We start from the raw sequence: 57,206 nt of genomic DNA, 5'->3' as shown, positions 1-57,206 counted from the left end.
CTAATTGCGAGAACGTCGAAGTGCGGCAATCTCTTCCCGAAGCGAAACGACCGCCTCGGCGAGATCCACCGGGTCGACGGTCGCGGCCCAGTCCCGGATGAGTCCGGATCGCAGGCGGAGGACCTCTTTCTCCGCATCGCGCACGATCGCCGCTTGGGTGTATTCCTGCGCGTCGACGGCCGCTTCCTTGCGTCGCCGGTGCTCGGCGATCTGCGCGCTGAGCAGGTCGATCTCGTGCGGTGGATCGGCGGGGCCGCGGACGGGGGTAGTGAGATCGGGCCCGCCCCAGGCGGCGTTCTCATCGAGCAGAGGAGCCCAGATCCGGGCAAGAGCTTCCCGTGTCAGCTCCTCCGTCACGCCGTGTTCGGCCAGGATGCGAGCCGGTCCGCCTCCGGACGACAGCAACGCGGCGATCATCTCGGTGAACCCGTCATGCCGCAGCACCTCGCGGACTTCGGCGGTGACCGCGAACCCCGACTCGGTGCCTGCGGCGACGTCGGAAGCAGGTGCTTTCTCCAGCTGCCAGACGAGGACATCGCGAGAAATCCCCAAGACGCCGGGAAGCACGTACCCGACGCCATCCTCCAAAACGGCGAGCAGAAGCTCCTCCCCGCCGATCCGATCGCGTCCCAGCCGGACAGCGTGAGCGTGCGCCCGCGCCAGCAGGCTCACGCCGACCGCTCCGACGAGGAATCACCGATCCGCGGGAAAGGGGCGGTGGAGAAGATGATCTCCACCGCCACTTCGAAGAACTCCGCGATCCGCAGCGCCAGGTAGAGGCTCGGGCTGTACTCGCCGCGTTCGAGGTAGCCGATGGTCTGGTAGTGCACGCCCAGCGCATCGGCGAGCTCGCGGCGGGAGATGCCCCGTTCCGCCCGCAGCATCGCGATCCGGTTGTAAACGACCTCGCTCATGAACTAGCCAATTCGCTGCATCGCCTTTTCCCGTCGTGCCGCCACCGAGGACCCGGACTCGCGGCGCGCCATGCGCCGCAGGACCACCGGGGCCAGGACCAATCCGATCACGGCCCAGGCGGTCAGCACGCCGAGGGTCTCCCAAGGCCGCCAGGACTGCCCGATCTCGATCAGCACCGTCGAGTCCGGCAGCAGCGCCGACCGCATGCCGAGGCCGAGCCAGTACATCGGGAACACCTGCCCGACGCCTTGCAGCCACTCCGGCAGCGCGGTGATCGGGTAGAAGATCCCGGAGATCGCGCCGATGCCCAGCGTCGGCAGCATGATCAGCCCGATGCTGCGCGCGTTCGTGGTCAGCGAGCCGAAGATCGCGCCGAGCGGCATGGTGGCGAGCAGGCCGAGCACCAGCACCCACAGCAGGCCCAGCCAGGACGTCAGCCCGCCCGGAGCGATGCCGTCGAACAGGATGAGGCTCGGGATCAGCACCAGCAGCATCCCGATGACCGTGTTGAGGGACACTGTGACGACCTTGCCGACGAGGTAGCCGACCATGCCGTTCGGGGTCGCCTTCGCGCGCAGGAGGGTGCCGTCCTCGCGTTCGACGGCGAGGACGCCCGCCATGCCGAGCATGCCGCTGAACACGATCGACGCGCCCAGCACGCTCGGCACGGTGGCGGCGCCGAGTGAGAACTCCATGCCCGGCAATTTCGCGTCGCGCATGAAGAACATGACGACGACGAAGATCGCCGGGAAGAGGAAGGTGTTGAACAGGTCTTCGCGGTTGGTCATCATCTGGCGGGCTTCGAGCCAGCCGCGTTGAACGCCCAGCCGGACACTGTGCCGAATCGGGTTCATCACGCACTCACCTCCACAAGCGGGGATTCCGCCTGGCGCACCAGGGTCATGTACGTGTCCTCGAGCGACGCCCGCCGGACCTCCAGGTCGCCGATGGCGTCCCCGTGCTGCTTGAACAGTTCGTGCACGTACTTCGTCGATTCGGTCGTCGAGTGCACGAACCGCTGACCGTCCAGCGTCCAGCGCACCTCGGCCTCGCCGGCGATCTGCCTGCTCAGCGCGTCGGCCGAACCGTCGGCCACGATCCGGCCGTGGTTCAGGATCAGGATCCGGTCGGCCAGCTTCTCGGCCTCGTCCAGGTCGTGCGTGGTGAGCAGGATCGTCGTGTCGTCGTCATCGGTCAGCCGGTGCACGAGTTCGTGGAACTCGCGCCGCGCCTCCGGGTCCAGCCCGGCGGTCGGCTCGTCGAGGAACAGCAGTTCCGGTCGGCCGACGATGCCGATCGCGACGTCGAGACGGCGCCGCTGCCCGCCCGACAGCATCCGGACCCGCTTGTCCGCGTGCGCGGTCAGCCCGACCGCGGCGATCAGCTCGTCCGGATCCCACGGCCGCCTGATGCGGTCCGTCGAATACGGCGCGTAGTAGCCGCCCAGGTGCTCCAGCAGTTCCCGCACCCGCCATTTCGCGTGGTCGCGCCAGGACTGGAGGACGACGCCCAGCCTCGCCCTCCAGTCCTCGTCCGCGTGCGCCGGGTCGATGCCCAGCACGCTGACCTCGCCCTCCGACCGCATTCGGAAGCCTTCGAGGATCTCGATCGTCGTGGTCTTGCCCGCCCCGTTCGGCCCCAGCAGGCAGATCACCTCGCCCCGGTGCGCGGTGAAGTCCACGCCGTGGAGGACGTCGTTCGTCCCGTACCGCATCCGGAGATCTTGGACAGAGATCATCACTTCGTGTGGATCTCTCATGAGCCACCCCCATCTCAGTGCTGCGATCTAATGTAGCACACCTACTACATTCGATCCGACGATTACTCCCTTCGAAACGGGCCATCTACAGTGAGCGCATGTCCACGAGCGCACGTGTCCGAGCCGACGCGTGCCCCGGTGTTTTCGCCACCCACGACGCCGCCGACGGTCCGCTCGCCCGGGTCCGGCTGCCCGGCGGCGCCATCGCCGCGGACCGGTTCAGGGCTCTCGCGGACGCCGCCGACGACCTCGGCGACGGCGCCCTCCACCTCACTTCGCGCGGGAACGTCCAGCTTCGCGGCGTCACCCGTCCCGGCCTCGCGACCAGGCTTTCCGCGGCGGGACTCCTGCCTTCGCCGTCGCACGAACGTGTCCGCAACATTCTCGCTTCGCCGCTGAGCGACGTCGCCCAGAAACTCGCCCCCGCGCTCGACGCGGCCCTGTGCGCCGTCCCCGAGCTGGCCGAACTTCCTGGCCGCTTCCTCTTCGCTCTCGACGGCGGCCAAGGCGACGTCGCGGGAGAAGGCGCCGACGTCTGCTGGCGTGACGGCGCGGTGCTGCTCGCCGGCGGCGACACCGGCCTGCGCGTCAGCGCGGAGCACGCCGTCGACGCGCTGATCTCGGTCGCGCGCGCGTTCCTCCGGGTCAGGGGAACGGCCTGGCGCGTCAGCGAACTGCCCGACACGGAATCGCTGCTCAAGGGCATACCAGGCGAAACAAGAGAGCCGCGGAGATTCCAGGTGAATCCCGGCCTGCCCATCGGGCCGATCGGCGAAGCGATCGTCGTCGCGCCGGTCTTCGGTCGCCTGACCTCGGCCCAGGCGCGAGCGATCGCGAAAGCCGGGGACGCCGTGGTCACCCCGTGGCGGTCGATCCTGGTTCGGGGCCCTCTGGAGGCGGGTACGGGGCTGGTCGCCGATCCGGCCGCGCCGTCGCTCGGGATCAGCGCCTGCATCGGACGGCCGGGCTGCGCGAAGTCGCTCGCCGACGTCCGGGCCGACGCGGCGCGGGCCGGCCTGGCCCCGAGAGTCCACTTCGCCGGTTGTGAACGGCGATGCGGCAAACCCGCGCACGAGCACGTCGACGTGCTCGCGACCGGGGACGGTTATCTGGTCGATGGGGCGTTCGTCCCGGTCGGCGAGCTGACAGAGACGTTGGCGACGTTGGCGACGTTGGCGCAGAAAGGGACACAGTGATCGACTACATCCGGGACGGGGCCGAGATCTACCGGCATTCGTTCGCCACCATCCGCGAGGAGGCGGATCTCGCGATCCTCCCCGACGACGTCGCGGTGCTGGCCGTGCGGATGATCCACGCCTGCGGGATGGTCGACCTGGTCGACGACCTCCGCTACAGCCTGGACGTCGTGGAGTCCGGTCGCGCGGCGCTCGAAGCGGGCGCCCCGATCCTCTGCGACGCCAACATGATCGCCTCCGGCGTGACCCGCAAACGTTTGCCTTCGGCCAACGAGGTGCTCTGCACGCTGTCCGATCCGAAGGTGCCGGGGCTGGCCGAGCGGATGGGCACCACCCGTTCCGCGGCCGCGCTGGAGCTGTGGCGCGACAAGCTGCCCGGTTCCGTGGTGGCGATCGGCAACGCGCCCACCGCGTTGTTCCGCCTGCTGGAACTGCTCGACGAGGGCGTCGGCGCCCCGGCGGCGATCATCGGTGTCCCGGTGGGTTTCGTCGGCGCCGCCGAGTCCAAAGTGGAGCTCGTCGAACAGGCACCCGCGCCGTATCTGGTGGTGCACGGACGCCGTGGCGGCAGCGCGATGGCCGTCGCCGCGATCAACGCGATGGCGAGTGAGGTCGAATGAGCGGGCCCGGGAAACTCTGGGGTGTCGGGCTCGGGCCCGGTGACCCCGAACTGATGACGGTCAAGGCCGCGCGGCTGATCGGCGAGGCCGGCGTCGTCGCCTATCACAGCGCGCGGCACGGCCGGAGCATCGCGCGGTCGGTCGCCGAGCCGTACCTGCGGGAGGGGCAGCTCGAAGAGAAGCTGGTCTACCCGGTCACGACCGAGACCACCGACCACCCCGGCGGCTACGAAGGCGCCATCGCCGATTTCTACGAGCTGAGCGCGAAGCGCCTCGCCGAGCACCTCGACGCCGGACGCGACGTGGTCGTGCTCTGCGAAGGCGACCCGTTCTTCTACGGCTCCTACATGTACATGCACGAACGGCTCGCCGACCGCTACGAGGCGACCGTGGTGCCCGGCGTGACGTCGGTCAGCGCCGCGTCGTCGGTGCTCGGGCGGCCGCTGGTGCAGCGCGACGAGGTCCTCACCATCCTGCCGGGCACCCTGCCCGCGCCGGAGCTCGCGCGACGCCTGGCCGACACGCAGGCCGCGGCGGTGCTCAAACTCGGCCGCACGTTCGGCAACGTCCGCGAGGCGCTGGCCGAGGCCGGGAAGCTGGACGACGCCTTCTACATCGAACGCGCGACCTGGCAGGCACAGCGCGTCGAGCCGTTGGCCGACGTCGACCCGGACTCGGTGCCGTACTTCTCGCTGGCGTTGCTGCCCAGCCCGGCGTACGCGTCCAGGCTCGCCGACGAACCCGAAGCCGCCCAGAAGCCGGAAAAGCGCACCGGCGGCGAAGTCGTGGTCGTCGGCCTCGGCCCGGCGGGCCCTGGCTGGCTGACGCCCGAAGCGACCGAGGAACTGGCCGCGGCGGAGCACATCGTCGGCTACGGCCCGTACGTCGCGCGGGTTCCGCAGCGCGCGGGCCAGCAACGGCACGCGTCGGGCAACCGCGTCGAGGCCGAACGCGCTGTCGAAGCGCTGGAACTGGCCGCGAACGGCGCCAAGGTCGCGGTGGTGTCCTCGGGTGATCCCGGCGTGTTCGCGATGGCGTCGGCGGTGCTGGAACAGGTCGCCGGCGGGCACGGCACGGGTACGCGGGTGCGGATCGTGCCGGGGGTGACCGCCGCGCAGGCGGCCGCGTCCCGGGTCGGCGCGCCGCTGGGCCACGACTACTGCGTGCTTTCGCTGTCCGACCGGCTCAAGCCGTGGGAGATCATCGAACGACGGCTCGACGCGGCGGGCGCGGCGGATCTCGTGCTCGCGCTGTACAACCCGGCGTCCCGCACGCGGACCACGCAGCTCGCGCAGGCCCGCGAAGTCCTGCTGCGGCACCGCGCGCCGGAGACACCGGTGGTCGTCGCCCGTGACGTCGGCGGGCCGGAGGAGGACATCCGCGTGGTCACCCTCGGCACGCTGGAGCCGTCGGAAGTGGACATGCGCTGCCTGCTGATCGTGGGTTCGTCGAAGACCCGCGCCGAGAACGGAGTGGTCTGGACACCGCGCACCTACGAGTGACGGCCGAGCCCGGCGTTGCGAGCCTGGCCGAGCAGCACTTCGCGGTCGTCCGTGCCGACCTTGGCGTGGATCGACGACACGACGTTGCGCACGGTCTTGGGCGCGAGTCCCAGCTGTCGAGCCACCTGCGCGATCACCAGCCCGCCCGCCAGGAGGTCGAGCACCTCGTGCTCGCGTGAGGTCAGCCGGGGGAACACCCGGATCGGCTGGGAAGCGGCCAGCAGGCCGTAAAGCCGGTCCGCGGCGCGCTCGCCGAAGACGACCGCGCCCGCCGCCACCCCGCGGATGAACCGGACCAGGTCGTCGCGGCCGGCGGTCCGGGACAGCACGCCGCGGGCGCCCGCGAGCATCGAGGCGACCACGAGTTCGCCGTCGCCGGGCGGGGTCAGCACGAGCACCGCGGTTCCCGGTAAGCGGGAAGACACTTCGCGCGTGATGGCGAGCCCGTCGAGCGCGGGCGGGTGAACGGACAGGACCAGGACGTCCGGGCGCAGCGTGGTGGCGTACCAGACCGCTTCGCGTTCGTCGGGGGTATGAGCGACCACCTCCAGCTCCGGGGACACGGGCGGCTCGGGGACACCGGCGAAGACCACGCTCACCACTGGGGTTCGAATCGGCACGCCATCGGTTGTAGCGCAGAACTTTTGTACAGTGTCCGGCCGTTTTCGGTGAACAATGTCCATTCGATAACGCTTCGACGATCAGGGGGGGCCTGGTGCCGAGACGCGAGCGCCCGCTGGGACCGGGCGACGACGTCGTCGTGAGGTTCGCGGCGGATCTTCGCCTGCTCCGGGAAACGGCCGGCGGGCCGACGTACCGCGAACTTTCGACCCGCGCGGGGTACTCGGCGGCCGCGCTGTCCGAGGCGGCGGGCGGCCGGAAACTGCCGGGGCTCGCGGTGACGGTCGCGTACGTCACCGCGTGCGGCGGAGACGTCCAGGCCTGGGAGGAACGCTGGCGCGCGGTCGCCGCGGGGCTCGCCGCGGCTTCGGGCGAACGTGACGACAGTGAGGCCGCTGAACTCCCGTATCTGGGACTGGCCGCGTTCCAGACGGCCGACGCCGCCCGGTTCTTCGGCCGCGAGCGCCTGGTCGCCGAGCTGACCGGCAAGCTCTGCCAGCGACGGCTCGTCGGCGTCTTCGGCGCTTCGGGCTCGGGGAAGTCGTCCGTCCTGCGAGCCGGGCTGGCCGCGGCGAGCGAATGCCCTGTCGTCCTTCGCACGCCCGGGGCGCATCCCGTCGACGAGGATCTCGACGCCGACGGACGGCTGCTGATCGTCGACCAGTTCGAGGAGGTCTACACCCTCTGCCGGGACCAGGCCGAACAGGAGAAGTTCGTCGACACGCTGCTCGCGCTGGCCCGCGACGAGCACGGGACCCGGGTCGTCCTCGGCGTCCGCGCGGACTTCTACGGTCACCTCTGCCGTCACGCCGGGCTGGTCGAGGCGCTCACCGACGCGCAGGTGATGGTCGGCCCGATGACCGCCGACGAACTCCGGACCGCGATCGTCGAACCCGCCGTCCGCGCGGGCTGCCGGGTCGAGGCCGCGCTGGTCACGACGCTCGTCGCCGACGCCACCGGCCAGCCCGCGATGCTCCCGCTCGTCTCGCACGCGCTGCTGGAGACCTGGCGGAGGCGCCAGGGGATCACGCTGACGAGCGCCGCTTACGAGGCGGCGGGCGGGATCCTGAACGCGATCGCGCAGACCGCGGAAGCCGTCTATACGGATCTGGAGCCGGACAGACAGAGCGTCGTCCGGCAGATCTTCCTTCGGCTGACCGCGCTCGGCGAAGGCACCGAAGACACGAAGCGCCGCCTCAACCGGCGCGAACTCGACGACGATCCGGCGACCACGGAGGTCCTCGAACGCCTCGCCGACGCGCGGCTGCTCGTCCTCGACCGCGACGGCGTCGAGATCGCCCACGAGGCCCTGATCCGCAGCTGGCCCCGGTTGCGCGACTGGCTCGCGGAGGACCGCGAAGGGCACCGCCTGCATCGTCAGCTGGCCGAGGCGACCGAGCTGTGGGAGTCGCTGGATCGCGACAAGGGCAGCCTCTATCGTGGCACCCGGCTGGGTCTCGCGGCCGAATGGGCGGCCAGGGAGCCGGAGGCGCTGAGCACGCGTGAGCGGAAGTTCCTGCGGGCCGGGCTCGACGCCGAAGCCGAGGAGACCGCCGCCGGCCGCAAACGGACCAGGAGGCTGCGAAGACTCGTCGCGCTCCTGCACGTGTTGCTGGTGCTGGCGGTGGCGGCCGGCGTGTACGCCGTCGATGCCAGGAACACCGCGACCGACGAGCGGAACGTCGCGCTCGCGCGCAAGGCCGTCGTCGACGCGAAGGCGTTGCGGGAGTCGAATCCGGCGCTGTCGACGCAGCTCAGCCTCGCCGCGTACCGGCTCGCGCCGATCCAGGAGACCCACGACGGCCTGCTCGCCTCCATGGCGGCGCCGTTCGCCACCCGGATGCCCTTCGACCCCGGCGATGTCACCGTCGTACTGAGCGGACAGCTCATGATCACCGCCGACTCCTACCGGTCGACGCGGGTGTGGTCCATCGCCGATTCGCGGCAGCCGGCGCTGCTGGCGACGCTGCCCGGTTCGGAGGAGGTCCGCGGGCCGCTCGCGTTCAGCCGGGACGGCCGGGCGCTGGCGACCGTCACCCGGGATCACCGGATCCGGCTCTGGGACCTGACCGATCCACGGCATCCGGTCCGGAAGGCGGACGTCACCGGGCACCGGGACGTCCTGCTCTCCCTCGACTTCAGTCCTGACGGCCGCGTGCTCGTCACCGGCTCCGTGGACCACACCGTCCGGCTCACCGACGTCGGCGACCTCGGCGCGCCGAAACCGCTCGGCGTGATCCCGGCCGAGCAGCTCGAACGCGCCGTGTTCAGCCCGGACGGCAAACTGCTCGCGGTCACGAACACGAACTGGACGGCGGAACTCTGGGACGTCACCACGCCGTCCGCGCCGCTGAAGCGGTCCGTCCTTTCCGGACACCAGGACCTGCAGCTCACCCCGTCGTGGAGCCCGGACGGCAAGCGGCTGCTCACCACCAGCTGGGACCGCACGGCGAAGCTCTGGGACGTCGCCGATCCGGCGGCGCCGCGCCCGCTCACGACGTTGACCACGCCCGCCGTGGTCTGGGCGGCCGGGTTCAGCCCGAGCGGCAGGCTCGTGGTGACCGCGGGCGACGACCAGTCCGTCCGCCTCTGGGACGTCACAGGGCCGGCGAAGGAACTGCCGCCGCTGTCCGGGCACACCAACGCCATCTGGTGGGCGGCGTTCTCCCCGGACGGCAAGACCATCGTGTCCACCAGTGCCGACCGCACCGTCCGGCTGCAGGACGTCGGCGAGCTGGCGCTGGCCTCGAGCGCGGGCTGGAACGTGGGCACCTTCACCGAACAGGGCCGGATCCTCGTCACCTCGGGCGACGACGTGCGGCTCTGGGCGATGGACGACCTTCGCGCGCCGAGACAGCTCGCGAAACTCCCCGGCCCGGCCACCGTCACCGCCGTCGCGCTGAGCCCGGACCGGCGAAGCCTCGCCCTCGCCGCGCACGACGGCGCCGGTGTCGGCGGGAAGTTCGTGCTCCAGCGTTGGGACATCAGCGATCCGACGGCGCCGAAACTGACGGCGTCGACCACGGTCTGGCCGACCTATTCGCTCGCGTTCAGCCCGGACGGGAAGACCTTCGCCTCCGGCCACGACGACGGGCCGATCCAGCTCTGGGACGTCGGCGATCCCACGAGGTTCGCCGAGCCGCGGGTCCTGCCTGTCGGCGACGGCACCGTCTGGTCGCTCGCGTTCACCCCTGACGGGCGGACGCTCGTGGCCGGTCAAGGCGCCGACTCGTCCGCGGTGACCTTGTGGGACGTCGCCGACCCTCACCGTCCGGGCCTGGTGTCGACCCTGCGGCCCGACGGCGGCACGTTGTTCAAGATGGCGCTCAGCCCCGACGGCCGCACGGTCGCCGCGGGCAGCAGCGACCGGAACGTCTACCTCTGGGACATCGCCGATCGCGCGCACGCCGTGCGGCTGGCGAAACTGGGCGGCAATCCCGAGGGCGTCGGGCCGCTCGCGTTCGGCCCGACAGGCAAGGAACTGGCGGCTTCGGCGTTCCGGACGGTCCGCGTCTGGGACCTGACCGATCCGCGGCACCCGGTCGAATCGGCGCAGCTCACCGGCTTCGCCGCGACGGTCAACTCGCTGGCGTACCGGGACGACGGGCACACGCTCGCGATCGGGAGCAGCGGCGTGCAGCTGTGGCAGACGGACACCGCGCGAGTGGGCGAGGAGATCTGCAGATTGGCGACGCCGAGGATCACCAGGGAAGAGTGGGAGAGGTACTTTCCGGGGCTCGACTACACGCCACCGTGCAGTTCATGAAAGCCGGGGGTAACTCCCTCCGTAATAAACATATAGCGCATGGGGGGACTTGCCACAAGACCCCGGTCATGCTTCAGACTCACTCGCCGTAGCCGAAACCTGGCGAAATGGGAGTCTGTGTCAACTCAGGGTCATGAAGAAGAACTCCGGACCGAACGCGAATACGTCGCCGGGCTCTACACGCGCCTGGACGCCGAACGCGCGCGGGTGAAGGGGGAGTTCCAGGCCGCGCTCGGGGGAACCGGCGGCACGGCCATGGAACGTGACGTCGAGGTGCGCGCGCTGGGCAGGGAGTCGCGGCGGCTGGACGTCGTGGACAACGGCCTGTGCTTCGGCAGGCTGGACAGCGACGCGGGGGAGACGTCCTACATCGGCCGGATCGGTCTCTTCGAAGAGGAGAACGACTACGAACCGGTGCTGCTCGACTGGCGGGCTCCGGCGGCGCGCCCGTTCTACACCGCGACAGCGGCGACGCCGGAGAAGATGCGCCGTCGCCGCCAGTTCCACACGCACGGGCGCGAGGTGCTCGGGTTCACCGACGAGGTGTTCGGCCGCCCCGGCGGCGACGCGGAGGGTGACGCGGCGCTGCTCGCGGCCGTCAACGCGCCGCGGGGCGAGGGGATGCGCGACATCGTCGCGACGATCCAGTCCGAACAGGACGAGATCATCCGGCACGAGCATCCCGGCGTGCTGGTGATCGAGGGCGGGCCGGGCACCGGGAAGACCGTGGTGGCGTTGCACCGCGTCGCCTACCTGCTCTACACCCAGCGCGAGCGGATGGAGCGGCACGGCGTACTCGTGGTCGGGCCGAATCCGGCGTTCCTGCACCACATCGGCCGGGTCCTGCCGTCGCTGGGCGAGACCGACGTGGTGTTCATGACCACCGGCGATTTCGTGCCAGGCAAGCACGTCACCGCCGAGGACAGCCCGGGGACGACGCGGCTCAAGGGGTCGCTGAAGATGCTGGACGTCCTCAAAGCCGCCGTCGCCGACCGGCAGCGGCTGCCTTCGGAGCCGGTGCTGGTCGACCTGGCCGACGTCACCGTCCGGATCGACGCCGAGACCGCGGAATGGGCCAGGGACGAGGCGCGCAAGAGCGGCCTGCCGCACAACGAAGCGCGGGTGACGTTCACCGAAATCGTCACCTACGTGCTGACCGAACGGGCGATCGCGCGGATCGGCCGCGGCTGGCTCGGCCGGGACGACCGCGACGAATGGGAACGGCTGCGGAAGGACCTGCTCAAGGAACTGGCGGAGAGCGAGACGTTCACCACCGCGCTCGACGAGCTCTGGCCGATCCTGACGCCCGAAAGCCTGCTGGGTTCGCTGTTGTCTTCCGCGGACAGGCTGCGCGCCGCGGGTGCCGACCAGGCGTTGCTGCGCGCCGACGGGGAAGCCTGGACGGTGTCGGACATGCCGCTGCTCGACGAACTCGTCGACCTGCTCGGCCGCGACAAGAGGGCGGACCAGGCGGCGGAGCGGGCCGTCGAGCGGGAGAAGAAGGCCGAGGCCGAGTACGCCGAAGGTGTGCTGGACACGATGAAACTCGACCGCGAGGAGATGGACGAGGACGTCATGCTGTCCGCCGAAAACCTCCTCTTCGCCGACGAACTCGCCGACAGGTTCGTCGAGCAAGATACGCGCAGCCTCGTCGAGCGTGCCTCCGCGGACCGGGACTGGACGTACCGGCACGTCGTGGTCGACGAAGCGCAGGAACTGTCCGAAATGGACTGGCGGGTGCTGATGCGGCGAGTACCCAACCGGTCCTTCACCGTCGTCGGCGATCTGGCGCAGCGCCGGTCCGAGGCCGGGGCGCGATCCTGGGACGCGATGCTGCAGCCGTACGTGCCGGGCCGCTGGGTCTACCGGTCGCTGACGGTGAACTACCGCACGCCGTCGGAGATCATGGCTGTCGCCGCGTCGGTGCTGGCCGAATTCGCGCCCGAGGTCAAGGCGCCGGAGTCGGTCCGTTCGAACGGTGTCCGGCCGTGGGCGCGGCCGGTCACCGAGGACTCGCTGGCCGGCGCCATCGAGGAGTTCGTCAAGGACGAGGCCGGCCGCGAGGGCACCAGCGTCGTGATCGGGCCGCCGGGGGTGCCGGGCACCGTGCCCGCCTCGGAGACGAAGGGGCTCGAGTTCGACGCGGTCCTCGTGGTGGATCCAGCGCGGATCCTCGCCGACGGCCCGCGCGGCGCGGCAGAGCTCTACGTCGCGCTTACCCGCGCTACGCAGCGGCTCGGGGTCCTGCACGAGGACGCCTTGCCGCCCGCTTTGGCCGGCCTGAGCGGACAACACGCGTGACGTCCGTCTGGACACGCGTCCTAGCGGGTCGGGTCCTTGCCGTTCGGCTGCCGCGGACCGGGACCCGGCGACCACCAGCCGGGCACGACCTTCTCGCCGTGGATGATCGTCGGCGCGATCCCCTCGGTGAACGGTTCGACCTGCAGCAGCTGGCCCCAGGACTGGCTGGGCTGCCCGATCAGGTAGCTGGGCACCTCGGGTTCGGCCGCGACCTCTTCGAGCCAGCCGATCGGGCCGCCGTTGGTGCTGGACGCCCAGTTCGCCTCGTCGGCGACGGCGCCCGCGGTGATCCGGTACTCGGGCATCTTCGAGATGCCGTCGTGCGACGTCACCGGCTCCACGCACGGGTAGACGAACGACGCCGGCCAGTCGACGTACACCGGCTTGCCCGCGATCTTCTCGGTCAGCGTGGTGAACGTCGGCACGCGGGGCGCGGACGCGGCGATCCAGCCGTCCTCGGTGAGGTCGTTGTCGACGATGTTGATCCGCACGGACGTCGTCTCGGCGGGAAGGTCACGCAGGTTGATCCGGGTGTCGTTCCAGCCGTTGGTCCCGGCGCCCGGCGGGAGCACGAACTGGCTCCGGACCACCTTCACGCCTTCGCCGGTGTTCACGCCGTAGTCGAGGCTGACCGACGTCGGACGCCGCGACGCACCCGCTGTGGCGACCACGATCTGGCCGTCCGCGGGCTTCTCGGCGAGGGCGTACCAGTCGCTGCGCAGCCGCCCGGCCCGCGTCTCGGGGTCGAGGAAGCTGCTCCACATCGGTACCTCGTCGGGCTTGAAACCGTGCGGAGGTTCGGCCAGCGGGTCCTTGTCGTCGATCGCGCGGGTGTGGAACCCGGTCTGCACGCGGCCGTTGTCCTGTTCCGGATCGGGCAGCGGAGGCGGGGTCTGCCCGGCGGGCGGCTCTTCCTTCTTCACCGGCACCGTCCGCTGTTCGGACTGGGCCCGCAGGATGCTGGTCGCGGCGTCGCGTTCCACCATCACGTGGTCGGAGAGGTTGCAGCTCTTGCCGGACAGATGCCCGAAGTTCGCGGCGCCGAGACTGTAGGAACCGGCCTGGTTGTGGATGGCCCACGCCATGCTGACGAACTCGCCCCCGGCCATCAGGCCACAGACGACCACCAGCGACAGCGACCCGAGCCGCAGTGACCGGCCCCGGCCTTCCTGCGGCCCCGCGGACAGTCCAGGCCGGTGTGCGCGGACGTTCTCCACGAACGCGTAGATCCCGGAAATCGCGGCCGCGACCAGCAGGATCGTCGACAGCGGGAGCCCGCCGATCGACGGTGCCACCCCGGTCCACTGCACGCCGAGCTTCGAAACGAACCAGAAGGAGTTGGGGCCGGTCGCGGCCAGCGCGCCGACCACGAGCAGCCCGGCGAGGAACGCCGCCCGGTTCCGTCTCGAGCGCAGTACCGTCGAACTGGTCGCCAGCGCGGTCAGCGCCGCCATGGCCGCGCCGACGGCGGCGAACGCGCCGAAGTGATGCGTCCATTTGGTCGGGGTCAGCGCCAGCAGCAGGAAGAAGAGCGCGACCGTGCCGATCAGGCGGCGGCTGGGGCCGAGCGCGGCGCCGGGGATCCGGCCGCGGCGCAGCAGCACCACCAGGCAGGTCCCGGTGCACAGCAACACGAGCAGCACGGGGAACCGGCGTGGCATGGAGCCGTCCGGCAGGCTTTCGAAGAGCAACTGGTAGCGCGCGAGTTCCTGGAACCACGACAGGTTCGGGCCGACCTGGGTGCGGATCCGGGTCGCCTCCTGCACGGTGGCGAAGGTCTGGTCGGCGAACACCACGACCAGCACCAGCAGTCCGGCGGCCAGCACCGGCGCGAGCACCGGCAGCCAGCCGTTCTCGGCGCGCTGGCGGACCAGTTTGAACAGCGGGCGGGCGGCGACCAGGAATGGCGCGACCGCGATCAGCCCGGTCGGTGTCGCGGCCAGGGTGAACCCGGCCGCGGTGAGGCCGAGGGCCAGCGGCAGCAGACGGCGCGTCACGAGCGCGCGCTCCACGGCGCAGATCGCCAGCAGCGAGCCCAGCGCGGCGACCGGTTCCGGCCGGACACCGTTGTTGAAGGGCATCCACCAGACCAGGAAGACCGCGGCGGCGGCCCAGCCGGCCGCGCGGCTCGTCCGCACCTGGGTGCCGAGCCGCGGCATGACCTCGCGGCTGATCAGCAGCCAGCTCAGCACGCCGAGCAGGAACGACGGGAGCCGGATCCACGGCGGCACCGTGCTGACGTGCGCCATCAGCTGGTACACGTGGTAGAACCAGCCGAACGGCGCCTCGGCGACGCCGAACCAGCGGTGGTAGTTCGTGAGGTAGCCGGTCTCTTCGGCCACTCTCGACATCGTGAGGATGTAGCCGTCGTCGGAGGTGACCGGGCCGATGAAGACCCACGCACCGAGCGCGATGATCACCGTCGCGTCGCGGGCGGTCAGCCGCCACCAGCCGACCGGCGCCCAGCGCGGCGCGCGGCGGGCGGAACCGGAGTCCATCCGCCACACCGCGATCAGGCAGCCGATGAACGACAGCGCCGCGATCACGCCGATGATCCACTTCAGCACCGTGGGCGAGGTCTGGTAGCGGGTGTCCGGGACGACGGAGACGTGCAGGCCGTCGATCGGGTCCTTGCCCGCGTTGAGCGACGAGTAGATCCCGACCAGCCGCGGCCGGACGTCGCCCTCCGCGTGGAAGACCACGGTCTCGGCGACGGTCAGCGTCATCTGGTTCGCGTCCGCCGACAGTTTGATATCGCATTTATCCTGTGACGTTGACTGAGGAGGCAGCGGCTGCTGCACGATCTGCTGTCCCTGGCTGGACGCGAGCAGCACGCCGTTGTCGATGCGCAGCTGCAGGCCGACCCCCTTGCCCGCGCGCGGGTCGGTGCGGCCGTCGGGCACGGTGGAGAACAGGAGTGCTTGGCCCTGCGAACGCGCGTCGAGTGAGCGGACGGTCGTGCACGGCAGATCGACGCGCAGGTCCTGGGCCCAGTACCCGGTCAAGGGCGCGTTGACGGAGCGGGTGTCGCCGCCCGTTGGCCAGACGACCTCCGCTGTGTCCTGCACCACCGGCAGGAAGGGGAAAGCCAACGCGCACAAGGCGGAGAGCAACCCCAGCGTGACAGCGATCAAACGCATCGGCGCAACGCTAACGGGTCTGGTCCGAACGGCTTACGCAGGGCTGCCCTTCGTCACGGCGCCGAGCCAGGTTATAGCGTCCTGAACTGTCGTTACGCTGGCCGTTTCGGGGCGCTTCGGCCGTCGGACGACGACCACGGGGAGGCCGAGCGCGCGGGCCGCGGCGAGTTTCGCGGCGGTCATCGCGCCGCCGCTGTCCTTGGTGACGAGCACCTGGACGTCGTTCCGCTCCATGAGCGCGCGTTCCTTCTCCACCGTGTACGGCCCGCGGTCGAGCAGGACTTCGCGCCGCCGGGGGAGCGGCGCCTCGGGCGGGTCGACGCAGCGGATCAGGAACCAGAGATCGAGGCCCGCGAAGGCGGCAAGACCTTGACGTCCGCTGGTGAGGAAGACGCGGTAGCCGAGGGCCGGGAGCAGCCGCGCGGCGTGGTCGAGGTCGTCGGCCCAGTGCCAGGTGTCGCCGGGCTGTTCGGTCCAGCCGGGCCTGGCCAGCCTCAGCAACGGTGTGCCCGTCGCGCGGGCGGCTTCGGCCGCGTTGGCGCCGATGCGTTCCGCGAAAGGGTGTGTGGCGTCGATCATCGCCTCGACGTCGTTCTCGGTCAGCCAGCGCGCGAGACCTTCCGGGCCGCCGAAGCCGCCGACGCGCACTTCGCCGTCCGGCAGTTTCGGCCGCGCGACGCGTCCCGCGAGTGACGACACGACCTGCTCGCCGCGCGCCGTCAGTTCCTTCGCGAGCTCTCGCGCTTCGCCGGTGCCGCCCAGGATCAGCAGTGTCATCGGGTCACAGCCGCGCGCCACCGTTCCAATGTGCGCAGGTTGGCGAGTGTTTCGGCCCAGGTGAGTTCGGGTGCCTGCCGGTCGGCGAGATGCGTGGCGACGTGGTCGGCCTCGCGAGCAAAGAGGCCTTGAGTCGCTTCGACCTCGATCACCTCGGGCTCGCCGCCTTCCGGGGTGAGGACGATCTGCGAGGTCTTCGGCTTGCGCATTTCGTGGATCCACGCCGGTTTCGGCACGTACAGCTGTCCTTGCGAGCCGTAGACACGGATGTGGTCGTCCTGCGTCAGCTGAAACCCGCAGGACAGCTGCGCGATGATCCCGCCGGGCAGCCGCAGCAGCCCGGACGCGAACTCGTCGACACCGTTCTGGTCGAGCCTCGCCATCCCGAGCACCTCGTCGGGCTCGACGACGTCCTGCCCGGTCGCGGCCTGCGAGACCAGCCGCGCGAGCGAGGTGCAGTAACAGCCGACGTCGAAGATCCCGCCGCCGCCCAGCGCGGGATCGGTGAGCCGGGGGACGGCGAAGTTGTAGCTGAAGGCGACGTCCACCGCGCGGACCTCGCCGATGGCGCCGCAGGAGATCAGCTCGGCCAGTCGCCGGATCTGCGGGTGCAGCCGGTACATGAACGCCTCCATGAGGAAGACGTCGTTGACGCGGGCCGCTTCGATGACTTTCTCGGCCTCGCTGACCGACACGGTCAGCGGTTTCTCGCACAGGATGTGCTTTCCCGCCTCGGCCGCGCGGATCGCCCACTCGCCGTGCAGGGGATGCGGCGTCGAGATGTAGACCGCGTCGACGTCCGGATCGGCGAGCAGATCCTCATAGGAGCCATAGCATTTCGGGATCTCGAAGCGGTTCGCGAACTCGGCCGCCCGGTCACCGGACCGCGCCGCGACGGCTTCGAGCACGCCGTGCTTGCTCTCTTCGACGCCCGCCGCGAACTCGGCGGCGATGGTCCCGGCGGCCAGCAGGCCCCAGCGTAGGTTCTTCACAAGGACTCCGGTTGGTTGGCGCGATCCCTGGTGGCCGAATACAAGAAGCTATCGGGAAATCCTTCGGCCGCAAGGACTTCTCCGACGAAGATCATCGCCGCGCGGCTGATCCCGGCCGCACGCGACCGCGCGGCGATGGTGCCGAGCGTGCCGCGCAGCACCTGTTCACCAGGCTGGCTCGCCAGCGCGACGACCGCCGCCGGGCAGTCTTCCCGATAGAACGGCCGCAGTTCGTCGACTACCTGCTCGATGCGGTTGATCGCCAGGTGCAGCGCGAGCGTGGTGCCGGTGCGCGCGAAGTTCGCCAGCGTCTCGCCCGGTGGCATGGCCGTGGACCGCGCCTGGGCGCGCGTGATGACCAGGCTCTGGCCGACCTCGGGCACGGTCAGCTCGCGGTTGAGCAGCGCGGCCGCGGCGGCGAACGCGGGGACGCCGGGGGTGACGTCGTAGGGGACGCCGGCCGCGTCGAGGCGGCGCATCTGCTCGGCGACAGCGCTGTAGATCGACGGATCGCCCGAGCACAGCCTTGCGATCTCGTGGCCGTTCCTATGGGCCTCGACCATGCGCTCGACGATCGCGGGCAGGTCGAGGTTCGCGGTGTCGATGAGTACTGCCTCCGGAGGGCAGTACTCCAGGAGCGCTGTCGGCGTCATGCTGCCGGGGTAAAGGCAGGTTCCGCAGCGGCCCAGCAGGTCACGGCCTCGCACGGTGATGAGGTCGGCGGCACCGGGCCCCGCTCCGACGAAGTGCACGGTCACGCTTTGCTCCATTGGGTTACGGCTCGCGCCGGGGTCCAGCCGGTGAATCCGCCCAGCTGCGCGGCCTGCTCGACGCCGACGCGGATCAGCTCCCCGCCGTGTTCGGTGTACGCGCGGGCCAGGGCCTGTTCGGATTCGAGGGTCACGCCGTGCGCGACGATCCGCGCGCCGGTCGCCAGGCAGGCGTCCAGGACACCGGGCACGGTCAGCCCGCCGCCGATGAAGATCGCGTGTGGCCTGGGCAGTCCTTCGAGCGCGTCCGGCGCGGCGCCGATCACCACGTCGAGTTCGGGGACGCCGAGCGCGTGCGCGTTCCGGGTGATCCGGGCGGCTCGTTCGGCCGAGCGTTCGACCGCGATCGCCCGGTTCAGCGGATGCACCCGCGACCACTCGATCCCGACGCTGCCCGCGCCCGCCCCGACGTCCCACAGCAGTTCGCCGGGCGACGGCGCGAGCCTGGCCAGCGCGGACGCGCGCAGGTCGCGTTTGGTGAGCTGGCCGTCGTGCTCGAAGACGTCGTCCGGCAGACCGGTCAGTGGCAGCGCGGGGCCGTCGGCCTCGACGGCGAACACGGTCAGCGAGCCGGGACCGATCCGCTCCTCGGGACCGCCGAGGTCGGACAGCGCGGTGACGCGGCTCTTCTCGTACCGGCGGGCTTTGAGCAGGTCAAGCAGGTCTTCGGCGTTCGCTCCGAGGACGAAGATCTTCCGGCCGGGCGCCAGGGCCCGGCTCACCCGGCCGATCGCGCGGCCGACGACCGTGACCACCTCGGTCTCCTCCGCCGACCAGCCGAGCCTCGCGCGGGCGAGCGTCACCGAGGAGAGCGCGGGCAGGATCTCGACCTCGTAGCCGCGCTGGATCAGCGTCGTTCCGATGCCGGACAGGAGCGGATCACCGCTGGCCAGGACACAGACGCCGCTTCGGCCCGCGAGGAAGTCGTCCAAAGAGGGAAGGAGCGGGCTGGGCCACGGCTCGGTTTTCACCCCGGCGGGCAGATACGCGAGCTGGCGCGGAGCACCGACGACGACGTCCGCGCGCAGCACCGCTTCCCTGGCCTGCGCTGACAGGCCGGGCCAGCCGTCGGCCCCGATCCCGACCACGGTCAGGGGTGATTTTTCGCGCACGTTCGTCACGCTAGACGACGGATTTCCTGTGCGATGATCGCACCGGATCGTCGAGGATGAGGGAGTGCTGTGAAGCCGTACCCGTTCACCGCCGTTGTGGGGATGCCCGATCTGCGCCTGGCGCTGGTGCTTTCCTCCATCTCGCCCGCCGTCGGCGGAGTGCTGGTGCGCGGGGAGAAGGGCACGGCGAAATCCACCATGGTGCGCGCGCTCGCCGGACTGCTTCCCGGCGTCGACGTCGTGGACGCGTGCCGGTTCTCCTGCGATCCCGTCGAACCCGACGCCGCCTGCCCGGACGGCCCGCACGCCGAGGGCTCGGCAGCGCATCGCCGTCCCGCGCGGCTGGTGGAACTGCCGGTCGGCGCGGCCGAAGACCGCGTGATCGGCTCGCTGAACCTGGAACGCGCGCTCGCCGACGGCGTCACCGACTTCCAGCCGGGGCTGCTCGCGGCCGCGCATCGCGGGCTGCTGTACGTGGACGAGGTCAACCTCCTGCACGATCACCTGGTCGACACGCTGCTCGACGCCGCCGCCATGGGCCGCGCGACCGTCGAACGCGAGGGTGTCTCGGTGTCGCACTCCGCCCGGTTCGTCCTGATCGGCACGATGAACCCCGAGGAAGGCGAATTGCGGCCGCAGCTGCTGGACCGCTTCGGGCTCACCGTCGAGGTCGCGTCCAGCCGTGATCCGGAACTGCGCGTCGAAGTCGTCCGGCGGCGGCTCGCCTACGAGGCGGATCCCGACGGTTTCGCCGGCCAGTACGCCGCGGCCGACGCCGAACTGGCGGCTGACATCGAAGCGGCGCAACGACTTCTGCCGTCGGTCAAACTGCCGGACGACGCGCTGCGGCAGATCGCCGAGGTCTGCGCGTCCTTCGAAGTCGACGGCATGCGCGCGGACATCGTGACCGCGCGGACCGCGGTCGCGCACGCCGCCTGGGCAGGGCGGACCGAGGTGACCACCGAGGACGTCCGCGTCGCGGCCCGGCTCGCGCTGCCGCACCGCCGTCGCCGCAATCCCTTCGACGCGCCCGGAATCTCCGAGGAACAGCTGGAGCAGGCCCTCCAGGACGCCCAGCCCGAAGACCCCGGCCCGGAAGGCCCTGACGACGACGGTCCCGGTTCGGGCACCCCGCCTCCGGCCGCGGAAGGCGACGCGCCTCCGCAGGAAGGCGGCCAGGAGCCGTCGGGCGGCGGCAAGAGCGGCGGCGACCAGAAGCCGGTCGGCGCCGGGGAAGCCTTTCGTGCCAGGCGTTTCGAGGTGAAGGGCACCGGCGAGGGTGCCGCCGGACGGCGGTCGAGGGCGATCACCGACAACGGGCGGACCATCGGCGTCCAGCCCGCCGGGACCAAGGACGGGCATCCGCATCTGCTCGCGACCGTGCGCGCGGCCGCGCCGCATCAGCGGTCTCGCGGCCGTAGCGGCGCCGGGCTCGTGGTGCGGCCGCAGGATCTGCGGTTCGCCCGGTGGGAAGGGCGCGAGGGCAATCTGGTGCTGTTCTGCGTGGACGCGTCCGGCTCGATGGGCGCGCGCCAGCGGATGCGCGAGGTCAAGACGGCCGTGCTGTCGTTGCTGCTCGACGCCTACCAACGTCGCGACAAGGTGGGCCTGGTGACTTTCCGTGCTTCCGGCGCCGAACTCGCGCTTCCGCCGACGATCAGCGTCGACGCCGCGGCGTCCCGTTTGGACGGTCTCACGACCGGCGGCCGCACGCCGCTGGCCGAGGGACTCCTTGAAGCGGTACGGGTTCTGCGGATCGAAGCGGTCCGTGATCCGCAGCGGCGCCCGCTGCTCGTCGTCGTCACCGACGGCCGCGCGACCAGCGGTGCGGATGCCGTCAAGAGGGCTCAGCAGGCCGCCGGGTTGCTGGCCGGGAACGTGACCTCGGTCGTGATGGACTGCGAGAGCGGCAAGATGCGCCTCGGGCTCGCCGCGGAACTGGCGGAACACTTGGGCGCGGAGCACGTTCCGGTCACCGAGGTCGCCGCCGACACGCTCGCGGGCGCCGTCCGTACTCGTCTTTCGGGGAGGGCCGCGTAATGCCGCAGGGCAAACCGGAAACGGTGCCGAACGACGGGCTCACCACGCGCCAGCGTCGCAACCGGCCCTTGCTCGCCGTGAACACCGGCGAGATGAAGGGGAAGTCGACGGCCGCGTTCGGGATGGCGTTGCGCGCCTGGAACCAGGGCTGGTCGATCGGCGTGTTCCAGTTCGTCAAGTCGGCGAAATGGCGCGTCGGCGAGGAAGCCGCGTTCCGCGCGCTCGGCAAGCTGCACGAAGACACCGGCCAGGGCGGCGCTGTCGAGTGGCACAAGATGGGCGAGGGCTGGAGCTGGGCGCGCAAGTCCGGGTCGGAGGAGGACCACGCCGTCAACGCCCGCGAGGGCTGGGCCGAGATCAAACGCCGCCTCGCCGCCGAAACCCACGACTTCTACGTCCTCGACGAGTTCAGCTACCTGCTGAAATGGGGCTGGCTCGAAGTCGACGACGTCGTCTCGGCGCTGACGTCGCGCCCCGGGCACCAGCACGTGGTGATCACCGGCCGGTACGCGCCGCCGGAGCTGATCGAGGCGGCGGACCTGGTCACCGAGATGACCAAGGTGAAGCACCCGATGGACGCCGGGCAAAAGGGCCAGCGAGGCATCGAATGGTGAATCGCGTGGTCATCGCCGCGCCCGGTTCCGGGCACGGCAAGACCACGATCGCCGCGGGCCTCATGGCGGCGTTGCGCGCGCGAGGGCTGAGGGTGTCCGGGCACAAGGTCGGCCCCGACTTCATCGACCCGAGCTATCACGCCCTCGCGACCGGGCGGCCCCCGCGCAACCTCGACCCGTTCCTGCAGGGTGAGGAGCAGCTGATCCCGTTGCTGCGGCACGGTTCCGCCGGTGCCGACATCGCGATCATCGAAGGCGTGATGGGCCTGTTCGACGGGGCGCTGGGCACCGAAGGCTACGCCTCGACGGCGCACGTCGCGCGGCTGCTGGACGCCCCGGTCGTGCTGGTGGTGGACGCCTCGGCGGCGTCGCGCAGCGTCGCCGCGACCGTGCTCGGGTTCGCGCAGTACGACACCCGCGTCCGGCTCGCCGGCGTCATCCTCAACAAGCTGGGCTCGCGGCGGCACGCGGACGAGATCGTCACCGCGCTGGAAGCGACCGGCGTCCCGCTGCTGGGAACGTTGTACCGCAACGAAGAGATCCACGCGCCCAGCCGTCACCTCGGCCTGGTCCCGGCTGCCGAACGCGCGAGCGAGTCGGAGCGGCTGCTGCCGGAACTGGCCGGATGGATCAGCGAGGGAGTGGACCTCGGCGCCGTCGTCCAGGTCGCGCGGTCGGCTTCCCGGCTTTCGGGCGAGCCTTGGCGGCCGCCGCTTGCCCATGACGGCCCGCGCACGGTGGTCGCCGCCGCGGCCGGTCCGGCGTTCACCTTCCGCTACACCGAGGCCGACGAACTGCTGGCCGCCGCCGGCGTCGACGTCGTCGAGGTGGACCCGTTGCAGGACAAGGAACTTCCCGAAGGCTGTGCCGGACTGTACTTCGGCGGCGGGTTTCCCGAGGTGCACGCCGAAGAGCTTTCGGCGAACGTCCCGCTGCGGACGGCGGTGGCTCGGGCGATCGGCGACGGAATGCCCGTCGTGGCCGAATGCGCGGGCCTGCTGTATCTCTGCCAGGACATCGACGGGATGCCGATGACCGGCGTCCTCGACGCCTCGGCCACCATGACCAAACGCGGGAAACTCGGCTATCGCAAGGCTTTCTCGCCTGCGGACACCGTGCTGACCGTCGCCGGGCAGCGCGTCACCGGTCACGAGTTCCACCGCACGATCGTCGAACCCGGCAGCGGCCCGACACCGGCCTGGGGCTGGGATCGCACGCCCGACGGCTTCGCGTCGGCGTCGCTGCACGCGTCGTACCTGCACGTTCATTGGGCGGGCTACCCCGAACTCGCCGAGCGGTTCGCCGCCGCGGCGCGCGCCCATGGCTGACTACGACCTCTGGCACCACGGAGACCGCGAGGTCGGCGACGGGCTCGTCGATCTGGCGGTCAACGTCCGCCTCCCGGCGCCGCCCGCCTGGCTGCGCGCCGAACTGGCGGCGGCCCTGGACGATCTGGCCGCCTATCCGGACGTCAGCGCCGCTGTGGCGGCGGTGGCCCGGCGGCACGGTCTACCGGAGTCCCAGGTGCTGGTGACCTCGGGCGCGGCGGAGGCTTTCACGCTGCTGGCCACGGCGTTGCGGCCGTCGCGCGCGGTGGTCGTGCATCCGCAGTTCACCGAACCCGAAGCCGCCTTGCGCGCGGCCGGACATCCCGTGACCCGGGTGCTGCTGTCCGCCGACGACGGCTTCCGGCTGGGCGACGTTCCGGACGACGCGGACCTGGTCTTCGTCGGGAACCCCACGAACCCGACTTCGGTCCTGCACCCGGCCGCGGACCTGCTGGCTTTGGGCCGTCCGGGCCGCCTTGTCGTCGTCGACGAGGCCTTCCTCGACGCCGTCCCCGGCGAGACCGAAAGCGTCGCGGGACAACCCGGGTTCGCCGTTCTCCGGAGCCTGACGAAAACCTGGGGGATCGCCGGACTGCGCGCCGGATACGTCCTGGCGGGCGAGTCCGTTGTGGACAGTCTGCGCGCGGTCCAGCCGCCGTGGTCGGTGTCCTCCCTCGCCGCCGTCGCCGTGGTGGCGTGCTGCCGCCCGTCGGCGCTGGAGGAGGCCGAGAAACTCGCGGTGTCGGCGGAATCGGATCGGGAGTACCTGGTTTCGGGCTTGACGGCGTTGGGCGTCGAGGTGCTGGGGGAGCCGCGCGGGCCGTTCGTGCTCGTGCGGCTTCCTGGCGCGGACGGCGTCCGGGAACGGTTGCGGGAGAACGGTTTCGCGGTCCGGCGCGGGGATACCTTCCCGGGGCTGGACTCGCGGTACCTGCGGATCGCGGTGCGGGATCGGGAGACCGTGGACCGTTTCCTGGCGGCCCTTGACGCCGTGCTGTGAGGTCCCAGCCGCAGAGGTGCGGCCGTTGGGCGGGTGGCGATCGGACTGGTCACTTCGCCTTACCACCGTGCGGCCGAACTGGTTGGATGAGCCGGTGAACTTCGTGATCGGCGTCTTCGATCTCTTCGCCTACACCATCCCCGGCGCGCTGTACGTCGCGTTCTTCGGCTACCTCGGGACGAAACTCCACATCCTCACGGTCGCGAGCGTCGCCGGCGTGCCGACCGTGGTGCTGGTCGTCGTGATCGTGGTGCTGAGTTTCCTGCTGGGTTACCTGGCCTATCCGGCAGGCGACGCGCTGGAGCGGATCGTGCCGCGCAGACGGGACCGGAACCCGGTCGAGGTGTTCCTCAAGCGCTCACCAGCGGCGAAGGACCGCGCGTTCCTGAAGGAGAACCCGCATCTCCTGCTCGGCGCGCTGCAACTGCACGACAAGGAGGTCGCGGTCGACATCACGCGGCTGCGCGCGTCCGGGCTCATGGTGCGCAACTGCGCGCCGCCGCTGCTGTTCGGCGCGGTCGCCGCGATCGTCGAGATCTTCGCCGGGAAGCATCCGTTCATCGCGGCAGGGTTCGCGGTGCTGCTCCTGTTCGCGTCGCTCACGCTGGTTTCGCAGGGCCGGAAGCTCAGTCTCTGGGCCGGGATGAAGACCCTCGAACTGTGCTTCTGGATCCCGGAAATCGACGAGAAACTGGCTGCGGACGAGGCTGCCCCGGAACCCTCCTGACCCCACGTGCCGGACCGTGTGGAAGCACGAACCCTCAGAACGACAAGCCGACCAGGATCCCCGTCACAGCCACTTCGACACAGCCGCCGAGCACGTCCCCGGTGACCCCGCCCAGCCGCTGGACGCACCGCGCCAGCAGCGCCGACGCGGCCAGATACCCCAGCGCCACCGCGATCAGCCCTTGCCGCCACGGGAACACCAGCGCCGCCGCACCCGCGAGCACGGCGAACACCACCGCTGCGGTCCACACCGGCACCGAACCGGCGACGGTCGCGCCCAGGCCTTCCGGCCGGGCCGAGGGGACCCCGCGCGCGCAGCACAGGGACAGCACTCCGCGTCCGGCGACGACGGCGATCGCGGCCGCGGCGACCCCGTGCCCGGCGGAGATCGCCCCGGTCAGCGCGCCGACCTGCACGAGCAGCACCAGCACCAGGGTCGCGATCCCGGTCGGCCCGGAATCGCCGCGCCGCATGACCTCCAGCGCGCGGGCGCGGTCGTAGGAAGCGCCGAGCCCGTCGGCCGTGTCGGCGAGCCCGTCCAGATGGAGCCCGCGACTGCCCAGCGCCACCGCACCCAGCGCGAGCGCCGCCGACGCGAAAGGGGGCAGGCCGACCAGTTCACCCAGGTAGACGATCACCGAAGCGACGGCCGCGAGCGGCAAGACGGCCGGCGGAGCTAGCACCATCGCGCCACCGGCCACCCGCCGGTCGATCACCGACGGCGCCGGAACCCGGACCGTGGTCAGGGTTCCGACGGCCATCTTCAGCGCGTCGGCGATCAAGCCAGATCCGCCAGCAGGCCCATGTCCGCGAGGATCGCCCGCGCGGCCCTCAGCGTCGGCACCGCCTGCACCGCGCCGCTGCCCTCGCCGAGCCGCAGCCCCAGGTCGAGGATCGGCTCCAGCCCGAGCGCCTTCAACGCGTACGCCTGCGACGGTTCCGTCGACCGGTGCCCGGCCAGCCACCACTGCTCGGCGCCCGGCGCGATCTCGCGCGCGACGAGCGCCGCGGCTCCGGAGAACACGCCGTCGAGCAGCACCGGAACCCCACGGACCGCGGCCCGCACGAGAAAGCCCGACGTCGCGGCGAGACAAGCGCTGCCGAGCGCGGTCAACACCGCGAAGGGGTCCTTCACCGCACCGGCCCTGGTCAAGGCGGCCTCGACGACGGCGACCTTCCGAGCTCGCCCGTCCTCGTCGATGCCGGTGCCCGTGCCGACGACCTCTTCCGCCGCCAGGCCGAGCACCGAGGCGACCACGGCCGCGCAGATCGTCGTGTTGCCGATCCCCATGTCGCCGGGGATGAGCAGATCCGCGCCGCCGTCGATCTCCTCGTCCGCGATCGCCAGCCCGTGCTCGAACGCCGTCCGCGCCTCGCCCTCGGCCAGCGCGTCCTCGACGTCGATCGAACCGGAACCACGCCGGACCTTGTGCGCGGTGACCTCGGCAGGCACGTCCGCGCCGTCCCAGTCCACGGCGATGTCCAGCGCGCGCACCTTCGCTCCGGCCAGCGCGGCCAGCACACCGACACCGCTCTTCCCGGCGAGGAACACGCGGACCATCGCCGCGGTGACCTCACGCGGATACGCCGACATCCCGGAAACCCCGTGGTCCCCGGCGAACACGACCACCCGGACGTCGTCGAGCGGCCGCGGCGGGACGGTGCCGTGCGCCGCGCTGAGCCAGGCGGCCAGGTCTTCGAGCCGCCCGAGCGAGCCCAGCGGCTTGACCAGACCGTCCAGTCTGGCGCGCGCGGCGGCTTCGGCGGCGGCGTCCGGGGTGGCGATACGCATGGCGGCTCCCTAAGGCAGGTCGAGCATCCGTCCGGCGACGACCAGCACGGTCCGGTCGGACTCGGCGGACACCCGGTTGTTCAACGCGCCCAGCACATCACGGAACACGCGCCCGGACACCGTCGCGGGCACCACACCGCTGCCGACCTCGTTGCTGACCGCGATCACCGGCACGTCGGCCTGCGCCCACGCCGCCAGGAAGTCCTCCAGCCGGTCGTCGAGCCGCCGTTCCCAGCCCTTGCGCTGCTCCCAGGCGCCGACCTCGTCGAGCACCCGGCTGATCCAGGTGCCCAGGCAGTCGATGAGCAGCGGATGCGTCGCCGTGCGCAGCACCGTGGCCAGGTCGGTGGTCTCGATCGTCTTCCAGTTCGACGGCCGTCGCGCGCGGTGCGCGGCCACGCGAGCGGCCCATTCGGGATCGTCGGCGCTCGGCGGCAGTCCGGGGGCGACGTAGGTCAGGTGCGGGTGGCGGGACGCGAGGCCCTCGGCGTGGCGTGACTTCCCAGAGCGGACGCCGCCCAGTATCAGCACCTTGCCGTCGTCGCGCGAGTAGCGGCGAAGTGCCCTCGCGAGGGTCTCGAGACCCCCCGCGAGGCGATGCGTCAGCTTGGTCATACCCCGCATTCTCGTGCACGCGCTACCGTTCGCCACGTGCCACTCCGACAAGCCGCCACCGCAGCCGGACTCGTTACCGGTTACGTCGCCGACGCAGTGTTCGGAGATCCAGGAAAGAGGCATCCGGTCGCGGGCTTCGGAAGCGCCGCGCAAGCCCTTGAACAGCGGGTTTGGGCCGATTCGAAGGTTCGGGGCGCGGCGTACACCGCGGTCTGCGCGGGCACCGTCACCGGATTGGGGGTCGCGGCCCAGTTCTGGACCCGGAAGCGCCCGTTCGCGCGGTTCGCGCTCACCGCGGCGTCCACTTGGGTGGTCTTGGGCGGCAAGGGGCTCGCGGCCGAGGGCACTCGCATGGCCCGGCTGCTCGACGACGGCGATCTGCCCGGCGCGCGGCGGCGGCTGTCGCATCTGTGCGCCCGCGACGCCACCGGGCTCGACACCGAACAGCTCGCGCGCGCGACCACCGAGTCCATCGCCGAGAACACTTCGGACGCCGTCGTCGCGCCGTTGCTGTGGGGAGCCGTCGCCGGGATCCCCGGGCTGCTGGGCTACCGCGCGCTCAACACGCTCGACGCGATGGTCGGCTATCGCTCGCCGAAGTACGCCAACTTCGGCTGGGCGTCGGCCAGGACGGACGACCTGGCCAACCTGGTGCCCTCCCGGGTCGGCGCGGTGCTGACCGTGGTGTCCGCCCCGCTCGCGGGCGGGTTCGCCAAATCCGCGTTCCGGATCTGGCGCCGGGACGGGAAGCATCATCCGAGTCCCAACGCCGGCCAGGTCGAGGCCGCCTTCGCGGGCGCGCTCGGGGTCCGGCTGGGCGGGACGAACAGCTACGGCGGCCGCACCGAACGCCGCGGCGTCCTCGGTGACGGCCGCGAGCCGGAACCGGTGGACGTGCGCCGCGCCGTCCGGCTGTCGCGAGCGGTCGGTCTCGCGGCGCTCGCCGTCGCTGTCGCGGTCACGCGGTGAGCGGCCTGCTCGTCGCGGGGACGACGTCGGACGCGGGCAAGAGCCTGGTCACGGCCGCTTTGTGCCGCTGGCTCGCGCGACAGGGCGTGCGGGTGGCGCCGTTCAAGTCCCAGAACATGTCGAACAACTCGATGGTGTGCGCGGACGGCGCCGAGATCGGCCGCGCGCAATGGCTGCAGGCGCGGGCGGCCAGGGTCGAGCCCGAAGCCGCGATGAACCCGGTCCTGTTGAAACCCGGGAGCGACCGCCGCAGCCACGTCGTCGCGCTCGGGAAACCGTTCGGCACGCTGGAGGCGGGGGAGTACGCGACGGGCCGGGCGGGGCTCGCGGAGATCGCCTTCGACACGTTCTCTTCGTTGCGACAGCGCTTCGACGTCGTGCTGTGCGAGGGCGCGGGCAGCCCCGCCGAGATCAACCTGCGCGAGGGCGACTACGTCAACATGGGGCTGGCGCGACGCTTCGGCCTGCCCGTGGTCGTCGTCGGCGACATCGACCGCGGCGGCGTCATGGCCGCGATGTTCGGCACCCTCGCACTCCTGTCCGCCGAAGACCAGGCGCTGGTTTCGGGCTGGCTGGTCAACAAGTTCCGCGGTGACGTGGGCCTGCTGCGGCCTGGCCTGGAGACGCTGGAGAAACTCACCGGCCGCGAGGTCTTCGGCGTGCTGCCCTGGCTCGACCAGGTGTGGATCGACTCGGAGGATGCGCTGGCCGCCGCGGGCTGGGGAGCGTCCGGCGGTTCCCTGCGCGTCGCTGTCGTGCGGTTCCCTCGCGCCTCCAACGCGACCGACGTCGACGCGCTCGCCGCCGAGCCCGGTGTCTCGGTCGCGCTGACGGCCGATCCGGACACGGTCCGGTCCGCCGACGTGGTGATCCTGCCCGGTTCCCGCGCGACCGTGGACGACCTGGCGTGGCTGCGTGCCCGCGGCTTGGCGGACGCCGTCCGGGCGCGGGCCGAGGCAGGCCGTCCGGTACTCGGGATCTGCGGCGGCTACCAGATGCTGGCCGCCGAGATCGAGGACGACGTCGAATCCGGTGCCGGGACGGTGCCCGGTCTCGGTCTGCTGCCGACGCGCGTCTCGTTCAGCGCGGACAAGGTGCTGGCGCGCCCTTCGGGGGAGTGGCGCGGCCTGCCCGTCGAGGCGTACGAAATCCACCACGGTGCCGTGACCGCCACCGGCCCCGCCGAGTCCTTTTTGGATGGTCACCGGCAGGGCGCGGTGTGGGGCACGATGTGGCACGGTGCCTTCGAGAACGACGGTTTCCGCCGCGCCTGGCTGGGCGAAGTGGCGGACTGGTCACCTGTCGACGGTGCGCCGGGTTTCGGCGTGCTCCGGGAGAGCATGCTGGAACGGCTCGCCGACGCTGTCGAGGTCCACGTCGACACCGTGGGTCTCATGCACCTGATCGAGGGTGGCGCTCGGCCCGGCCTGCCCTTCGTCCCGCCCGGTGCCTGAACGCGGCCGCAGCGCGCGCAGCACCAGCCGGACCACCGACTCGCCGAACTCCGCGGTGAGCGGGCCCGTCCGCAGCAGCCAGCGGTAGTACACCGCCCCGTAGAACAGATCCACCCCCGTTTCGAGATCGGCGCCGTCGATCGTCCCCGCCGTCGCGGCCAGCCGGAACCGCGCCCTCGTCGCCTCCAGCCACGGCCGCATCAGCCGCTCGTCCAGCTCCGCCGACAACTTCGCGTCACCCTGGATCGCTGTCAGCAGCGCGCGGTAGAACGCCTCGTACCCGCTGTCCGCCAGCGGGTCCACAGTGGACCGGAGCACCGTGCGCAGGTCGCCCTCGAAATCGCCGGTGTCCGGGAACGTCAGTTCGCCGGCGCCCTCCACCAGCGTCAGATACGCGTCCAGCACCAGCGCGCCCTTGTCCGGCCACCAGCGATAGATCGTCTGTTTCCCGACCCCCGCCCGTGACGCGATCGCTTCCACCGCCAGCTTCGGGTAGCCCACCTCCCCGAGCAGTTCCGTCGCCGCTGTCAGGATCGCCTGCCGCGAGCGTTCGCTGCGCCGGGTCGGATCCGGGGACTTGACGTTTCCAGCCATGCCGGTATCGTAGCACCACGAGACGAGACGGTCCGTCTCGCTCGAATCGAAGGAGTCGGAATGCGTACTTGGTTCATCACCGGAGCAGGTCGTGGCCTCGGCCGCCTCGTCGTCGAGCACGCGCTGAGGGCGGGGGACAACGTCGTCGGCACCGCCCGCCGCCCCGAGGTCCTCGAAGACCTCGTCAACGCGAGCGAGGGCAGATTGGTCGTCCTGCCCCTCGACGTCACGGACAGATCCACCGTCTTCACGACGGTCGAAAAGGCGGCTGAAGTATTCGGGCGGATCGACGTCGTGGTCAACAACGCGGGCTTCGGCCTGATGGGCGCGGTCGAAGAGGTCGGCGAGGCCGACGCGCGGGCCATCATGGAGACGAACTTCTTCGGCGCGCTGTGGGTCACCCAGGCCGTGCTCCCTGTTCTGCGGAAGCAGGGCGAGGGCCGGATCCTGCAGATGTCGAGCGTGAGTGGCCTGATGGCGGTGCCGACCATGGGCCTCTACAACGCGAGCAAGTTCGCCCTCGAAGGCCTCAGTGACGCGCTCGCGCAGGAGGTCGAGGGTCTCGGAATCCACGTGACACTGGTCGAACCGCGGGTCTACGCCACCGACTTCATGGGTGCCAGCTTGAAGATGTCACCGCTGAGCCCGGCCTACGACCCGGTGCGCGCGGCGTTGATGGCGAAATACGCCGACGGTGTCCCCGGCGATCCGGTGAAGGTCGCCGAGGCCGTCCTCGAACTGGTGGCCAGTGACGCGCCGCCCCGCCGCCTGCTGCTCGGCGACGGGGACTTCGACGTCATCATGGAACTGCACCGGGACCGCGTCGCGGAATGGCGCGCGTGGGAGTCGGTCAGCCGGGCTGCGGGCTAGCGACTTCCTTGCGCGCCAACGCCTTCTCGGCCAAAGCGCCGAAGGTCAGGCCGAGCGCGGTCCACAGCACCAGCTGGGTGCCGACAGAGGCCAGCCGGAAGGTCCACAGCGTGGAACCCGGGAAACCAGTGGGGACTTCGTCGATCGAAGGCAACAGCGCCGCCGCCACCCCGATCAGCACGACGTACCCGCCCGCGGCGATCAGGCCGCCGCGCCAGGCACCGAGCTTGTCGGCAAGCTTCCGGCCGAACGCCGCCGCGAGGAGGCCGATCAGCAGCGAAAGCGCGACGAAGCCGAAGTACAGCGAAGTCCGGCTCCCGATCGTGCCCGCCTGGCCGACGGCGGGCGGATTCGCCGGGTACTTCAAGAACGGCACCAGGAACACGACCACGAAGGCGCCACCGGCGAGCAGCGCCGCGGTCACCCGTGGGCGCAGCGTGCCGAGTCGCCCGTAGACGAAGGCGAAGGCGAGTGAGAACAGCCCACCGACAGCGACGCCGTACAGGCCGACACCGGTCAGCAGACCGACGGTGCTCTGCACGCCGCGCGTGACCAGCTCTTCTTCTTCGGGCTCGGCCTCGGCGGGAGAGTGTTCGTGGGCACCCGGAGCCGCGTCCGGAGCACTGTGGGAGTGAGCCGCGGTGCCTTCGAGACCGATGGCGGTCTCGACCGAAGGTTCACCGAGGAAGTAGGCGAAAAGCGTCGCCAAGACACCAGCGATCAGGCCCGCGAGCATGCCGCGGACCAGCAAGGTCCTCATCATGGGGCGCGTGCCGCCTAGTGGCAGGGGAAGGCCAGCAGGTGCCGGCCGTCGTGGACGAACTCGTGGACGTACGAGTTCGCGAACACCGACACCGCACCCTGCTCGGCGCTGATGAAGTACAGCGTGATCAGCGAAAGGAGGATGACGAGCACCGCCCAGGGCAGGATCTCGCGGACGGGGATCCGGACGGGGACGGGTACTGCGGCTACCGCTTCGGACATGGCGGTGGGACCTCCTCGGGCTAGCGCGGCCTCTTCAGGGGTGACACGACGGCTCCGGGTCTGGCTTCCCCGAACCGGCTGGTTCGAGGTCACAGTGGCGCGACCGCGCGGAATCTCACCGCGTTCCGGGTGCCGTCGTCTGGCCGGTCGAGCGTAGGTCGCCGCGAAGCGTCCGGTCAATGTGACGGAACCCGATCGGCGCAGGCTCGTTACCGCCGGAATCCCTGCCGCCGGTGGCGGGGAGCATGCCAAAATCCAGCTATGACACCTGCGGTGGCGGCACTCGATGTCGGCGGAACGTCCATCAAGGCGGCCCTGTACGACGCGGACCTGAAGGACCTGGCCAGCTTGCGCGAGCCGACGGCGCGTGGAGCGGACGGCGAGGCGCTCGCGGACCAGGTCGCGCGGATCGTGGAGACACTGGGCAAGCAGGCGGGCACCGGTACGCCGGACGCCGTCGGCGTGGTCATCCCGGGCATCGTCGACGACGTCGAGCGGGTGGCCCGGTTCTCGGCGAACCTCGACTTCCGGAACGTCCCGTTCGGCGAGATGCTCGACAGCAGGCTGGGGCTGCCGTTCGCGTTCGGGCACGACGTCCGCGCGGGCGGGCTCGCGGAGTTCCGCGTCGGCGCGGGCAAGGGCTGCACCGACGCGGCCTTCATCCCGGTCGGCACCGGGATCGCGGCCGCGCTCCAGCTCGACGGGAAGCTGTACGCCGCGGGCGGGCAAGGCGGCGAAATCGGGCATATCGACGTCGGCCACCGGTTGCCGTGCGGCTGCGGCGCGACAGGATGCCTTGAGGCGATCTCATCGGCGTCGGCTATCGCCCGCCGCTACAGCGAGCACACCGGACGGCCGGCCGAAGGCGCCGAGCAGGTGGTCGACGCCGCGCGGCACGGCGACGAGGCCGCGATCTCCGTGGTCAACGACGCGCTCGAAGGGCTCGGCCACGGCATCAAGACCCTGGTCACCCTGCTCGCGCCCGAGGTCGTCGTCCTCGGCGGCGGCCTGTTCACCGCGGGCGACTACGTCCTCGAACCGGTGCGGGCCTGGCTGAGCGCGAACCTGCAGTTCCAGCGCATGCCGGAACTGAGGATCGCGCAGCTCGGCGACGAGGCGGGCAGGCTCGGCGCGGCCCTGCTGGCACTGGACCGGCTCAAGCCTTGACCACCCGCACGCCTTCCTCTTCGAAGGCGTGCACCCGCTCGGGATCCGCGCGGCCGTCGGTGACGAGAACGTGGACGTCGGCGGTCGCGCAGATCTTCGCGAAGGCGTGACCGCCGAGCTTCCCGCTGTCGGCCAGCACGACGACCTGCCGGGCACGGGCTGCCATCAGCCGGTTCGTGCTCGCGTCGCCTTCGTGGTGTGCCTGCGCGCCGTGCACCGGGTCGAACGCGTCCACCCCGAGGAACACCAGATCCAGCGAGATCTGATCGAGGAACAGATGCGACAGCGGCCCGGACAGGTCGAACGACTGCTGCCGCGCGACCCCGCCGGTCACCACGATCTTGATGTTGGGCCGGACGGCGAGTTCGTGGGCGATGTTGAGCGCGTTCGTCACCACGGTGAGCGAAGGCCCGACGCTCGGCTCGCCCATGTCCGGCCGGGTCGCGAGCGCGCGGCCCACCTCGGTGCTCGTGGTGCCGCCGTTGAGCCCGACCACCATGCCGGGGTCGACCATTTTGGCCGCGGCGGCGGAAATCCGTTGCTGTTCCGGCGCTTTGCGCGCCGCCTTGTGCCGTAACGGAAGGTCGTAGGCGACGTTGCTCGCGACGGCGCCTCCGCGGGTGCGGACCACGAGATTGCGACCCGCCAGGTGATCGAGGTCCCGGCGGATCGTCGCGGGGGAGACACCGAGTTCGCCCGCCGAAACCTCGACGTCGACTTTTTCCCGCTCTCCCACCATGTCCAATAAAGCCGTCAGCCGTTCATGCCGGTTCATCCGAGCTCCCTCCCCGAAGCGCGATGTTGCTTACCGCACCGGACAAAGTACTACGCGTCGCGATGCGGTCGGGAGGAAGCGGCAGGTTTGGGACGCCGGGGAGGCGGAATCGGGAGAGTGAGCGCCGGCCACCCCCAGTGTGACCGGCGCCCACCCGACGGCCGGTACGCCCAGGACCGGCCCGTTTCGGAGGTTATCGCCGCGGGTTCCGGGCTGATATCCGCATTGCGCCCGGTCCGGTGACGTTTAGCGGATAACCCGCCATTCGATCACCGGAACCGGCCGCAGTGCGTGAAGAATCAGCCCTTGCCCAGTCCGCGCAGGAACGCGAGTGACGGCATGAAGAAGTATTCACCGCCCTTCAGCGTCACCGCCTGCGGGAACGGATCCGCGGTCACCGTCCGGGTTCCCGCCCAGTCCTTGGTGTAGACGGATTCCGGACGCGGACCCTGTCCGATGACCGGATCGAGACCCGGCGGCTTGACCCCGACCGCGGGAATCGGGAACCCCGGGTTGTTCGCCCAGGTCTCCTGAGTGAACTCGAACTGGTTGCCCAGCGCCGAATTGAACGCCATGAACAGCAGGCCGACCCCGCCGCTCGGCCGGGCCGACGGCGGCAGATCGGCGTTCGGGTCGTCGGCCCGCTCGCCGTAGGGCACGCCCCGCCGCGCCATCAGGTGCAGGCGTTCCCGCGGGGGTAGTTCCGCCCCGCCGCTGCCGCGCGGGTTCGTCTTCCGGATGTGGGCCTGGAACGGGCATTTGGTACCGGAGATGTCACTTCCGTAGTCGAAGTTGTTCGGTACCGGGCTTTCCGCGCCCTCTTGTCGTTGCGCGGTCAGCGGTGTGCCGTCCTCGAACCGGCCGACGATCATCGCTCCCGCGCGTTCACGGTCTTCGCCGGAGAGCCCCAATTGATCGGCCAGAGCCTCCTCGGCCTGCTTGAATCGCCGCACATTCTGTTCCAATTTGCGGAAAACGAAGTAGCTGCCGAAATGCACCGCGGGATCGGGAGCGGCGCGATCGGGGACGAGCACCTGGTTCAGCGGCGCGCTCGGATCCCAGACGCTGATTCCGTCCGTCGCCGTCTTTTCCGCGTGGATGTCCTCGACCAGGAAGAGCGGCTGGCTCCGCCCGTCGACGTAGCCGAAATGTTCGATGCCCTCGCCGTGGGAATTCACCCGGCCGAGTCCGGTTTCCTCGGCGACGACGGAAATCGTCGACGGAACCAGTGCGAGAACCGCGTTCCGACGCGCGGTCATCGGTGCGTCGGCGCCGTCGGCGACGATGACGACGGCGTGGATCTCGTCGTGGTATCCACTGTCGAACGTGGAGCGGGGCGGGTCGTTCAGCATGTCGCGGGTCTCTTGTGTACGCATGCCGCGACGGAAGGATTCGTCTTGTGGTGCCTCGACTTTCAGGAATCGGTAGCCTGCCGAGGTCAGCCCGGCGCCGACGTAGGGAGACCCCTTCACGCCCTCCGCCTTGAAGCGCTCGACCTCGGTCATGTGGGCCTTCGCCGACTTCATCAGCGGGACGAGCGACGCGAGGAACTTTTTCGCGGTCTTTTCTTCCGAAAAACGGAGGAAAAGCGCGGAGAAATGGTCGCGGGCGTGCGCTTTGAGGATGTTCGGCTGAAGTTCGTCGAGCATCTTCGCGGCGTCACCGGACGCCGTCTTCCATTCCAGGGGAATACTCAGATCAACGGGCATAACAAGGAACCCCCTCCTTGGGAACCCTGTCCGGCGGCCCCGGCAGGTCTTGCCGGTCCCCACCGCCGGGCGGGGCTTACTCCTTGATATAACCGATACCGAAAGCCCGCCGTCATCACCCGCAAGTATGCGCTTTCGGCGGTTTTATCACCCGAAAGAACCAGTGAGACGATCACGCAACGCGATCAGTCCTCTACTTGCGATAGTTCGTCGTCGAACCATCGCAAGCAGAGGACTGATCGCGCGAGAGGGGAGAGACCTACGTGAGGGGCCGATCGGTCGGAGCGATCGGAGCGGGCAGGACGTCCCGTCCGGTGAGGAACGCGTCCACCCCGGCCGCCGCGGAGCGGCCTTCGGCGATCGCCCACACGATGAGCGACTGGCCGCGGCCCATGTCGCCCGCCACGAAAACGTTGTCGACGCTGGTCTTGAACGCCTTGTCCCTGGCCACGTTGCCGCGCGGGTCCAGCTCGACGTCGAGCGCCTCCAGCAGGCCTTCCCGCTCCGGGCCGACGAAGCCCATCGCGAGCAGCACCAGCTGCGCCGGAAGCTCCTTCTCGGTGCCCTCGACCGGGACGAACTTGCCGCCCTCATTGCGTACTTGGATGAGTTTCAAGGCCCGCACCCGGCCGTCGGCGTCGGCGGCGAACTCCTGGGTGTTGACCGAGTACAGCCGCTCGCCGCCCTCTTCGTGCGCGGACGAGACGCGGTAGATCATCGGATACGTCGGCCACGGGTGCGCGCCGGACCGCGAAAGCGGCGGCTTCGGCATGATCTCCAGCTGCGTGACCGACTTCGCGCCCTGGCGGTGCGAGGTCCCGACGCAGTCCGCGCCGGTGTCGCCACCGCCGATGACGACGACGTCGAGGCCCTCGGCGCTGATCGGCGACACGTCCAGCTCACCGGCCGCGACCCGGTTGGCGGGCGGCAGGAACTCCATCGCCTGGTGGATGCCCCGGTGCTCGCGGCCGTCGATCGGCAGGTCACGCCACGCCGTCGCGCCGCCGGCGAGGACCACCGCGTCGTAGGACGACTTCAGCTCCTCGACGGTGAGATCGACGCCGACGTTCACCGAGGTCCGGAACTCCGTGCCCTCGGCCCGCATCTGGTCGAGGCGGCGGTCGAGCCGGTGCTTCTCCATCTTGAATTCGGGGATGCCGTAGCGCAGCAGCCCGCCGATCTTGTCGGCCCGCTCGAAGACCACGACACTGTGGCCCGCGCGCGTGAGCTGCTGCGCCGCGGCGAGTCCCGACGGCCCGGACCCGACCACAGCCACCTTCTTGCCGGTCCGCGTGACCGGCTCCTGCGGCGTGACCCAGCCTTCTTCGAAGGCCCGGTCGATGATCGAGATCTCGACCCGCTTGATGGTGACGGGATCGTCGTTGATCCCGAGCACACACGCCGTCTCGCACGGCGCCGGGCAAAGGGTCCCGGTGAACTCCGGGAAGTTGTTGGTCGCGTGCAGCCGGTCGGCCGCCTCGCGCCAGTCGTCGCGCCAGGTCAGCGTGTTCCACTCGGGGATGAGGTTCCCGAGCGGGCAGCCCTGGTGACAGAACGGGATGCCGCAGTCCATGCAGCGCCCGGCCTGCTTCTGCAGCTTCGACGTCGCGAAGTCCTCGTACACCTCGCGCCAGTCCATCAGGCGCAGATCGACGGGACGGCTCGTCGGCGTCTCGCGGGTGGTGGTCAGAAAGCCCTTGGGATCAGCCATGAGCCGCCTCCATGATCGCCTCGTTCACGTCACGCCCGTCGCGCTCGGCTTCAGCCTGCGCGGCGAGCACCCGCTTGTAGTCCTTCGGCATGACCTTGCCGAACCGGTCGACGGCGGCGTCCCAGTCGGCGAGCAGCGCACGCGCGACCGCGGACTCCGTTTCGTCGTAATGCTTTTCGAGCGCCTCGCGCAGGAAGTCCACATCGGACGAGTCCAGCGGGTCGACGTCGACCATCTCCGGGTTCATCCGGTGCGCCGGCAGGTCCAGCACGTAGGCGACGCCGCCGGACATCCCGGCCGCGAAGTTACGGCCGACGCTGCCGAGCACGACCACGCGGCCGCCGGTCATGTACTCGCAACCGTGGTCGCCGACGCCTTCGACGACGGCCAGCGCGCCCGAGTTGCGCACGCAGAACCGCTCGCCGACCTTGCCGCGGATGAAGATCTCGCCGCTGGTCGCGCCGTAACCGATCACGTTGCCCGCGATGATGTGCTCTTCGGCGTTGTACCGCGCCGCTTCGGGCGGCCGCACGATGAGCCGTCCACCGGACAGTCCCTTGCCGACATAGTCGTTGCCGTCACCGAAGAGTCGCAGGGTGATGCCCTTCGGCACGAACGCGCCGAACGACTGACCGGCGGTCCCGGTGAAAGTGACGTCGATCGTGTTGTCCGGCAGGCCCTCGCCGCCCCACCGTTTGGTGAGCTCGTGGCCGAGCATGGTGCCGACGGTCCGGTTCACGTTGCGGACCGGCAGCTCCAGCCGCACCTTGTCCCCGGACGACAGCGCGCCCTCGGCGAGCTGGATCAGCGTGTTGTCCAGCGCCTTCTCCAGCCCGTGGTCCTGCACCGTCTGCTGGTGGCGCAGCCCGGCGGGAGCCGAGTCGGGCACGTGGAAGATCGGCGACAGGTCGAGACCGGCGGCCTTCCAGTGGTCGATCGCCTTGCGCTTGTCGAGCATCTCCGCGTGGCCGACGGCCTCGGCGATGGACCGGAAACCCAGCTCCGCCAGGTACTCCCGGACCTCCTGGGCGATGAACTCGAAGAAGTTCACCACGTACTCGGCCTTGCCGCTGAACTTCTCCCGCAGCTTGGGGTTCTGTGTCGCGACGCCGACCGGGCAGGTGTCGAGGTGACACACCCGCATCATGATGCAGCCGGACACCACCAGCGGCGCGGTCGCGAAACCGAACTCCTCGGCACCGAGGAGCGCGGCGATGACGACGTCACGGCCGGTCTTGAGCTGGCCGTCGGTCTGCACGACGATCCGGTCGCGCAGCCGGTTGGCCAGCAGCGTCTGCTGCGTCTCGGCGAGCCCGAGTTCCCACGGTCCGCCCGCGTGCTTGATCGACGACAGCGGGGAAGCGCCCGTGCCGCCGTCGTGCCCGGAGATGAGCACGACGTCCGCGTGCGCCTTGGAGACACCGGCCGCGACCGTGCCGACGCCGACCTCGGACACGAGCTTCACGTGGATGCGCGCGGCCGGGTTGGCGTTCTTGAGGTCGTGGATCAGCTGCGCCAGATCCTCGATCGAGTAGATGTCGTGGTGCGGCGGCGGGGAGATGAGCCCGACACCCGGCGTGGAGTGCCGCGTCTTCGCGATCCACGGGTACACCTTCGCGCCGGGCAGCTGGCCGCCCTCGCCGGGCTTCGCGCCCTGCGCCATCTTGATCTGGATGTCGTCGGCGTTGACCAGGTATTCGCTGGTGACGCCGAACCGGCCGCTCGCGACCTGCTTGACCGCGCTGCGGCGTTCGGGGTCGTAGAGCCGGTCCGGATCCTCGCCGCCTTCACCGGTGTTCGACTTGCCACCGAGCCGGTTCATCGCGATGGCCAGGGTTTCGTGCATCTCCGACGAGATCGAGCCGTAGGAGATCGCGCCGGTGGCGAACCGCTTGACGATCTCGGAGACCGGTTCGACCTCCTCGATCGGCACCGCGGGCCGCTTGCCGACCTTGAAGTCGAACAGCCCGCGCAGCGTGTACAGCTTCTGCGCCTGGTCGTCGACGGACTTCGTGTACTCCTTGAAGACCTCGTACTTCCCGGCCCGGGTGGAGTGCTGCAGCTTGAACACCGTCTGCGGGTTGAACAGATGCGGCTCGCCCTCGCGGCGCCACTGGTAGTCCGCGCCGGTCTCCAGCTCGCGGTGGTTCGCGCGGAACCCGTCGCGCGGGAACGCCCGGCGGTGCCGCTCGGCGACCTCCAGCGCGATGGTGTCGAAGCCGACACCGCCGAGCCGGGAAGTGGTACCGGTGAAGCAGTTCTGGATGATCTCGTCGCCGAGCCCGACCGCCTCGAAGATCTGCGCGCCGGTATAGGAGGCCACTGTGGACACACCCATCTTCGACATCGTCTTGCGGACGCCCTTGCCCAGCGCCTTGATCAGGTTCGCGGTGGCCTGTTTGGCGGTGGCACCGGGGATCAGGCCCTGATCGGCCATCTCCTCGACGGTCGCCATCGCCAGGTACGGGTTCACCGCCGCGACGCCGTAGCCGATCAGCAGCGCGACGTGGTGCACCTCGCGCGCGTCGCCCGCCTCGACGATCAGGCCGGCCTGCGTGCGGGTCTTCTCCCGGACCAGGTGGTGGTGGACCGCGCCGGTGAGCAGCAGCGACGGGATGGCCGCGTGGTCTTCGTCGACCCCGCGGTCGGACAGCACGATCAGCCGGGCGCCCTCGGCGATGGCCGCGGACACCTCGGCGCGGATCTCGTCGAGCCGCCGCACGAGCGCCTCGCCGCCGCCGCGGACGTCGTAGATGCCCTGCACGGTGACGGCCTGGAACTCGGGGAGGTCGCCGTCGTCGTTGACGTGCACCAGCTTCGCGAGCTCATCGTTGTCCAGCACAGGGAACGGCAGCGCGATCCGGCGGCACGACCTCGCGTCGGAGACGAGCAGGTTCGGCTCGGCGCCCAGCTGGGTGCCGAGCGAAGTGACCAGTTCCTCGCGGATCGCGTCCAGTGGCGGATTGGTCACCTGGGCGAAGAGCTGGATGAAGTAGTCGAAGAGCAGCCGCGGCCGGCTGGACAGCGACGCGATGGGGGAGTCGTTGCCCATCGAGCCGATCGGCTCCGCGCCGGTGCGGGCCATCGGTTCGAGCAGGACGTCGAGTTCCTCTTCGGTGTAGCCGAAAGCCTGCTGGCGGCGCACGAGCGCGGCGTGCGGCGGGATCTCGCGCTCCCGGGCGGGAAGCCCTTCGAGCGGGAGCAGGCCGTCCTCGACCCATTCGTCGTACGGGTGCTCGGTGGCGAGCTGGTTCTTGATCTCGTCGTCCTCGACGATCCGGCCGGCGGCGGTGTCGACCAGGAACATGCGGCCCGGCTCCAACCGTCCTTTCCGGACGATCGTGGACTGCTCCAGCTCCAGCACGCCGACCTCGCTGGCGAGGACGACGAGGCCGTCTTCGGTGACCCAGTACCGCGCCGGGCGCAGGCCGTTGCGGTCGAGCACCGCGCCGATCTGGGTGCCGTCGGTGAAGGAGACCAGCGCGGGTCCGTCCCACGGTTCCATCAGCGTCGAGTGGAACTCGTAGAACGCGCGGCGCGCGGGGTCCATCTCCTGGTGGTTCTCCCAGGCCTCCGGGATCATCATCAGCACCGCGTGCGGCAGCGACCGGCCGCCGAGGTGGAGCAGCTCCAGCACCTCGTCGAAGGACGCCGAGTCGCTCGCGCCACGCGTGATGATCGGGTAGATCCGCTTGAGGTCACCCGGGATCAGGTCGGATTCGAGCAGCGCCTCACGCGCGTCCATCCAGTTCCGGTTGCCGCGCAGGGTGTTGATCTCACCGTTGTGGGCGACGTACCGGTACGGGTGCGCCAGCGGCCACGACGGGAAGGTGTTGGTGGAGAAGCGGGAGTGCACCAGGCCGATGGCGCTGGTGACGCGCTCGTCGGTGAGGTCGGCGAAGAACTTCTCGACCTGCGGCTCGGTGAGCATTCCTTTGTAGACGATCGTCCGTGACGACAGGCTCGGGAAGTAGACGTCTTCCTCGACGAGTTCGTGCTCGGCGCGTTTGCGCACCACGAACGCGGCGCGTTCCAGGGCGAGGCCCGACAGCGCCTCCTGCCGTCCGGACAGGAACAGCTGGCTGAAATGCGGCATGGTCTCGGCCGCGCCCGTCCCGACGTGTTCCGTGTGGACGGGCAGGTCACGCCAGCCGAGCACGCGCATGCCTTCTTCGGCGGCGACGCGTTCGATGGTCGTCATCGCCCGGCCACGCGGGATTTCTTCCTGCGGAAGGAAAGCCGTGCCGACGGCGTAGGCGCCCGCCTCGGGCAGGTCGAAGTCGACGACCTCGCGATAGAACTCGTCGGGGACCTGGATGAGGATCCCGGCGCCGTCGCCGGTCTCCGGGTCGGCGCCGCGGGCTCCGCGATGTTCCAGGTTCCGCAGCGCGATCAGCGCTTTGGCGACGATGCCGTGATCGCGTTTTCCGGAGAGATCGGCGACGAACGCGACACCGCAGGCGTCGTGCTCGAACTCCGGGTCATACAGGCCTTCGGGGGCCTTGCTGCCCTTGTTGCTGGCATGGTGGGTCACGGCTGGCCGCCTCCCAAGGCGTCGGCGCGACCGGATAGCACTCCGTTCGGGTGGTTCGGACGTGAACCAGTTAACGAAGTGGTCCGGGACCGCGATGGTCAGTCGAGAGGGAACGATCCCGCCCGCGAAACGGGGGCAGGCCTCGTAGAGCCGCACTGCACTGGGCGGCCGATGCGCTTTTGTGTCTCATGTGTACTGCCGCGCGCCGGGTGCCGCCGGACCGTTGTGGTGGAGGGCAGGCGGGGCGCACGTGTTACTCCCGGGTTCGCCGGTCTTATGACGATAGTGTGAAATCGCTGTTATCGACATACGTCGCTTGGTCGGGGTGGGAAATGCCACGCGGGCGTTGACTTCAAACATCATCTGCCCACTGGCTGGAATGCGGTGTCCACTGAGTGGGGCATTAGCGCGCTGAACTGGGTAAACGTTCGCTCACATCGCTCGATGGTGTGACCTGGGTCGCGCATTGGGGTGAGTTTCGCCGACGTCGCGGTGACCTGGGGTGACGGTCGAATCGCCCGAACGGCAGAGTGACCTGCCCGGTTTGAGAGGCTTGGCCGATGGCGGATCGTTATCTCACCGTGGCGGGCACCGGGGTCCACGAGATCGAAATACGGCGTTCACGCTTCCTCTGCGCGCTCGCCCCGGCCGCCTCGGAAGAGGCTGCCCGCGAGGTGATCGCGGGCAGGAAGAAGGCCGATCCGGCGGCTCGGCACCACTGTCACGCGTTCGTGCTGGGCGCCGACGGCCGCGCTGGCTCGATGGATTCTCGGCGGGAAAGAGTGCCTCGAATCGAGCGCTCCAGCGACGACGGCGAGCCCGCGGGGACGGCCGGCACCCCGATGCTCGAGGTGCTCCGCCGCCGGGAGCTGACCGACACCGTCGCGGTGGTGACCCGCTACTTCGGTGGGGTCCTGCTCGGCGCGGGCGGCCTGATCCGCGCGTACGGGCAGGCTGTCTCGGAGGCCGTCGACACGATCGGGGTGCGAGAGTACCGGCGGCTGAGGCTGGTGGAGGTCGTCGTCGACTACGACCGGGCCGGGCGGCTGGAGAACGACATCCGCTCGTCGCCGTACCTGCTGCACGCGACGCGGTTCGAGGACGTCGCGCACTTCGACGTCGGGCTCGCGCCGGATCAGGGGGAGGCGTTCCACGCCTGGCTCGCCGACCTGACCGGCGGGGAGGCCCTCGCCGAGGAGATCGGCGAGACCTGGCTCCCCACCCCGTGACCAGACGCCGCACTCACGTGATCGAACGGCGAACACGGTGTTGCCCGTCTGATCACGCGAGTTGTCCGTCTGATCACGGGTGTGCGCGGGAACGCCACTCGTCCAGGGTGATGGCGTACTCGACCTCGCCCTCCTCGGTTCCGGGGATCGGGTTGTCGAAGTACTCGTGGTAGGTCCGGACGTGCCGCATCCCGATCTTGTCCATCACCCGCCGGGAGCCCAGGTTCACCGCCATGGTCGCCGCCCAGATCCGCGTCGCCCCGAATTCGGTGAAGCCCTTCTCCAAGAGCGCGAGTGACCCCTCTGTCGCGTACCCCTTGCCCCAGGAAGACCGGTTCAGCCGGTATCCGAGTTCGGGATCGTCCGTGTGATGACCGCGCAGCGGACGGAAATGGAACCACCCCAGGAATGCCCCGCCGGATTTCTCGATCGCCGCCCAGAACCCGTAACCGGGGAAACGCTCGTAGTAACCGAGAAAGGCGGGAAGGTCACGGTTTTCGATCTCCGCCCGATCGGCTGGTTCTCCCCCGTTGAGATAGCGCATGACTTCGGGGTCGTCATAGAGCGCGAACAGGTCGTCGACGTCGGCGCCGGTGAACTGCCGCAGCAGGAGCCGTTCGGTCTCCAGAAAGACACGCATCGCCAAAGCGTGGCGTCGCGGGGACGCCCGGGCAACCTGTTTAAGCGGCCACCCCAGGGCTGGTTAGGCCTTTCAGTGCCTCCACTCCGGCCTCGGTGAGCAGGGCGGGAACACGCTCGCCCCACCTGCCACCCCTGGCGGGCGCCACCAGTCCGAGGTGGGCGAGGCGATGCGCGGTGTGCTGGTCGCAGCAGGCGAGACCATCGACGAACAGGTCCGGCTCGCAGCTGCAGCTGATCTCGGCGTGGCCCTCGGCCACGGCTCTCAGGGTGGCCCGCTCACGATGGTTCAGCTCTGCGAGAACGTCCATGGCGCGCCTCCTTCCTGGTCCGCTGTTCACAGTCAAACCCACACCCCCGACAGTTTCCGTCTTCTCCGGTGCGAAGTCTTGGATTTCGGGCGGACTTAGGGGTGGCGAGTCGCGTATTCAGGGGTGCCCCCCTACGGGCTGTCCCCTGGTATTCGGCGCGGAAGCGGTTCCAGCTCGGTCTTGCGCAGATGCCGGAAAATGATCGAACTCCGGAAACCGACGATCTCTTTGCGCTTCGACAAACGATCCACCAGGAATGCGTGGAGCTGTTCGACGTCCTGTGCGGCGACGTGGATCAGGAAATCGTCGCTGCCGGCCGTGACGAAGACCGAAAGGACCTCCGGCAATTCGGAGACCGAACGCTGGAAGGAGTCGATCACCTCCCGGCTCAGCGGCCGGACCTGCGCCGAGACCATCGCCTGCACGCCACGGTTGAGGCTCCGCAGGTCGATGTCCGCGTGATACCCGCGGATGACGCCGTGTTCCCGCAGCAGCTGGGTCCGTTCCAGGCAGGTCGACGGCGCGACGCCGACCTTGCGGGCGATGTCGCGGTTCGACTGCCGCGCATCCGCCTGGAGTTCCCGGATGATCGCCGAATCAAGTTCATCCATGTCCGCTCCTTTCCCCGGTCTGCCGAATATCGTTCGACAGAACCCCTGTAAGCCTGACGATCAGCCTAACTTCAGCGCGAGTAGTCGACTGATTGCGTGGGAGGAAGCGAAATGTCCGTACAGGAGCTGGTCGTCCGGCGGGGGCGCCGATCCGGGGTGACCACGATGGTCGCCGTGCATTCGAGCACGCTCGGCCCGGCCGTCGGTGGCTGCCGGTTCAAGGTCTATCCACGCGTCCACGACGCGATCGACGACGTCCTGCGGCTGTCCGCGGCGATGACCCGCAAATGCGCTGTCGCCGGCCTGGACTTCGGCGGCGGCAAGAGTGTCGTCGCGCTCGACGGCGTGCCGACCCCCGAGCGGCGAAGGGACATCCTGCTCGACCACGGCGACCTCATCGCGTCACTCGATGGTGCGTATCGCGCCGGTCCGGACGTCGGCACCGGTCCGGAGGACATGCTCGTGCTGCGCGAGCGGACCCCGCACGTGTTCTGCGTACCCGAGGAACACGGCGGCACCGGTTCCTCCAGCGGCCCGACCGCCGTCGGCGTCCTCGCGGCCCTTCGTGCGGGCGCGCGGGCGGTCTTCGGCGGCGGCGAGATGAAGAACCGGAGAGTGGTCATCAGCGGATACGGTTCGGTCGGCGCGCATCTGGCCGCCGCGCTGGCCGGGCAGGGCGCCGAGGTCATCGTGTCCGATGTTGACGAACGACGTCTCGCTGCCGCCGAGCGGCAGGGCCTGAGGCAGATCCGGCCGGAGCAAGTGCTCGGAATCGAGGCCGACGTCCTGATCCCGTCGGCCGTCGGCGGCGTGTTCGGCCCGGGCACCGAGATCGCGGCGCCGCTCGTCGTCGGCCCGGCCAACAACCAGCTCACCGACGACGCGGTGGCGGACGATCTCGCCGCCAGGGGTGTCCTGTGGATCCCGGATTTCGTCGCGAGCGCCGGGGGAGTCGTCTACACGCTCGGCCGCGAAGCCGAAAACCTCACTCACGAACAGGCACTCGCCCGCGTCGAGGCCCTCGAAACGACGACACAGCGGCTCCTCGACGCCGCTTCGGCCAACGGCACCACACCGTTGGCCGAAGCGGACGCGCTCGCCGAAGCCAGGCTCACTTCTGGTGCGGAGCCACGTACTCCTTCGCCTCGGGAGCCTCGAACAGCGGCTTGAATGCGTGCCGATCGACTCGCGGATAAGCCGCGCGGTGCCGTTGAGCGCCGCGACCCTGTCGAGGGTCGCGAGCAGCTCTTCGCGGTCGCGAAGAAGCCCGCCGAGCACCGCGCTGTGCTCGGCGGCGAGGTCTTCGGCGACCTGCCGTCTCGCCGTCACGCGCTCACGATCGCACACCGGAGAGGGTGCGACTATGCAGCGGGGCCCGCGGTTGTCTTGAATGGACTCCGTGGAGATCCTGGCCGACGCCGCGACACTGGCGCTGTACACGACCGATGCCTCCAACTACCGGCACGTGCCGAAGGGTGTGGTGCTGCCGAGGAGTGCCGGCGAGGTGATCGCGGCCGTCGCCGCCTGCCGGGAGGCCGGGCTGCCGGTGATCGCCCGCGGCGGCGGCACCAGCGTCGCGGGCAACTCGTGCGGGCCCGGCGTCGTGATCGACACGTCGCGCCACCTCGGCGGCGTCCTCGGCCTCGATCCCGAAGCGCGGACGGCGAGGGTCGAGCCCGGAACCGTCCTCGACCACCTCCAAGGGCTCGCCGCGCCGCACGGGCTCCGGTTCGGCCCCGACCCGTCGACGCATTCGCGCTGCACGATCGGCGGGATGATCGGCAACAACGCCTGCGGATCGCATTCGGTCGCCTACGGCCGCACGGTCGACGTCGTCCGCGAGCTGGACGTGCTGCTCTACGACGGCACCCGGCTGACCGTCGGCCCGACCTCACCGTCCGAAGTGGACGCACGGGCGGCCAGGCCCGGAACCGAAGGCCGCGTCTTCTCGGAACTCCGCGCGCTCGTGCACGAGAACCTGGCGCTCCTGCGCACCGAACTGTCCTCCTTCAGCAGGCGGGTGTCCGGGTACGGGCTGGAACACCTGTTGCCGGAGAACGGGTTCGACGTCGCCAAGGCACTGGTCGGCAGCGAGGGCACCTGCGTCACCATCCTGGAGGCGACGGTCTCCCTCGCCGAGGTGCCGAAACGCAAGGTGCTCGCGGTGCTCGGCTTCGAGTCCGACATCGCCGCGGCCGACGCCGTCCCGGCGATCCTGCCGTGGTCGCCGCTGACCGTGGAAGGGGTCGACGCGGACCTCGTCGCGCTGCTGGAGCCGGGCCGCGCCGACGGGCTTCCGCCGGGCGGCGCCTGGTTGTTCGTCGAGATGGCCGACCCGGACCGGGCGCGCGGGCTGATCGACGGACTGCGTGGCGCGCTGACCGGATCCGCGCTGCTGGACGACGCCGCCGCGCAGAAGCGGCTGTGGCGGATCCGGGAGGAGGGCGCCGGTCTCGCGACCCGGTTGGCCGGGGGCGAGGAGGCCTGGCCCGGTTGGGAGGACGCGGCCGTCCCGCCCGAGCGCTTGGGCGCCTACTTGCGGGAATTCAAGCGGCTCATGCGCGAACACGGCCGCAAAAGCGTGGTCTACGGCCACTACGGCGAAGGCTGCCTGCATCTGCGGTTGGACTTCGATCTGCTTTCCCCGCAAGGGATCGCCGGGTTCCGGTCGTTCCTCGAAGAGGCGGCCGACCTGGTCGCCGCGCACGGCGGCTCACTGTCCGGCGAACACGGCGACGGCCAGGCCCGCTCGGAGCTGCTGTCCCGGATGTACAGCCCCGAGGTCCTCGCGCTTTTCGCGCGGTTCAAGGGGATCTTCGATCCGGTGGGCATGATGAACCCGGGCATCCTGGTGAACCCGCGGCCGGTCGACGCCGATCTCCGGGTGCGGCGCGCGCCGCTGGAGCTCGAAGACGTCACAGCGCTCGCGTACCCGGAGGATCAGGGGAGCTTCGGGCAGGCGATGCGGCGCTGTGTCGGCGTCGGGAAATGCCGCGACACCACCGGAGCGGGCGTGATGTGCCCGAGCTACCGCGCCACGCGCGAGGAGAAGCATTCGACGCGGGGCCGCGCGCATTTGCTCGCCGAGATGGTGAACGGCGAGCTGATCACCGACGGCTGGCGTTCGGAAGAGGTCGCCGAGGCGCTGGATCTCTGCCTGTCGTGCAAGGGCTGCCTGTCCGATTGCCCGGTCGATGTCGACATGGCGACCTACAAGGCGGAATTCCTGCATCAGCACCACAAAGGGCGGCTGCGCCCGGCGTCGCACTATTCGATGGGCTGGCTCCCGGTGTGGCTGCGCGCGGCCTCGCTGGCGCCGAGGCTGGCGAACACGATGTCGCGCCGGTTCTCCGGACTGCTGAAGAAGTTCGGCGGGATCGCGCCGGAGCGGGACCTGCCGACGTTCGCGAAGACGCCGTTCACGCGGCGCCGCGCGGATCTCAAGCGCTGGGCGACCGGTTCCCGGCCTGTCGTGCTGTGGCCCGACTCCTTCAACAACTACCTCACCCCGGACGTCCTCGACGCCGCCGCCGAGGTGCTCACCGCGGCGGGCCACGACGTCGTCCTGCCCGATCGCGGCGTCTGCTGCGGCCTCACCTGGGTGTCCACCGGACAGCTCGACGTGGCGAAGAACGTGTTGCGCCGCACGCTTTCCGTCCTCGAACCGTATCTGCGGGCGGGGTACCAGGTGGCCGGGCTGGAGCCGAGCTGCACGGCCCTCTTCCGCGGTGACCTGGAGGCCCTCCTGCCCGGCGACCCGGTGGCGGCACTGCTCGCCGAGCGCACCCGCACGTTCGCCGAACTCGTCGAGGACTCGCCGCTGGAATTCCGGTCACTGGACGTCGAAGCGCTCAGCCAGGTGCACTGCCACCAGCACGCCGTGCTCGGCTTCGGCGCCGACGAGGCCGCGATGCGCGCCGCGGGTGTCCACAATTCCACAATGGACTCCGGCTGCTGTGGACTGGCGGGCAACTTCGGCTTCGAACGCGGGCACTACGACGTCTCCGTCGCCTGCGCCGAAGACCGCATGCTGCCCGCGATCCGCGCCGCCGCCGAAGGGACCGAGGTGGTCGCGGACGGCTTCAGCTGCCGGACGCAGATCGAGCAGCTCGACGGGCGGCGGGCACTGCACCTGGCCGAGCTGCTGCGGCGCGCACTGCCCTAGTGGCCCTCGCGGGTGAGCCGTTCGGGGCCCGCGGCTTCGCGGACGGCGTCTTCGACCCGCGCTCGCGGCCAGCCGAGCACGGAAGCGGCCCGGCCCGTCGCGTCCGGGCCGGCCTTCACGAGCACGGCGAGCACGGTCAGCGCGTCGTCCCGCGCGGTCGCGCTGGGCCGCCCCGCCATGTCGTCGGTGACGGTGGAGAAGAACCGGCCCATCCGCGCCATCCGTGCTCCGGCGGGCGTCTCGGCGCCGAGGACTTCGGCGCCGTGGTGGGCCGTTTCCGCCCAGGTCGCGTTGGTCCGGGCGCTGGCCAGCCAGGCGCGGAGCCAGACGTCGTCGTCGATGAGGTAGCGCTCTCGCCTGCCCAGGGGTTCACGCGTGACCACTTCGAGGTTCTCCAGGTACGCGACGGCCTTGGAGATGGCGGCGGGGCTGACTTGGAGCCGCTGGACCAGTTCCCGCGCGGTCAGCCCGCCCGAATCCGTGGTGACCAGGCAGGCGAGCAGCCGGGCCGCCATCCGGGGGAGACCGCTGCCGACCATCATCCCGGCGAAGCGGTCCCGGTAGGCATCCACCGCCGCCGGGTCGCGTCCCCGGTTGTCCGGAGTGGACAGTGGACTCGGCAGCACCTTCGGCCCTCGCCGCGCCCGCCAGCCTGTCGCGTGCTGCGCGTGTTCGGCCCGGTAGCCGCGACGGCCGCCGTTACGGGCGACCTCGCGGCTCACGGTCGAGGTCGGCCTGCCCAGCGTCCGGGCGATCCCTGCGTACCCGAGGCCGTCCGCGAGGCCCGACGCGATGCGCTCGCGCTCTTCGGCGGTGAGTCTTCCGGCGGTCATGGCCCCAGTGTGCGTTCACAGACAGCTCAGTGCAACGAAACCCGGAAATCCGGCTGTTCGAAAGCAGAATCGCTGTTCCTGGCGTTGACGATCATGGAAACGCAATCCTAGCGTCGGTGTCATGACGAAGAGCGAGGACGCGATGCTGACGATGCTCGACAGGGCGGTTTCGGAAGGGGGCGCGCCCGGGATCCTGGCCGAGGTCCGAGCCGGGGACCGAGTGTGGTCCGGGCAGCGGGAACGCTCGCCGGAAGACCGGTTCCGCATCGGGAGCATCAGCAAGACCTTCACCGCCACCGTGCTCCTGCAGCTGGTCGCCGAAAACAGGCTGAGCCTCGACGACCCGGCGGGGCAGTGGCTGCCCGGCCTTGTCGAGCACGCCGACGAGATCTCGGTCCGGAGGCTGCTGAACCACACCAGCGGTGTTTTCAACTACACGCAGGACCAGGTGGCCCTCAGCCAGCGTGAAACCTATACGCCGCACCAGCTCGTCGAGGTCGCCGCGGCCCATCCGGCCGATTTCGAGCCCGGCGCCGGGTGGGCGTACTCGAACACGAACTACGTCCTGGCCGGGTTGATCGCCGAGCGCGTCACCGGGCGGGACCTCGCCGACGAGATCGCCGACCGCGTCTGCCGCCCGCTCGGGCTGGCGGCGACGCGACTCCCGCACGCGGGCGACGAAACGCTGGGTGAGCCGCATTCGGCCCATTTCACGAAGCTCTTCTCGCCCGATCCGGACGCGGAGATCCACGACGTCACCCTCTTGGAGCCGAGTCCGTACTGGGCGGCGGGCGGCATGGTGTCCACCGCAGGTGAACTCCTCCGGTTCTTCGGCGCGCTGCTGGGCGGGCGGCTGTTGCCACCGGAACAGACGCGTGCGCTGTTCGACGCGGTCCCCACGCGGGATTGGCTTCCCGACGCGGCTTACGGCCTCGGTATCTGCTCACTGAAGCTGCCCGGCGGCAGTGAAGTGTGGGGGATGGCCGGAGCCCTCTTCGGTTCGTGGACCTACGTCTTCGGCTCTCGTGACGGCGCGCACCTGGTCGCGGCGAACATCAACGCGGACTGGGCGGCGGGGCCGTGGAGCGATCCGGGCGAGGTTCTCGCCGACCTGCTGGTGGCGGAGTTCGGCTGAGCCGGGCTTCACCACCAGGCGCGGGCGAGGGCTTCCGGCGTCGGTTCGTCCGGTGCCGGAAGAACCTTGAGGTACCAGGTGAAATTGCTGTAGACGTGCAAGAACGCGTACGCCAGGCAGCGCCGGGAGAACTCCTCGTCCGGTTCGGCGCCGTACCCGGCGAGCAGCCGCCGCAGGAAGTCCTTGTCCCCGCCGGAAAGGAACAGGCCGACGGCGACGAAGTCGTACTCGGCCGCGCCCCTCATCGCCGGTTCGAAGTCGAAGAGCCCGGTCAGCCGCGGACGTTCGCCGTCGTGGGTGACCATGACGTGGTCGCGCATGAACTCGGTGTGCAACGGGACGACGGGCGGGCTGCCCAGCTCGACGGAGTCGAGGAATCCTGGGATCTGCGAGATCCAGCTTTCGGCGAGCCCGGTCCGGCGGTGATGCTCGACGACGTTCGCGCGCTGCTCGGCGACGAACGCGGCCCAGCTCGGCGGATCGAGGACGTCCAAACGCGGGTCACGCAGCGAATGCAGGGCGGCCAGCGCCTCACCGAGCTCGGGAGCGAGCCGGTTCTTGTCCTCTGTGGACAGTTTCGGCCAGGCGTCCTTCAGCGTTTCGCCGCGCAGGCGTTCCATGAGCACGTAGCCCCAGCCGTCCCGCTCGCCGACGTCGTGCACGGCGGGGGTCGGGATCGGCAGCTTCCCGTGCAGGACTTCGAGCATCGTCCGTTCGGTGGGGAGTTCGTCGAGGTGCACCGGCGGGAACAGCTTGAGCACCAGGTCGTCGCCGACGGCGTACACCGGCAGCGAGCCCTCGGTGAACGGGACGACCTCGCCGAGACCGAGCGACCCGGTCAGCGACGACACCGCCGGAAGCAGGTCTTGCCTGGTCAGCGCGTCGAACTCGGCTTCGGTGCCGGCGGGTGGGAACGAGGTCACGGAACCGACCGTAGAACAGCGGGCCGGGGACGGCTACGCGATTACCCGCTGCGCTCCAGCAGCGTCCGCGCCGCGCCGAGCACGAGGCGGCAGACGTCGTCGGGATCCGCGCTGGCCAGCGGCTCCTTGCCGGTGATCTCGCGGACCAGGCCGATCCCGAGCAGCCAGGCCAGGATGAGGTCGGCCCGCAGATCCGCGTCGTCGGAGTCGGTCAGCGTGGCGAGCACCTTCGCGTATTCCTCGCCGAGCTGCCGCCGGACAGCGGCCGCGGCGCTGTCGTGCCCCGTCGAGCGCAGGTAGGCGTCGAGGGTGCGATCGCGCCTGGCGTCGGACTCCAGCATGCTGCGCAACGCCGTCCCGAGCAGTTCGTCCGGTGGTGTGGTGGCGATCTGTTCGCGTCCACCGCGCGCCAGGACCTCTTCGAAGAGCGCGTCCTTCGAACCGAAGTAGCGGAACAGCAGCGCTTGGTTGGCTCCGGCGAGCTTCGCGATGTCCCGCACCGTCGTCCGGTCGAAGCCGCGCTCGGCGAACAGGGAGGCCGCCGCGTCGAGCAAGGCCGCCTTGGTCGCGGCCGAGTCGCGTTTGCGGACCTGCGGTTCTTCCGTCATCGAGCCTCCCCGGGTCCGCACAGGCTAACGGGGCGTCGCACGGTAGGCGCATTGACGCTCACCGTGATCATGGTTAGCGTTGTAAGCAGTTGCTTACAAACCGCCGAGCCGGGGGGTTTCCGGACAAATGACCACCACTGACAGCGAATTCGTCACCTATCCGTTCAACCAGGACGCGGGCCTCGAACTCGACGCGGCCTACGCCACCGCCCGCGCCGCCGAGGGCATGCTCCGCGTCCGCCTCCCGCACGGTGAGCCGGCGTGGCTCGCCGTGCGCTACGCCGACGCGCGCCTCGTGCTGGGCGACAGGCGCTTCTCCCGCGCGATGTCCGTGGACAAGGACGAGCCGCGGATGGCGCCGGGCAGGCGGCCCGGCGGGATCCTGAGCATGGACCCGCCCGATCACACCCGGTTGCGCACGCTGGTCGCGAAGGCGTTCACCATGCGCCGGGTCGAAACGCTGCGGCCGCGGGTCGCCGAGCTGGCGGCCGGCCTGATCGAGGACATGAAGGCCAAGGGACAGCCCGTCGACCTGGTCGAGGACTACGCGCTGCCGATCCCGGTCGCGGTGATCTGCGAACTGCTCGGCGTCCCCGTCGAGGACCGGCCGAAGTTCCGCGTGTGGAGTGACGCCGCGCTGTCGACCAGCCCGCTGACCACCGAAGAGATGATGGCCAACCAGGACGAGCTGCGGGCGTACATGCACGTGCTCGTCGAGCAGCACCGCGCCGAGCCTCAGGACGACCTGATGACCGCGCTGATCGAAGCGCGCGACGTCCACGACAAGCTGAGCGAGCTGGAACTGGTCGACATGTGCATCGGCATCCTGGTCGCCGGGCACGAGACCACCGCCAGCCAGATCCCCAACTTCGTCTACGCCCTGCTCGAACAGCCGGAGCAGCTCGCCCGCCTGCGCGCGGACCTGGACCTGATCCCGGCCGCGGTCGAGGAACTGCTGCGGTTCATCCCGCTGGGCGCCGGAGCCGGGTTCGCCCGCTACGCCACCGAAGACATCCAGGTGGGTGACGTGCTGGTGAAGGAAGGCGAGCCGGTGATGGTCGCGATCGGTGCGGCCAACCGGGACGCGCTCCAGTTCACCTCGGCGGAAACCCTCGAATTCGGCCGGGAAACCAATCCCCACCTCGGCTTCGGGCACGGCGTGCACCACTGCCTCGGCGCCCCGCTCGCCAGGCTCGAACTGCAGGAGGCGTTGCGGGCCTTGCTGCGAGATCTTCCCGGATTGCGCCTCGACGGCGATATCGTGTGGAAGACGCAGATGCTGGTGCGGGGGCCCCGCTCCATGCCGATCGGATGGTGAGCATGAGCTGGAAAGTCGAGGTCGATGGCAACACGTGCATCGGCTCGGGAATGTGCGCGGCGTTGATGCCGGAGGTCTTCGAACTCGAAGGCGCGACGGCGACGGTGGTCGAGGGGGAGGTGAGTCCGGACGAGATGGTGCTGGACGCGGCGGACTCCTGCCCCGCCATGGCCATCGAGGTACTGGAAAAGGGTGAGGTGATCGGGCCGCGGCCCTGATCGTCGCCCGTTAACGCGTGGCGGTCGTCGGTGAAACGGCGTAGGACGACTGGGGTGAGCGATGACAGCTTGGCCATCCGAACCCTGACCACCGACGACCTGCCCGCGTTTTCCTCCGTGCTCGTGAGGGCGTTCCTCTCGGACAACGCGGAAGGACTGCAGTACCGCGAAGGGCTGGTGTTCGAGCCTGAGCGTTCGCATGGCGTCTTCGACGGAGACGAACTCATCGGATCGGGTGAACTGCTCACCCGCAAGATCACCGTGCCCGGCGCCGGGCAGACGCCGCTCGCCGCGGTGACTTCGATCGGTGTCGCGCCGGGCCACCGGAGGCGGGGCGTGCTCACCCGGATCATGCGGGCGCAGTTGCACGGCCTGCACGAGGACGGCGGTGAAGCGATCGCCGCGCTGTGGGCGTCCGAATCGGTCATCTACCCCCGCTTCGGCTATGGCCTCGGGGCGCAGTTCTACCGCGCGAAGGTCCGGTCGAAGGCCGCGTTCCGGCCGGGTGTCGAACTCGAGGCCGAGCGCGTGCGTGAAGTCGGGCGGGAGGAGGCGATCCCGCTGCTCAAGGCGATCTACGACAAGGAGGCACCGCTGCGGGTCGGCGCGCTCGACCGGCCCGAATCGACGTGGGAGTTCAACCTCGACGACCGGGAGGTCCGGCGCAACGGCGCGACGGAGATGAAGTTCGCCGTTCTGTCCGACGGTTACGCGATCTACCGCGTGAAGAGCGACTGGGACGAGGAAGGGCCGCGCGGGACCCTGAGCCTGCAAGAACTCGTCGCGACCACACCTCGGGCGTACGCGACTCTGTGGCGCTTCCTGCTCGACTACGACCTGATCGGCACCATCGAGGTTTTCGCCGCCCTCGACGAACCGCTCATCCACCTCCTCGCCGATCCCCGCAAGATGAGCCGGTCCGCCGGAGACTCGCTGTGGGTGCGGCTCGTCGACGTCGATCCCGCGCTGGTCACCCGCCGCTACAACGGTCCGGTGGATCTGGTGTTCGGCGTGCACGACGCCTTCTGCCCGTGGAACACCGGGAACTGGCGGCTCGTCGCCGACGCCGACGGGAACGCCGAGGTGACCAAGGTGGAAGACGCCCCGGATCTCGAACTGGACGTGATCGACCTCGGCGCGATCTTCCTCGGCGGCACCCGGCCGAGCACGCTGGCCGCGGCCGGACGGATCAAGGAGCGGACCGCCGGAGCGGTTTCGCGGGCGACGATGGCGTTCGCCACCGACCGTGAGCCGTCCTGCCTGGAATCCTTCTAGCCGTTCAGGATTCCCTGCTCGGTGACCACCGCGGTGATCAGCTCGTGCGGCGTCACGTCGAAGGCCGGGTTGAACACCTCGGCGCCTTCGGGGGCGACCGTCGTACCGCCGAAGCTCAGGACCTCGCCGGGATCGCGTTCCTCGATCACGATCCCGGCGCCGTCCGGCATCGCTGTGTCCACAGTGGACGAAGGGGCGACGACCACGAACGGGACCCCGTGGTACTTCGCCGCGATCGCCAGCCCGTAGGTGCCGATCTTGTTGGCGACGTCGCCGTTGGCGGCGATCCTGTCGGCGCCGACGAGCACGCAGTCGACCAGGCCGCGGCTCATCGCGGCGGCGGCCGCGCCGTCGGGCTGGATCCGGTACGGGACACCGGCTTCGGCCAGCTCCCAGGCGGTCAGACGGGCCCCCTGCAGCAGCGGCCGGGTCTCGTCGACCAGCACGGATTCGACCAGGCCGCGGGTCTGCAGATGCCAGACGACGCCGAGCGCGCTGCCCCAGGACACCGTCGCGAGGTGGCCGGCGTTGCAGTGGCTGAGCAGCCGCAACGGCCGCCGTTCGCAGTGTTCGAGCACCACTTCGGCCGCCAGCCGGGAAGCCTCGTGGTTGATCCGCTCGTCCTCGTCGAGGATCGCCAGCGCTTCGGCGAGGACGGCTTCCGGCCCCTCCGGGAGCTTCGCGAGCGCACGGGAGACGCCCCAGCTCAGGTTGACCGCGGTCGGGCGGGCCTGGGCGACGCGACGCGCCTCGGCCTCGACGTCACCTTTCGCGCGGGTCGCGAGCACCACGCCGAGCGCTCCCGCCGCACCGAGCGCCGGTGCCCCGCGGACCGCGAGCCGCTGGATGGCGCCGACGAGTTCGCCGACCGTGCGCAGTTCGAGTACGCGGTACTCGGCGGGAAGCACGGTCTGGTCGATGATCGTGACCGCGTCGCCGGTCCAGTCGATCGTCCTGCGCATGGCTCCCCCGTGAAATCCGGTTGTCCGGCCGCGGCCGCCTCGGTCAGGATGCGGCCCGTGACCATTCAACGCCACCATCCGCCCGGTCTGCACCCCACGCCCACTTACCACCACGTGACCATCGTCGAAGGGCGGCGGGACGTCCACCTCGCCGGCCAGTGCCCGCTCGCCGAAGACGGCAAGGTCGTCGAGGGCGACGTGCTCGCCCAGGTCGACCAGGTCGTCGCGAACACCGCCGCCGCGCTCGCCTTCGCCGCGGCGACCCCGGCCGACGTCGTGCGCACGGTGGTCTACGTGGTGACGCCGGACGCCGACGTGCTTTCGGCCGTGTGGGACCGGTTCGTCGAGTCGGAGATCGGGGAGGCGTTCACGACCGCGAGCACCCTGCTCGGCGTCGCGCAGCTCGGCTACCCCGGGCAGCTCGTCGAACTCGACGTCACCGCGGCCACGGCCTGACTGCTCCGCCGCGTCCGCGGCGTGAGTGACAAAGTTCGTGAAGGCCTCCTTCCCTACTCTCAAGGTCAGGGTCCCGGCAAAGTCGTTGTGGCTGGTTAGTGGGTGATTCCGAGCTGGGTTAGTGGTCGGGTGAAGTCGCGGGCGTTGTGGCGTAGTGCGGCGGCGATGTT

Annotated in this window: 48 protein-coding genes and 1 pseudogene; 22 read left to right on the top strand and 27 right to left on the bottom strand. The window is 70.1% G+C overall.

From position 1 onward, the window contains the following. The 4 genes from ACFOSH_RS25575 to ACFOSH_RS25560 are packed head-to-tail and all read right to left on the bottom strand — an operon-like array spanning position 1 to position 2,674. Positions 1-672: a Clp protease N-terminal domain-containing protein gene (locus tag ACFOSH_RS25575; RefSeq protein ID WP_378241593.1), complete on the bottom strand. Its 672-nt coding sequence runs from the start codon at positions 670-672 to the stop codon at positions 1-3. Then, positions 669-914 (bottom strand): helix-turn-helix transcriptional regulator, encoded by a 246-nt coding sequence (locus tag ACFOSH_RS25570; protein WP_005162705.1) that lies wholly within the window; start codon positions 912-914, stop codon positions 669-671. Before ACFOSH_RS25570 ends, ACFOSH_RS25575 begins: the two co-directional genes overlap by 4 nt. A gap of 3 nt (positions 915-917) precedes the next feature. Further along, complete coding sequence (locus ACFOSH_RS25565; RefSeq protein WP_378241596.1) at positions 918-1,769, bottom strand: ABC transporter permease; 852 nt, start codon at positions 1,767-1,769, stop codon at positions 918-920. Next, positions 1,769-2,674: an ABC transporter ATP-binding protein gene (locus tag ACFOSH_RS25560; RefSeq protein ID WP_378241592.1), complete on the bottom strand. Its 906-nt coding sequence runs from the start codon at positions 2,672-2,674 to the stop codon at positions 1,769-1,771. The genes ACFOSH_RS25565 and ACFOSH_RS25560 overlap by 1 nt, the downstream gene beginning before the upstream one ends. A gap of 98 nt (positions 2,675-2,772) precedes the next feature. On the opposite strand from ACFOSH_RS25560, the gene ACFOSH_RS25555 reads away from it, so the two are divergent. Genes ACFOSH_RS25555 through ACFOSH_RS25545 form a run of 3 tightly spaced genes read left to right on the top strand, consistent with a single transcriptional unit; the run spans position 2,773 to position 5,992 of the window. After that, the gene (locus ACFOSH_RS25555; protein WP_378241591.1) at positions 2,773-3,870 is read left to right on the top strand and encodes a precorrin-3B synthase; all 1,098 of its coding nucleotides are present in this window, start codon (positions 2,773-2,775) and stop codon (positions 3,868-3,870) included. Continuing rightward, positions 3,867-4,490 carry a precorrin-8X methylmutase gene (locus ACFOSH_RS25550; protein WP_378241590.1) on the top strand — a complete coding sequence of 208 codons (624 nt, stop codon included), beginning with the start codon at positions 3,867-3,869 and terminating at the stop codon, positions 4,488-4,490. The genes ACFOSH_RS25555 and ACFOSH_RS25550 overlap by 4 nt, the downstream gene beginning before the upstream one ends. Then, entirely contained in the window at positions 4,487-5,992 is a 1,506-nt protein-coding gene (locus ACFOSH_RS25545) for a precorrin-2 C(20)-methyltransferase (RefSeq protein ID WP_378241589.1), read from the top strand. The genes ACFOSH_RS25550 and ACFOSH_RS25545 overlap by 4 nt, the downstream gene beginning before the upstream one ends. Here ACFOSH_RS25545 and ACFOSH_RS25540 read toward each other — a convergent pair. Then, positions 5,983-6,612, bottom strand: a complete 630-nt coding sequence (locus ACFOSH_RS25540; protein ID WP_378241588.1) for a LuxR C-terminal-related transcriptional regulator — start codon at positions 6,610-6,612, stop codon at positions 5,983-5,985. The two genes, ACFOSH_RS25545 and ACFOSH_RS25540, sit on opposite strands and share 10 nt — an antisense overlap. A gap of 95 nt (positions 6,613-6,707) precedes the next feature. Here ACFOSH_RS25540 and ACFOSH_RS25535 point away from each other — a divergent pair, with 95 nt between their 5' ends. Both ACFOSH_RS25535 and helR read left to right on the top strand, forming a co-directional pair. Beyond that, positions 6,708-10,379 (top strand): WD40 repeat domain-containing protein, encoded by a 3,672-nt coding sequence (locus ACFOSH_RS25535; protein WP_378241587.1) that lies wholly within the window; start codon positions 6,708-6,710, stop codon positions 10,377-10,379. 117 nt (positions 10,380-10,496) lie between these two features. Then, positions 10,497-12,680 (top strand): RNA polymerase recycling motor ATPase HelR, encoded by a 2,184-nt coding sequence (gene helR / locus ACFOSH_RS25530; protein ID WP_378241586.1) that lies wholly within the window; start codon positions 10,497-10,499, stop codon positions 12,678-12,680. Between the two features lie 20 nt (positions 12,681-12,700). On the opposite strand, the gene ACFOSH_RS25525 is transcribed toward helR, so the two are convergent. Genes ACFOSH_RS25525 through cbiE form a run of 5 tightly spaced genes read right to left on the bottom strand, consistent with a single transcriptional unit; the run spans position 12,701 to position 19,480 of the window. After that, a complete protein-coding gene (locus ACFOSH_RS25525) occupies positions 12,701-15,820 on the bottom strand; it encodes an arabinosyltransferase domain-containing protein (RefSeq protein WP_378241585.1) in 3,120 nt (1,039 codons plus the stop codon). A 33-nt stretch (positions 15,821-15,853) separates the two neighbouring features. Further along, entirely contained in the window at positions 15,854-16,597 is a 744-nt protein-coding gene (locus ACFOSH_RS25520) for a cobalt-precorrin-6A reductase (protein ID WP_378241584.1), read from the bottom strand. Further along, entirely contained in the window at positions 16,594-17,589 is a 996-nt protein-coding gene (locus ACFOSH_RS25515; RefSeq protein WP_378241583.1) for a Gfo/Idh/MocA family protein, read from the bottom strand. The genes ACFOSH_RS25520 and ACFOSH_RS25515 overlap by 4 nt, the downstream gene beginning before the upstream one ends. Further along, the gene (cobM, locus tag ACFOSH_RS25510; protein WP_378241582.1) at positions 17,586-18,347 is read right to left on the bottom strand and encodes a precorrin-4 C(11)-methyltransferase; all 762 of its coding nucleotides are present in this window, start codon (positions 18,345-18,347) and stop codon (positions 17,586-17,588) included. The genes ACFOSH_RS25515 and cobM overlap by 4 nt, the downstream gene beginning before the upstream one ends. Further along, positions 18,344-19,480 carry a precorrin-6y C5,15-methyltransferase (decarboxylating) subunit CbiE gene (gene cbiE, locus ACFOSH_RS25505; protein WP_378241581.1) on the bottom strand — a complete coding sequence of 379 codons (1,137 nt, stop codon included), beginning with the start codon at positions 19,478-19,480 and terminating at the stop codon, positions 18,344-18,346. Before cbiE ends, cobM begins: the two co-directional genes overlap by 4 nt. Positions 19,481-19,540: 60 nt before the next feature. Here cbiE and ACFOSH_RS25500 point away from each other — a divergent pair, with 60 nt between their 5' ends. The 5 genes from ACFOSH_RS25500 (at position 19,541) to ACFOSH_RS25480 (ending at position 25,180) form a co-directional block, all read left to right on the top strand. Then, the gene (locus ACFOSH_RS25500) at positions 19,541-21,511 is read left to right on the top strand and encodes a putative cobaltochelatase (protein WP_378241580.1); all 1,971 of its coding nucleotides are present in this window, start codon (positions 19,541-19,543) and stop codon (positions 21,509-21,511) included. After that, on the top strand, positions 21,511-22,125 hold the full coding sequence (gene cobO / locus ACFOSH_RS25495) for a cob(I)yrinic acid a,c-diamide adenosyltransferase (RefSeq protein WP_378241579.1): 615 nt from the start codon (positions 21,511-21,513) through the stop codon (positions 22,123-22,125). Before ACFOSH_RS25500 ends, cobO begins: the two co-directional genes overlap by 1 nt. Beyond that, positions 22,119-23,453 (top strand): cobyrinate a,c-diamide synthase, encoded by a 1,335-nt coding sequence (locus ACFOSH_RS25490; protein ID WP_378241578.1) that lies wholly within the window; start codon positions 22,119-22,121, stop codon positions 23,451-23,453. The genes cobO and ACFOSH_RS25490 overlap by 7 nt, the downstream gene beginning before the upstream one ends. Further along, a complete protein-coding gene (cobC, locus tag ACFOSH_RS25485; RefSeq protein ID WP_378241577.1) occupies positions 23,446-24,453 on the top strand; it encodes an Rv2231c family pyridoxal phosphate-dependent protein CobC in 1,008 nt (335 codons plus the stop codon). The genes ACFOSH_RS25490 and cobC overlap by 8 nt, the downstream gene beginning before the upstream one ends. A 94-nt stretch (positions 24,454-24,547) precedes the next feature. Next, positions 24,548-25,180 carry a hypothetical protein gene (locus ACFOSH_RS25480; RefSeq protein WP_378241576.1) on the top strand — a complete coding sequence of 211 codons (633 nt, stop codon included), beginning with the start codon at positions 24,548-24,550 and terminating at the stop codon, positions 25,178-25,180. A gap of 34 nt (positions 25,181-25,214) precedes the next feature. Here ACFOSH_RS25480 and ACFOSH_RS25475 read toward each other — a convergent pair whose 3' ends face one another. The 3 genes from ACFOSH_RS25475 to ACFOSH_RS25465 are packed head-to-tail and all read right to left on the bottom strand — an operon-like array spanning position 25,215 to position 27,586. Next, positions 25,215-25,961 carry an adenosylcobinamide-GDP ribazoletransferase gene (locus ACFOSH_RS25475; RefSeq protein WP_378241575.1) on the bottom strand — a complete coding sequence of 249 codons (747 nt, stop codon included), beginning with the start codon at positions 25,959-25,961 and terminating at the stop codon, positions 25,215-25,217. Continuing rightward, positions 25,958-26,971, bottom strand: a complete 1,014-nt coding sequence (cobT, locus tag ACFOSH_RS25470; RefSeq protein ID WP_378241574.1) for a nicotinate-nucleotide--dimethylbenzimidazole phosphoribosyltransferase — start codon at positions 26,969-26,971, stop codon at positions 25,958-25,960. Before cobT ends, ACFOSH_RS25475 begins: the two co-directional genes overlap by 4 nt. A gap of 9 nt (positions 26,972-26,980) precedes the next feature. Next, positions 26,981-27,586 carry a bifunctional adenosylcobinamide kinase/adenosylcobinamide-phosphate guanylyltransferase gene (locus tag ACFOSH_RS25465; protein WP_378241573.1) on the bottom strand — a complete coding sequence of 202 codons (606 nt, stop codon included), beginning with the start codon at positions 27,584-27,586 and terminating at the stop codon, positions 26,981-26,983. Between the two features lie 36 nt (positions 27,587-27,622). On the opposite strand from ACFOSH_RS25465, the gene ACFOSH_RS25460 reads away from it, so the two are divergent. Together ACFOSH_RS25460 and ACFOSH_RS25455 are read left to right on the top strand one after the other, a co-directional pair. Continuing rightward, the gene (locus ACFOSH_RS25460; protein WP_378241572.1) at positions 27,623-28,555 is read left to right on the top strand and encodes a cobalamin biosynthesis protein; all 933 of its coding nucleotides are present in this window, start codon (positions 27,623-27,625) and stop codon (positions 28,553-28,555) included. Beyond that, entirely contained in the window at positions 28,552-30,009 is a 1,458-nt protein-coding gene (locus ACFOSH_RS25455) for a cobyric acid synthase (RefSeq protein WP_378241571.1), read from the top strand. Before ACFOSH_RS25460 ends, ACFOSH_RS25455 begins: the two co-directional genes overlap by 4 nt. A 33-nt stretch (positions 30,010-30,042) precedes the next feature. On the opposite strand, the pseudogene ACFOSH_RS25450 reads toward ACFOSH_RS25455, so the two are convergent. Continuing rightward, positions 30,043-30,603 (bottom strand): annotated as a pseudogene (locus ACFOSH_RS25450) (TetR/AcrR family transcriptional regulator); the annotation flags it as partial. A 60-nt stretch (positions 30,604-30,663) separates the two neighbouring features. On the opposite strand from ACFOSH_RS25450, the gene ACFOSH_RS25445 reads away from it, so the two are divergent. Further along, entirely contained in the window at positions 30,664-31,473 is an 810-nt protein-coding gene (locus tag ACFOSH_RS25445) for an SDR family NAD(P)-dependent oxidoreductase (protein WP_378241570.1), read from the top strand. On the opposite strand, the gene ACFOSH_RS25440 is transcribed toward ACFOSH_RS25445, so the two are convergent. Both ACFOSH_RS25440 and ACFOSH_RS25435 read right to left on the bottom strand, forming a co-directional pair. Further along, positions 31,454-32,236, bottom strand: a complete 783-nt coding sequence (locus ACFOSH_RS25440; protein ID WP_378241569.1) for a CbtA family protein — start codon at positions 32,234-32,236, stop codon at positions 31,454-31,456. The genes ACFOSH_RS25445 and ACFOSH_RS25440 overlap by 20 nt on opposite strands. Positions 32,237-32,250: 14 nt before the next feature. Next, entirely contained in the window at positions 32,251-32,457 is a 207-nt protein-coding gene (locus ACFOSH_RS25435) for a CbtB domain-containing protein (protein ID WP_005162643.1), read from the bottom strand. Between the two features lie 273 nt (positions 32,458-32,730). Between ACFOSH_RS25435 and ACFOSH_RS25430 the strand changes: the two genes are divergently transcribed. Then, a complete protein-coding gene (locus tag ACFOSH_RS25430; protein WP_378241595.1) occupies positions 32,731-33,624 on the top strand; it encodes an ROK family protein in 894 nt (297 codons plus the stop codon). Here the strand turns inward: ACFOSH_RS25430 and ACFOSH_RS25425 are convergent. From ACFOSH_RS25425 to gltB, 4 genes are all read right to left on the bottom strand, one after another. Continuing rightward, positions 33,614-34,399, bottom strand: a complete 786-nt coding sequence (locus tag ACFOSH_RS25425; protein WP_378241568.1) for a DeoR/GlpR family DNA-binding transcription regulator — start codon at positions 34,397-34,399, stop codon at positions 33,614-33,616. The two genes, ACFOSH_RS25430 and ACFOSH_RS25425, sit on opposite strands and share 11 nt — an antisense overlap. Positions 34,400-34,698: 299 nt before the next feature. Next, a complete protein-coding gene (locus ACFOSH_RS25420; protein ID WP_378241567.1) occupies positions 34,699-36,108 on the bottom strand; it encodes a Dyp-type peroxidase in 1,410 nt (469 codons plus the stop codon). Positions 36,109-36,367: 259 nt separating this feature from the next. Continuing rightward, positions 36,368-37,819, bottom strand: coding sequence for a glutamate synthase subunit beta (locus ACFOSH_RS25415; protein WP_378241566.1), 1,452 nt, complete (start codon positions 37,817-37,819; stop codon positions 36,368-36,370). Next, positions 37,812-42,353, bottom strand: a complete 4,542-nt coding sequence (gene gltB, locus ACFOSH_RS25410; protein WP_378241565.1) for a glutamate synthase large subunit — start codon at positions 42,351-42,353, stop codon at positions 37,812-37,814. Before gltB ends, ACFOSH_RS25415 begins: the two co-directional genes overlap by 8 nt. 560 nt (positions 42,354-42,913) lie before the next feature. Between gltB and ACFOSH_RS25405 the strand changes: the two genes are divergently transcribed. Next, positions 42,914-43,582 (top strand): YigZ family protein, encoded by a 669-nt coding sequence (locus ACFOSH_RS25405; RefSeq protein ID WP_378241564.1) that lies wholly within the window; start codon positions 42,914-42,916, stop codon positions 43,580-43,582. A 73-nt stretch (positions 43,583-43,655) separates the two neighbouring features. Here the strand turns inward: ACFOSH_RS25405 and ACFOSH_RS25400 are convergent, their stop codons facing one another. From ACFOSH_RS25400 to ACFOSH_RS25390, 3 genes are all read right to left on the bottom strand, one after another. Further along, entirely contained in the window at positions 43,656-44,222 is a 567-nt protein-coding gene (locus ACFOSH_RS25400) for a GNAT family N-acetyltransferase (protein ID WP_378241563.1), read from the bottom strand. 40 nt (positions 44,223-44,262) lie between these two features. Next, the gene (locus ACFOSH_RS25395) at positions 44,263-44,532 is read right to left on the bottom strand and encodes a hypothetical protein (RefSeq protein ID WP_378241562.1); all 270 of its coding nucleotides are present in this window, start codon (positions 44,530-44,532) and stop codon (positions 44,263-44,265) included. Positions 44,533-44,663: 131 nt separating this feature from the next. Beyond that, positions 44,664-45,143: an Lrp/AsnC family transcriptional regulator gene (locus ACFOSH_RS25390; RefSeq protein ID WP_378241561.1), complete on the bottom strand. Its 480-nt coding sequence runs from the start codon at positions 45,141-45,143 to the stop codon at positions 44,664-44,666. 111 nt (positions 45,144-45,254) lie between these two features. Here ACFOSH_RS25390 and ACFOSH_RS25385 point away from each other — a divergent pair, with 111 nt between their 5' ends. Further along, positions 45,255-46,313: a Glu/Leu/Phe/Val dehydrogenase dimerization domain-containing protein gene (locus tag ACFOSH_RS25385; RefSeq protein WP_378241560.1), complete on the top strand. Its 1,059-nt coding sequence runs from the start codon at positions 45,255-45,257 to the stop codon at positions 46,311-46,313. A 220-nt stretch (positions 46,314-46,533) separates the two neighbouring features. Then, entirely contained in the window at positions 46,534-49,308 is a 2,775-nt protein-coding gene (locus ACFOSH_RS25380; protein WP_378241559.1) for an FAD-binding and (Fe-S)-binding domain-containing protein, read from the top strand. Here ACFOSH_RS25380 and ACFOSH_RS25375 read toward each other — a convergent pair. Next, entirely contained in the window at positions 49,305-50,141 is an 837-nt protein-coding gene (locus tag ACFOSH_RS25375; protein WP_378241558.1) for a GbsR/MarR family transcriptional regulator, read from the bottom strand. The genes ACFOSH_RS25380 and ACFOSH_RS25375 overlap by 4 nt on opposite strands. A gap of 121 nt (positions 50,142-50,262) precedes the next feature. Here ACFOSH_RS25375 and ACFOSH_RS25370 point away from each other — a divergent pair, with 121 nt between their 5' ends. Next, positions 50,263-51,276 (top strand): serine hydrolase domain-containing protein, encoded by a 1,014-nt coding sequence (locus ACFOSH_RS25370; RefSeq protein WP_378241557.1) that lies wholly within the window; start codon positions 50,263-50,265, stop codon positions 51,274-51,276. Positions 51,277-51,284: 8 nt separating this feature from the next. On the opposite strand, the gene ACFOSH_RS25365 is transcribed toward ACFOSH_RS25370, so the two are convergent. Both ACFOSH_RS25365 and ACFOSH_RS25360 read right to left on the bottom strand, forming a co-directional pair. After that, the gene (locus ACFOSH_RS25365; RefSeq protein ID WP_378241556.1) at positions 51,285-52,199 is read right to left on the bottom strand and encodes a phosphotransferase family protein; all 915 of its coding nucleotides are present in this window, start codon (positions 52,197-52,199) and stop codon (positions 51,285-51,287) included. Between the two features lie 41 nt (positions 52,200-52,240). Continuing rightward, positions 52,241-52,807 (bottom strand): TetR/AcrR family transcriptional regulator, encoded by a 567-nt coding sequence (locus ACFOSH_RS25360; RefSeq protein WP_378241555.1) that lies wholly within the window; start codon positions 52,805-52,807, stop codon positions 52,241-52,243. Between the two features lie 127 nt (positions 52,808-52,934). Here ACFOSH_RS25360 and ACFOSH_RS25355 point away from each other — a divergent pair, with 127 nt between their 5' ends. From ACFOSH_RS25355 to ACFOSH_RS25345, 3 genes are read left to right on the top strand one after another with little or no spacing between them, the layout of a single operon-like run. Continuing rightward, entirely contained in the window at positions 52,935-54,125 is a 1,191-nt protein-coding gene (locus tag ACFOSH_RS25355; protein WP_378241554.1) for a cytochrome P450, read from the top strand. Between the two features lie 2 nt (positions 54,126-54,127). Next, positions 54,128-54,343 (top strand): ferredoxin, encoded by a 216-nt coding sequence (locus ACFOSH_RS25350; protein ID WP_378241553.1) that lies wholly within the window; start codon positions 54,128-54,130, stop codon positions 54,341-54,343. A gap of 54 nt (positions 54,344-54,397) precedes the next feature. Then, positions 54,398-55,618, top strand: coding sequence for a GNAT family N-acetyltransferase (locus tag ACFOSH_RS25345; RefSeq protein ID WP_378241552.1), 1,221 nt, complete (start codon positions 54,398-54,400; stop codon positions 55,616-55,618). Here the strand turns inward: ACFOSH_RS25345 and mtnA are convergent. After that, positions 55,615-56,580, bottom strand: coding sequence for an S-methyl-5-thioribose-1-phosphate isomerase (gene mtnA, locus ACFOSH_RS25340; protein ID WP_378241551.1), 966 nt, complete (start codon positions 56,578-56,580; stop codon positions 55,615-55,617). The genes ACFOSH_RS25345 and mtnA overlap by 4 nt on opposite strands. Positions 56,581-56,637: 57 nt before the next feature. On the opposite strand from mtnA, the gene ACFOSH_RS25335 reads away from it, so the two are divergent. After that, positions 56,638-57,036 (top strand): Rid family hydrolase, encoded by a 399-nt coding sequence (locus tag ACFOSH_RS25335; protein WP_378241550.1) that lies wholly within the window; start codon positions 56,638-56,640, stop codon positions 57,034-57,036. Positions 57,037-57,206 lie beyond the last annotated feature (170 nt).

Source organism: Amycolatopsis speibonae (assembly GCF_042647925.1).
Classification (GTDB): domain Bacteria; phylum Actinomycetota; class Actinomycetes; order Mycobacteriales; family Pseudonocardiaceae; genus Amycolatopsis; species Amycolatopsis speibonae.
This window is presented reverse-complemented; position numbering and strand designations above follow the sequence as displayed.

What these genes read in the sequence shown, in the direction of transcription:
- ACFOSH_RS25570 (WP_005162705.1), bottom strand. Translation starts at nt 914, where the DNA reads ATGAGCGAGGTCGTTTACAACCGGATCGCGATGCTGCGGGCGGAACGG.
- ACFOSH_RS25565 (WP_378241596.1), bottom strand. Translation starts at nt 1,769, where the DNA reads ATGAACCCGATTCGGCACAGTGTCCGGCTGGGCGTTCAACGCGGCTGG.
- ACFOSH_RS25560 (WP_378241592.1), bottom strand. Translation starts at nt 2,674, where the DNA reads ATGAGAGATCCACACGAAGTGATGATCTCTGTCCAAGATCTCCGGATG.
- ACFOSH_RS25555 (WP_378241591.1), top strand. Translation starts at nt 2,773, where the DNA reads ATGTCCACGAGCGCACGTGTCCGAGCCGACGCGTGCCCCGGTGTTTTC.
- ACFOSH_RS25545 (WP_378241589.1), top strand. Translation starts at nt 4,487, where the DNA reads ATGAGCGGGCCCGGGAAACTCTGGGGTGTCGGGCTCGGGCCCGGTGAC.
- ACFOSH_RS25525 (WP_378241585.1), bottom strand. Translation starts at nt 15,820, where the DNA reads ATGCGTTTGATCGCTGTCACGCTGGGGTTGCTCTCCGCCTTGTGCGCG.
- ACFOSH_RS25520 (WP_378241584.1), bottom strand. Translation starts at nt 16,597, where the DNA reads ATGACACTGCTGATCCTGGGCGGCACCGGCGAAGCGCGAGAGCTCGCG.
- cobO (WP_378241579.1), top strand. Translation starts at nt 21,511, where the DNA reads ATGCCGCAGGGCAAACCGGAAACGGTGCCGAACGACGGGCTCACCACG.
- ACFOSH_RS25490 (WP_378241578.1), top strand. Translation starts at nt 22,119, where the DNA reads ATGGTGAATCGCGTGGTCATCGCCGCGCCCGGTTCCGGGCACGGCAAG.
- cobC (WP_378241577.1), top strand. Translation starts at nt 23,446, where the DNA reads ATGGCTGACTACGACCTCTGGCACCACGGAGACCGCGAGGTCGGCGAC.
- cobT (WP_378241574.1), bottom strand. Translation starts at nt 26,971, where the DNA reads ATGCGTATCGCCACCCCGGACGCCGCCGCCGAAGCCGCCGCGCGCGCC.
- ACFOSH_RS25465 (WP_378241573.1), bottom strand. Translation starts at nt 27,586, where the DNA reads ATGACCAAGCTGACGCATCGCCTCGCGGGGGGTCTCGAGACCCTCGCG.
- ACFOSH_RS25445 (WP_378241570.1), top strand. Translation starts at nt 30,664, where the DNA reads ATGCGTACTTGGTTCATCACCGGAGCAGGTCGTGGCCTCGGCCGCCTC.
- ACFOSH_RS25440 (WP_378241569.1), bottom strand. Translation starts at nt 32,236, where the DNA reads ATGATGAGGACCTTGCTGGTCCGCGGCATGCTCGCGGGCCTGATCGCT.
- ACFOSH_RS25435 (WP_005162643.1), bottom strand. Translation starts at nt 32,457, where the DNA reads ATGTCCGAAGCGGTAGCCGCAGTACCCGTCCCCGTCCGGATCCCCGTC.
- ACFOSH_RS25425 (WP_378241568.1), bottom strand. Translation starts at nt 34,399, where the DNA reads ATGAACCGGCATGAACGGCTGACGGCTTTATTGGACATGGTGGGAGAG.
- ACFOSH_RS25420 (WP_378241567.1), bottom strand. Translation starts at nt 36,108, where the DNA reads ATGCCCGTTGATCTGAGTATTCCCCTGGAATGGAAGACGGCGTCCGGT.
- ACFOSH_RS25415 (WP_378241566.1), bottom strand. Translation starts at nt 37,819, where the DNA reads ATGGCTGATCCCAAGGGCTTTCTGACCACCACCCGCGAGACGCCGACG.
- ACFOSH_RS25405 (WP_378241564.1), top strand. Translation starts at nt 42,914, where the DNA reads ATGGCGGATCGTTATCTCACCGTGGCGGGCACCGGGGTCCACGAGATC.
- ACFOSH_RS25400 (WP_378241563.1), bottom strand. Translation starts at nt 44,222, where the DNA reads ATGCGTGTCTTTCTGGAGACCGAACGGCTCCTGCTGCGGCAGTTCACC.
- ACFOSH_RS25395 (WP_378241562.1), bottom strand. Translation starts at nt 44,532, where the DNA reads ATGGACGTTCTCGCAGAGCTGAACCATCGTGAGCGGGCCACCCTGAGA.
- ACFOSH_RS25390 (WP_378241561.1), bottom strand. Translation starts at nt 45,143, where the DNA reads ATGGATGAACTTGATTCGGCGATCATCCGGGAACTCCAGGCGGATGCG.
- ACFOSH_RS25385 (WP_378241560.1), top strand. Translation starts at nt 45,255, where the DNA reads ATGTCCGTACAGGAGCTGGTCGTCCGGCGGGGGCGCCGATCCGGGGTG.
- ACFOSH_RS25380 (WP_378241559.1), top strand. Translation starts at nt 46,534, where the DNA reads ATGGACTCCGTGGAGATCCTGGCCGACGCCGCGACACTGGCGCTGTAC.
- ACFOSH_RS25375 (WP_378241558.1), bottom strand. Translation starts at nt 50,141, where the DNA reads ATGACCGCCGGAAGACTCACCGCCGAAGAGCGCGAGCGCATCGCGTCG.
- ACFOSH_RS25370 (WP_378241557.1), top strand. Translation starts at nt 50,263, where the DNA reads ATGACGAAGAGCGAGGACGCGATGCTGACGATGCTCGACAGGGCGGTT.
- ACFOSH_RS25360 (WP_378241555.1), bottom strand. Translation starts at nt 52,807, where the DNA reads ATGACGGAAGAACCGCAGGTCCGCAAACGCGACTCGGCCGCGACCAAG.
- ACFOSH_RS25355 (WP_378241554.1), top strand. Translation starts at nt 52,935, where the DNA reads ATGACCACCACTGACAGCGAATTCGTCACCTATCCGTTCAACCAGGAC.
- ACFOSH_RS25350 (WP_378241553.1), top strand. Translation starts at nt 54,128, where the DNA reads ATGAGCTGGAAAGTCGAGGTCGATGGCAACACGTGCATCGGCTCGGGA.
- mtnA (WP_378241551.1), bottom strand. Translation starts at nt 56,580, where the DNA reads ATGCGCAGGACGATCGACTGGACCGGCGACGCGGTCACGATCATCGAC.